The sequence below is a fragment of the Neobacillus sp. 19 genome, assembly GCF_049463095.1.
Lineage (GTDB): Bacteria > Bacillota > Bacilli > Bacillales > Cytobacillaceae > Neobacillus.
The window spans coordinates 1-43,307 of the sequence record NZ_JBMPZU010000036.1 but is presented as its reverse complement, the minus strand read 5'-3'; the positions used below and the strand labels follow the sequence as shown (position 1 = coordinate 43,307).

The following is a 43,307-nucleotide window of genomic DNA, read 5'->3' as shown; positions in this document are numbered from 1 at the left end:
TGTTGTGTAGCCTACTGGTTCAGTTGCCGAACCGGGTGTTTAACCCAGAACCCGACGACCTAGATGGCGTTTTCGCATTTATCGTGAAACGCTTTCGCGTTTTTCGTGCGCCGCTTCACGGCTGAAGTGATTACAGCCACTACAATCAATGCGGCCCATGCGATTAATCGCGGCCATGAAATTGGCAGTTTAGAAGTTGGAAAAAAAGGCGATGTGACGATTTTTAACATCGAGAATTATATGAAGCTTCAATACTCCTATGGGGTGAACCATACCGATACAGTGGTGAAAAATGGCCGGGTGGTTGTTAGAGGGGGTCAGTTAGTTAATGAAGAGCTTTCTCTATCCTAAATTGATTCCGCCAGGTTTTACATGGATAAGGCCTGAGGGCGGGGCGGTAATTTCCAAGGTCCACGAATGGATTCAGCCGCTCTCTGCCGAATCTGATGCAGAAAAAAGCAAGGATGCCGACTTTGTCATGGTCGGCGTCCCGCTTTCCCGTTCCTCTATTAGTGCATCTGGTGCTTCGGAATTTCCCGACGCCTTCCGCCGCGCTTGGAAGGGGTTTACTACCTACAATTTAGATGAGGATGTGGATTTATCGTCAAGGAAAGCGATTGATGCAGGCGATGTGCCGATGCACGTCACGGATATCCGCCGCTGCCATGACAATATCATTCAAGCTTCAGCGGCACTGCACGACCACTTCCCGGAGTCAAAGGTGTGTGCCATTGGCGGCGATCACTCGATTACGGCGATGATGATAAAAGGAATGCATCAGGCACGACCAGACGAGAAAATTGGGATTATCCGGTTTGATACCCATTTTGATTTACGGGATCTGACGGATAATGGACCATCTAACGGTACACCAATGCGGAACCTAATTGAAAGCAGAGTTGTCAAAGGATCCGATATGTACAACATTGGTTTACATGGGTTTTTCAATACGAAGGATTTAAAGCAGTATGCTGATGAAAAAGGCGTCAACTATATTACGCTTCGCAATGCAAGGCGGGCAGGCATAGAAGAAACAGTCCGCCGCAGTTTAGAAGAATTGTCGGCAAGGGTGGATACGATTTATTTAACCGTTGATATGGATGTACTCGATATTGCCTATGCACCGGGGGTACCGGCATCAACACCGGGAGGCATGACAACAGCAGAACTGCTGGAAGGAGTACTAACAGCTGCCAAACACCCCAAAGTGGGCGCAATGGACATCGTCTGCCTCGACCCGCAAAATGACACCGCCGTCCAGCCAACCGTAAAACTCGGCACCCACGTATTTTTAACCTTTCTCACAGGGGCAATGATGAGATAGTGTCAGGCACCAAAATTATATAATTATATTATGTTAACCCGTCTGAACCTCCGCTGATTTGCGGGGGTTTTTTTGGCTGTTTCTTTTGTCCATTTTTTGCTTTTTTAGACTTTTGCCTTAACGTTTTCCCTCCTATTTGAATTAACTATATTAGGCAACAAAGCTTTGACTTTTTATTATGCAGTTTTCCCAACCCATTTTGTTAGACAAGCTTCACAAAATCAAGCAGGCAGGAAATAAAAGATAAAAGGAGGTTCGCCACTGGCCAATCATCTGAGAGCGACTGCGTTAAAATTTTTAAACCATGCAAGGAGGAGAAATGTGGATAGTAAACAATTAAATAACTGGTTAAAAGATATTAAAGTTCAAAATGTAGTGAATGCGGATGTAGAAGTGGTAAACAATTCACCATTAGTCATGCTAGGGAAGGGACGGCAAGGGGCGGTCTTCCAGGTTTCTGAGGATGTTTGTGTGAAAGTATTCGGCAATGAAGAGGATTGCGAACGCGAACACTATGCCCTATCCCTTGGTCAGGAAACCAATTTATTTCCTAAAATACATGCAAAAGGTCCGCTTTATATCGCGATGGATATTATTAGAGGTGTGGATATTCGCGAATACTTACAATCGCAGCCACTTACGGAAGCACTCTCTGCCAAATTACTCGAGATGCTAATTACATTTAAAAAGATTGGTTATGAGCGGATTGACCATCACAAACGGCAAATTTACCTGCAGCCAGATGGCAGCCTGAAGGTAATTGATGTAGCGAGAACCGTTTGGCGTGACCGCGTTTATCCGTATCCGCGTAAATTATTAACTTCATTAGGAGAAGAAAATAAAGCAATCTTTTTATCATACGTTCAAGAAATGGCACCCGAAGTTTATGCGGAATGGCTTCACTATATCCGAATGGAAGAGATTTCACAGCAAATCACCCATCTATTACTAACAGAAAAAACTGACAAAAAAGCATTAAAGAATTTGAGTCAACAATTGTTAACAACAGAAGATGAAGAAAAATATGTGCTTCAGCTTCAGGGCTTAGTCCACAAGGTATTTAAAATGGGTAAAAACTATGCTCGCACGTGGCAAAGATCCGGATGCTGTCATGGAAAAAATTGATGAGTACTGGGATTCCCGCGAGCAAGCAATAAACCCTGAATGGAATCGGAAACGTGACAAGGATTGGGATAAATATCAAAAGAATGACAAGGATTGGGATAAATATCGTAAGGAAGGAAAGCGTTTCTCTGGAGAAAGCCGCCGCGAGCATGATAAACACCATGACAGAAAACGATTTGAAGGAGAAAAATACCGCGGCCATGCTGATAAAGGCGGTCATAAGAACAGGAAGCATCGTCATAGTTAATTGAAATAGCAGAACACTATGCATGGCTAATAAAAAAAGAGGAGGCCCCAAAAAAATTAAGGAGAAAGCTAAATGAAGGTATTAGTAATCTGGCGGCTCCTCACTGTTGGCGGGGTAAATGCCGGATGGAGAAACCGCTCGATTTATTTTAAACAGCACGGGATCGAAACTGAATTTTTATATACGACAGATCACGGCGGACTTCATATTATGCAGGATGTCGCACAAGTATATTTAACAAAGGATGAGCAAGAGATTATTACCATTATCAAAAAAAACGCCTATGACGCCATCATTGTGGTCGACACAGGTGCAGCCTATAAATGGATCCGAAAAGCTAAGTATCAGGGTCCGGTTATTGTCGAAGCAAGGACCCCAGAGCTGATTAAGCTCATGCCCCACCTTAAGTCATTTAAAGGAATACGGCCAGAATTAATCGTTGTTCCTTCACAGTATCAAAAACGATTGGTGTCTATTTTGACAAATGATATTCCCATCCATGTCATATACAATGGGGTGGATACCACTTTTTTCCGTGCGTTATCCACCGAGGAAATCGATTTCGACAGTGCTCCAACGCTGCCGAAAGGTAAAAAAATAATTGGCTGGATTGGTAGATTGGACAAACGTAAAAACTGGCCGATGCTGCTTGAAGTGGCAAAAGTGATGAAAAGTGAACGCAGCGATATTGAAATATGGATTATTGGGGGAGCCCAAAATGTGTCCAGCGTGAAGAATTTAAAGCCGCCTGGCAAGAGGAAGGACTCACTGACATCATCAAATGGTTTCCGGTTATCCCCTACCAGCAAATGCCGCATGTATATGCGAAAATCCGCCAATCCGGAGGCTGCACACTTGCGACAACCAAATCTGAATCATTTGGAAATACCTTTATTGAATCGATGATCTGCGGTGTGCCCGTTGTGGCTTCTAGAATGATGCCAGTAACTGAATTGGTTGAAGAGGGTGAGACGGGGCTGCTTTACCGGGGACAAAATGTGGAAGATGCGGTCAAGCAGTTATATGAAATCCTCGATGATTCCGTCAAACATCAACAAATGTCACAGGCAGCCATCGACCGTGTGCAGCAATATTTTTCCATTCAAACTGTGGCGGATGATTATATTGATTTGTTAAAAAATATCATCCACCTGTATAATGATGCGGCTGGCGAGGTGGATGCAACATGATGACACCCGTTGCCTATCAAAAAAAGCTGGAAGGCAAATCTAATGCTCATTTAATCACTTTTAATGATGGCAAGGACTATGTGGTTAAATTTTTTCAGCCTGGCTTTGAAAAAACATTGCCCAATGAATGGGTGGGCTATTGCTTGGCACGATACTTGGGACTGCCAGTACCATTTGCCAGGATAGTGGATATCTCCGAGGAATTTACTTCGCTAGTTCCTGAGCTTGCCAATGTACAATTAACCCGGTATCAATTCGCCTCATTGTACATTCCTGATTGCCTTAACGGTCATCAAGTTTCCGAAGTATCCAATATTGTTAACCATCAAACCCTAGCAGGAATCGTTATGTTGGATTATTGGTTGTGTAATCGGGACCGTACCCGCAAAAATATTCTGTTGCGAGAAGGAGAGAGCGGTGAGTATCAGTTATGGATGATTGATCAAGCCGAGATTTTCGGAACCTATAATTGGCTGCATGCTGATTTAGAAAATTTGCCGGTGGAAGTGTTGAAAAGCGCGACACACCAATTAATGGCGGGGTTTATTGATAATGAGCAAAGATTTACTGACCACCTTGAGTTGATTCAAACGATGCCGATTCTTTTAATGGAGGAAATTGTCTCGCTCATCCCTGATGACTGGATGGTTTCGCGTGAGGAGAAAAAGGCAATTGTTACTACGTTGGTAACGAGACGCAAAACGATTCTGCCGAAATTGATGGAGAGATTTTTAAAAAAGGTATACCAGCCATTCCATGCTAATGAAAATTAACTTGAAGGGAGGTATTTTATGAAAATCCGAAAGGCTATTATTCCAGCTGCAGGCCTCGGGACTCGTTTTTTACCTGCAACGAAAGCAGTGCCAAAGGAAATGATTCCAATTGTTGATAAACCAACCATTCAATATATTGTCGAAGAGGCTGTAGCGTCGGGGATTGAGGAAATCATTATCATAACCGGCAGGGGAAAGCGGTCAATCGAGGATCACTTTGATAAATCCTATGAGCTCGAGGATACTCTATATAGAAAAAATAAATTAGTAGATTTAGAGAAAATTCAACAGATATCCAGTTTAGCGAAAATATATTATGTCCGCCAAAAGGAGCCTAATGGACTTGGCGATGCCATTCTTTGTGCTAAAAATATTGTTGGCAATGAACCATTTGCGGTTATGCTTGGCGATGATATGGTGATATCGGACGTTCCATGCTTGAAGCAGCTGATGGATGTATTTGAGTATTATAATAATTCGATCGTCGCCATTCAGAACGTTCCGAAATTGGATGTGAATAAATATGGCATCATTAAGCCAAAGAGTGCGATGAGGGAGCCGAATATCTATTCAATTGAATCATTAATAGAAAAACCAAAGCCGGAAGAAGCCCCGTCAACATTAGCCGTCATGGGACGCTATATTTTAAAGCCGGAGATTTTTACAATTTTGGAGCAGCTTCCATTTGGACAAGGAAACGAATTACAACTAACTGACGCCATAAACGAGCTAAATAAAATACAGGCCGTCCTTGCCTGCACCTTCAACGGAACCCGCTACGACATCGGAGACAAAATCGGCTACATCAAAGCAACCCTCGACCTCGCCATCAGCCGCCCCGACACCCAAAAAGAAATCCTGACTTATATGGAAAAAATAGTAAAACGGTGTCAGGCACCATAACTAATCTATTGATGCACTTTAAGTTGATAAGCAAAAACTTTAAGCCGAGGCTGTTGGAAGCCTTGGCTTTTCTATAAAAGAGTCATGTATTTTAATTGGTTATTTTTTTCCTTAGGTTTATAACAAGAAATATATTATGCTAAAATAATGGACAAGCATAAACGAATATAACGATAATGGTAGAAATGGGCTGTCCATTTTATAATCGAGGTTTACCAATTAGTGAATTTGGTGTTTAATGTTAGGAAATATTCCTTGGGAAAGCGCATGAACAGACATTTCTCGAGGTTTTTTGACGGGAAATCAAGAATAAACGGAGTTTTTGTAAAAACAGAACAAAGGAGGAACTACATATGAAGAACGAGCAGATTATCGTCTATACCACGAATGATTGTATTGAATGTATGATGGTTAAACAGGTACTTACCAACGAAGGAATTGCTTTTGAAGTAAGGAATGTTGCTGCCAGCCCAGCTTATCAAAAGGAAGTAGAGAAATACGGCTTCCTCGGAGTTCCCGTAACGGTCCTTGGCGACCGGGCCGTAAAGGGTTTTACCAATGAGCTTAAAGAACTGATGGAATTGGCAAAAGGCGGTAAAGAGTAGAAAGTTAAATGAACTGGAACAATTTTCTTTACTTCGATGGTAATTAGAGTTACTATGAACATAATTTAATAACGATTTATCTACTAGGGGTGCCCTGTTAATCAGGCTGAGAGAAAACGATAACGTTTTTAACCCTTCGGACCTGATCTGGGTAATACCAGCGTAGGAAAGTAGTCGAGTGAAATCTATATTTTATCTCTTTCTAACTAACCAGGTCCTATTATGGATCTGGTTTTTTTATGTTTAAAAAGAATAGGGGCGATGGGATTTGGAGAACAACAGACTTGGTCAAATATTAGAAAAAGTTAGAGAAGTGAACCCGCTTGTCCATAATATCACGAATGTCGTGGTAACGAATTTCACAGCCAATGGATTGCTTGCCCTTGGCGCTTCACCGGTCATGGCGAATGCAATCGAAGAGGCAGCTGATATGGCGAAGATTGCGAGTTCACTAGTTCTGAATATTGGCACATTAAACGTGCAAACGGTCGAGGCGATGATCGCAGCCGGTAAAGCAGCCAATGAGCATGGGGTTCCAGTAATTTTTGACCCAGTTGGAGCTGGTGCAACTCCGTACCGAACGGAAACGGCGCACCGTGTGATGAAGGAAGTCAAGGTCGCCGTAATTAGAGGAAATGCAGCCGAAATCGCCAATGTCGTAGGTGAAAAGTGGGAGATAAAGGGCGTTGATGGAGGAATGGCTAAAGGGAATATTACAGAGCTTGCCATCCAAGCTGCTGAAATTTTACAGTGTGTGGTTGTCATAACTGGAAAGGAGGATGTCGTTACTGACGGAACAACAACGTATATCATCTCAAATGGACATCCGATTTTGACAAAAGTAACCGGTACAGGCTGCCTGTTAACTTCGGTGATTGGTGCATTTGCCGGAGTGGAAAAGGATCTCATCCAAGCTTCGGTCGCTGCATTAACCTGTTATGGTGTTGCAGCAGAAAAGGCTGCGAATCAAACAGCCGAGCTCGGGCCGGGCAGCTTTCAAATAGAATTTTTAAATCAATTATCGTTGGTTTCCCCTGAGGAATTGGATGTACATGCTTCTTTTAAAAAATGGAACGGAGGATTGTAGGATGAAAAGGGCATTAACCATTGCGGGTTCAGATAGTGGCGGCGGTGCAGGAATTCAGGCTGATTTGAAAACGTTTCAGGAATTAGAGGTTTTCGGTATGTCTGCATTAACGGCTGTTACGGCGCAAAATACATTAGGGGTTCACGCAGTCTATCCGATGACGGCAAAAGCAGTTGTCGAACAAATTCAAGCAATTGGAGACGATATCGGAACGGATGCAGTAAAAACGGGCATGCTTTTTAGTGCAGAAATCATTGAAGCCGTTTCGATGAAACTCAAAAACTATCATTGGAACAACGTGGTGGTCGACCCCGTGATGATTGCGAAAGGCGGGGCCTCTCTACTGCAGCAAGAGGCGGTTTCGGCTTTGAAAACCCATTTGTTGCCGCTTGCGACAGTCATTACCCCAAATATTCCGGAAGCAGAGGTCCTGACAGGAATGACCATTCGATCGGTGGAGGATAAACGGGAAGCTGCTGTAAAACTTTGCGCGTTAGGGGTTAAAAATGTCGTGATCAAAGGCGGTCATGATGAAAATCTGTCTGAATCTACTGATTTATTATTTGACGGGAAAGAATTCCACTTCTTTACCAGCCGGCGAATTCAGACAAAAAATACACATGGAACAGGATGTACCTTCTCGGCGGTTATAACGGCTGAATTAGCGAAGGGCTCTACCATCTATGATGCTGTTTCAACGGGGAAGGATTTCATTCAAGCGGCGATTGAAGACGGGTTTGCCATCGGCCGCGGTCATGGTCCGACGAACCACTGGGCCTTTCAAAAGAGGGGAAAGGAGATGGCTAGGCTATGATTCATTTAAAAGACGAATTAAGCGTTTATTTTATTATGGGCAGTCCGAATTGTTTGAAGGACCCAAAGGAGGTCTTAGAAGAAGCCATTGCAGGCGGGATCACCCTATTTCAATTCCGTGAAAAGGGAAAAGGAGCCTTAACAGATTCCGCAAAATATACCCTGGCAAAAGAACTTCAAGCGATTTGTCAGGAGAACCAGATTCCCTTCATTGTCAATGATGATATCGAGCTCGCACTCGAGATTGGGGCAGACGGTGTTCATATTGGGCAGGAGGATGAGCCGGTGAAAGCAGTGAGGGAAAAGATTGGCGGCAAAATCCTCGGGGTATCCGTCCATACGACAGAAGAAGCGATGACGGCACTTAGGGATGGGGCAGATTATTTTGGAATCGGACCAATTTATCCAACGAGAACTAAGGAAGATGCAAAGCCATCGAAAGGAACCAGCCTGATAGAAACTCTGAGAAAAAATGGAATCACCGTACCGATCGTTGGAATCGGCGGCATCATCGCTGAAAATGCCAGTCCTGTTATTGAGGCAGGGGCTAATGGGGTCTCGGTAATTACCGCCATCAGTCAGGCAGATTCACCTAGGACGGCAGCTAAGGCATTAAAAAAAGCAATCGAGGAGGCAAAAAGAAATGAACAAAACGTATAAATTGACACTGACAGCGATGATGATTGCGATCGGCACCCTATCTAGTAACCTAGTAGCGATTCCGATTGGATTTACCAAGGTTTTTCCGATGCAGCATTTTTTGAACGTTTTATCAGCGGTGCTTTTAGGCCCCTATTATGCCGTAGCGCAGGCCTTTTGTATCTCCTTGTTAAGAAATCTCATGGGAACGGGTTCCGTTTTTGCCTTTCCTGGGAGTATGGCAGGTGCTTTGCTCGCATCCCTGTTATTTTACAAAACTAGAAAAATCTATTTAGCCTTTATTGGGGAAGTAATTGGAACGGGGATTATTGGTGCGATTCTTTGTTATCCACTGGCAACCCTGTTGCTCGGTAAAGAAGCAACCTTATTTGGATTTATTCCATTATTTATTTTTAGCTCATTTGCCGGGGCACTGCTCGGATTTGTGATATTAACTGTTTTCTTAAGAAAGAAAGTCTTGACCTTAGCGGGACAGTCTTTTAAAAACTAAAGCATGAAATGGGGGATTAAAATGAAATTTTCACAGCAACTTTATGAAAGCGTAAAAGAAATATGGGAACAGACCCATCTCCATCCTTTTGTGGACGGAATCGGCACTGGCGACCTGCCTGTGGAATCATTCATCCGTTATATGAAACAGGATTATGTGTTTTTAATCGATTATTCCAAGCTTTTTGCTTTAGGGGCAGTCAAGGCGAGGGACCTCGACACGATGGCTATTTTCGCAAAACTGCTTCATGAAACACTGCATGGAGAAATGGAATTGCACCGTGGGTATGCGGCAAGATTCGGAATTACTCGTAATGGGCTGGAAGAAACAAAACCAACACCCACCAACTTAGCCTATACACGGTATATGCTAAATGTCGCGCAGAACGGATCGCTTGAGGAATTAATCTCAGCACTTCTGCCGTGTATGTGGAGCTATTGGGAGATTAGCAAAATGCTAGCAGATAAATACCCCCAAGCTAGCGCGCATCCTTTGTATGGTGATTGGATAAAAATGTATACGTCAGATGAATTTGGTTCGTTGGCCGTCTGGCTGATAGAGTTATTAGATCAGTTGACAGAAGGCAAGTCAGCCCGCGAATTAGTTCTCTTGGAAGAACATTTCCTTACGACCTCCCGCTTTGAATACATGTTCTGGAATATGGTTTACGAAGGAGAGGATTGGCCTGTCTGACGCAACTATGTTAGCCATCGACGAACTTACATATTCATTCGATACCGCGAGGCCGATTTTTCAAAAAATATCATTGGAAGTGAAAGCGGGCGAATTTGTTTCGGTTATAGGCGCAAGTGGATCAGGAAAAAGCACGTTGTTTAAATTAATTGCCGGATTGATAGAGCCTGGTGCGGGGGAAATCAGGATTCATGGTGAAAATCCCGGAAACAGATTAGGCAAGGTGGGATATATGCCGCAAAAGGATTTGCTTATACCGTGGAGATCGGTGTTAGACAATTGTTTCCTGCCGCTAGAAATAGCGAAGGAAAATAAGCAGCAAAGAATTCCTGAGATTCGCGAATGGCTGGAACGCTTTGGCTTGGCGGCGGTGGAGCAGGCCTATCCGGATGAGCTTTCCGGCGGGATGAGGCAGCGGGCTGCTTTTTGAGGACCCTCATGACAGGCAAAGATCTCTTATTGTTAGATGAACCGTTCGGGGCACTCGATTCGTTGACGAAACGAACGATGCACAGCTGGCTGCTAGGACTGTGGGGGGAATTACAAAAAACGGTACTGTTTATTACCCATGACCTAGAGGAGGCGATTCTGCTTAGTGACCGTATTTATTTGCTGGGGCAAGAAACGTTACATGAATTTAAAGTTAGCCTGCCGCGGCCAAGAAATGCGGAAATAATTTATCAATCTGAGTTGATCATATTGAGAAAAGAACTGGAGCGGCTAATTCAAAATGAAAAGTAATTGGAAAAAGTGGGTAGGGGATTATGGACTATTTCTGCTTGTATCCATCTTGATATTGAGCGCCTGGGAGTTAGCGGTAAGGAAAGGTATGGTTCCATCCTTTATCTTGCCTGCTCCCTGGCAATTGGGGCGGCTCTTGTAGAAAACCGTCAGCTCTTATTGGAGGAGCATTTACCGGCCACTCTTAAAGAGGTTGTCATTGGATTTGGAATTTCATTAACGGGTGGCCTCCTGCTTGGCGTCGGGATGCACTTTTCGCGGGCATTAGAAAAAGTGCTGTATCCGTTCCTCGTCATTTCCCAGACCATTCCGCTGATTGCGATTTCACCGATTTTCATCATGTGGTTCGGTTATTCGATTTGGAGTAAAATCGCCGTAACCATTTTAATCGCTATTTTTCCAATCGTCGTTAGTACATATGATGGGCTGAAGGCGGGGGGAAGGGAATACCGGGAATTACTGCTGACAATGGGGGCAAATCGCTGGGTTATTTTTAAAAAAATTCAGCTGCCAATGGCTTTGCCGTCGATTTTGTCCGGGTTAAAAATGTCAGTGGTGTATTGTGTTGTAGGGGCAACCATCGGAGAATGGCTGGGCGCGAGTGAGGGTTTAGGCTATTTCAGCAGGCGAATGTCAGGGAACTTGCAGGCAGACGCCGTTTTTGCCGCCATTTTCCTGCTTTCGTTACTGGGCATTGTCCTGTTTTTATTGATTCGTTTATTAGAAAAACAGCTATTGAAAAATAAAGTGCGCTACTAGAGAGGATATGAAAAATCAATGAGGAAACGTTTTTACATTGTCATCAGTCTTTTGTTACTTATTTTAAGCGCTTGTGGAAAAGGGGAGGCCGACCAAACGGCGGCCGGTGCGGACGCGGATGATTTGCAGAAGGTGAGTTTAATGCTCGATTGGTATCCAAATGCGGTACACTCCTTTTTATTTGCCGCGAAAGAAAAGGGCTTTTTCAAAGAACAAGGGCTGGATGTTGATATTCAAATGCCAGCGGATACAAATGATCCATTAAGACTGGTTGCGGCTGATAAGGTCGATATGGCCATCAGTTATCAGCCGGAAGTCCTTGTGGCACGAGGAGAAGATATTCCGGTTCAGTCGATTGCCGCGCTTGTACGCCATCCGCTGAATCAATTAATGATTGCCAAGGATAGTCCAATTCAATCTCCTAAGGACTTAGCCGGAAAGACGGTGGGGTACCCAACCATTCCACTAGATGAAGCGATTATTCACACGATGGTGAAAACTGACGGCGGGGATGCGGAGAAGGTAAAGATGGTTGATGTTGGCTGGGATTTAATACCCGCTATGGCAACCAAGAAAACCGATGCCATAATGGGCGGTTTTATCAATCATGAAAAATTATTGCTTGAAAAGGAGGGACATCCGATCCGCACCTTGAACCCCGCGGATTACGGCGTTCCCGATTATTATGAATTAGTGTTAGTAGCGAGCGAAAAGAGTTTAAAAGCAAACAAGGATGTGTATCAAAAGTTTCTCACTGCTGTGACAAAGGGACAACAATTTGTCTCCGAGCATCCTGAGGAAGGCTTGGCGATATTGATGGAGCATGAGGACCAGACATCACCGCTTGAAAAGGATACCGAAACAAAAAGCTTAGAGATTCTCCTTCCGTTGATGGATGCAAACGACAAACCCTTCGGCTATCAAGATCCAGGTACATGGGAAAAAGTCGCCCAATGGTTAAGAACCACCAAAATGATAAATGAAAAAGTAAAACCAGCCGACGCCTTTATCAATTTCTAAGCTGAAGCAGCTTAAATCGTTTTTGGTTTAAAGGTGTAGATGTTTTTTATTGTTTTTGTAGTTTAATATTAGTACGGTGAAAAGAAGAGAAATGGTGTCAGGCACCCTCTGTGGACACTGTCCACGGAGGGTGCCTGACACCAATTTTAATATTGACTATATTGTAATGATGGATAATATGGTCGGGTTATCATTTGCATGAGGTAGGCTGAGTTTTCGGGGTTTGGTTTTCTTTTCCCGTTTAAGAATCCGATAATGGCGCTGGCGTTTCTGATTCCAATTCCATGTCCATAGTATTTATCATTGCCGAAATAAATGACATTTTCAGCCCGCCACCACGGCTGTTTCGGGTCAAAATCCGGATTATTGAAGTGGAGGACATCACCAGGTAAGAAATCATCCCCATATATTTGGTGAATCGGCAGATCGTCATCAAATTGCCAATCCATCAGGTAAAGCCGTGCAAACAGAATATCAAACCTCTCGCTGCCAATTGAATAAAGTGCTGCAATATATAAAACAATGGCAATGGCGGTGGAGCATTCAAAGGCGTAAAGCTTGCCATTTTTAATAATGTCCAGTATGGCAATCGAAGGTTGAACACCTGGTTTAATGAGAAAGCCGCCATTCCCTAATCGATTCCAATATTTTTTATTGCAAAAGGCATAGCGAAATGTCGTGAACTTTACGCCGCTGCTATTCAGTTCTTGTGCCGCTTTCATTGTATTCGTGCGAAATAGAAGCTCAAATTTTAATTGACTTATCGCCTGATATTCATACGTTTTTTTATTTGCGGCCATTTGATTGATAATCGGATGAGCTTCTTTATTCGTTATCTCATGAAACAGTTCCTTTGGTTCTGCCACCTGATGATTTATTCTGATCATCTCTGCCTCCCAGTTTCGAAAAAATCAACTCCTTCTATAAAAATATGAAACTTTTTCCTTTATATTTATCATTTCTCAAAAGAATTTTCCCATATTCCTTGATTCTTCTTGTTGTTAAATTTGATGTACATGAGCAAGAATACGAGGGCGCTCATGAATCTCAGAATTGAGCTGATTCCCATAGATTTTTGAATACCGGTTACCTCTAGGAGCCAAATACCGATTTGCGGTGCGATAAAGGCCACAAAGGATAAAAGGACATTATACGTGGTAATGCAATAGGTCCTTTTTTCCTTTGGCGATTTCTCCAACAAAAGGTTGAACAATAGAAGCGTAGTGCCCGAAACAAAAAAGCCGGATGTCATCTGCACAAAAGTGAGATAAACGAGATTGGTAGACAAAACGGTTAGAAATGGAGCAGTAGCCATTCCAGTTGCTACCCATACGAGCATCAGGGTATTTGACTTGTCCTCCGCCCATTTTCTCCATAATGGAAACGAGAAAATTTGCACCAATTGACTACCAACGGAAAAAATACTTATCCACAAAATAGTCGCGTGGGCATATTTCACATTATAAATATTGAAAATTCCCCAAGCCATTTGCCAGGAGAAATTGAAGCAAAGGGCGGTAATAAGAAACCATTTGTATCCCTGATCCCGGAAAATAGACCAATCCATTGACGAGTTCTTTTCCGCCTTGCTCGACTTTGGTTTGGGTTCTTCTTTATGCTTCAGTAAAAAATAAACTTCTAATAAGCCAAAAAGAAAGGCAATTATAAATAATAATTGATAGGCAGCAGCATGTTCAGTCTGCTTTTTCATCAAAATCCCGATAATTAAGGTCGTGATCATACCGACGATAGTTAAAAGGCGATTTCGGTCACTGAAAAAAGCCCCTCTGCGTTCCTCATTGATCATCCCGCTAATGAACGTTTGCCAGCCAATCGTTGAAATGGTTCCCGGAATATTCATTAAGGCAACAATGATTAAAAAAGCCCATGCCTGGTAGGTAGTTTGGATAAAAACCACACCTGCTAACAGCAAGAACATGATTCTTGCCCAAAAAACCGACATTGCTACCGTTTTCCGCTGCTGTTCAAGCCGATTTAACAGAATGGCCGCCGGAATCGTCGTGACCAATGCAATCAGTGGCGGAAGTGAACTGATTAAGCCCACTTGATAATTGGTTGCTCCAAGTATTGATATTGCGAAAATTGGGAAGAAGTTACTGGCAAGATTCAAAGCGATGGTAGACACCATTCCATGATAGATACTTACTTTTTCATTATATGTACGCACTTGTTATCACCATTTCATTAATAAATTCCTTAGATATTATACAATCAAAAATCAGGAATCTACAGAATAATTTTTTCAATTATTTACTTTGGAATATTCAGAAAAGCTATAACGGTTACATTTGCGGTTTGTTCCAGCAGATGCTATATATTTCATCGCGAAATAATGGACAAAAGGTCAGCAAATAGCGAACTTTCTTCTTATGGGATTTGCCTTATGGACTGATTTCTGTTATAGTTAAAGAGAATTATTTTTGTGAGTCGGCAAGAACGTTAAAGTGTAATGCTTTCTGTCTTGAAGATCTGAGCAAGGATAGTAACACATTGTGTGCGGGTGCACACAGCAGGAGGAAACACACATGGAACAAGGTAAAGTAAAATGGTTTAACGCAGAAAAAGGATTTGGATTCATCGAGCGCGAAGCAGGAGACGATGTATTCGTACATTTCTCAGCAATCCAAGGCGAAGGCTTCAAAACTTTAGACGAAGGTCAAGCAGTTACATTTGACGTTGAACAAGGTCAACGCGGACCACAAGCTTCTAACGTTCGTAAAGCATAATTTAAACTTCGATTATTGAAAAAGACTCTCTTGCAGAGTCTTTTTTTTTTGCTTTTAAAAGTCGAAAAGGACGGCTTCTCTTCTATTATTAAAGGATTGATTTGATAAAATTATCAATTTAAGCTAGTAATGATATAATGAATTCATCATACATATTGGAAGGAAGTGTTGTATTAGTGGTTCTACGGCCTCAAATGGAACAAACTGAGTCGACTCAACTTATTGCGCCGAAAGGGAACTTTGAAGCCTTTCGGGATGACGACCATTACAAAGAGAAGCTCAAAGAATGGGGGCTATCATCTGCAAAGGAAGCAAAACGGGAATTTTGGTACAAGAATCGTAGCTTTCAGCGTTTAGTGTCCATTAAGGGATTTGAATCGTACGGAACAAGTGGAGAATTTAACACGCTTGTGATCGAATTCCATGATGGCAGCCTTAGCTGCATTCATCCCGCCTATTTAAAAGAAATGCAGTCGTCAAGCTTTGGAAAAGAAAGCCTGTTGACACTTAATGACAAAGAAAGTACAACTGAAACAAAGCCTGTAAATGAAAAGCAAGCTGCGGCAAAAGAATTGGAACCTGATATAACGGCAAAGCCTGCCAATAAAGCGGATAAGGCTGCCCCTGCTAAGGAGCCAAAGGCAAAGAAACAAAAGGCACCGAAACTCGAACTCCCGGCGGAGAAAGTACATTTTACAGCTAAGGTGAAGCAATTTGCCCTTGTCTACAATCCATTTAATGAAGAAAATGATGAAGTTGTCGTCTTAGAGAATGTCCAGATTGTCCAAGACAATCCACTTGACCTCGGGCTTGCCTGGTGCAGCCACAGTAAAACGCTAAAAAAATTCGAACTGGCCGAGGGAGACTTGCTGGAATTTGACGGAAAGGCAGCTGCCAAGAAAATGGCGAAGGGAAAAGACGTGCCTCCAGAATTCCTGATCGATACACCCGTACTATATAAGGTGAATAATCCATCTAAAATCGTAAAGAAATAGGACTTCCATCGGGAGGTCCTATTTCCTTTTAAGGGAAATAAATTTCTAAGCGAACATGGCCATTCCGACAAACATAATAATTTTGAAAATCACTGTTAATGACCGTTGTCTGAAATTCCTGTAAGGAAATCGCAGTAGAATTTCCATCCTTTTTAAAAATAAAAGCTGCCCATAAGCAAATTGGATTGAAACGAAATGAAATCCGTCCCGTTTCGATAAAAAATCATCTTCTTGATAGTAGTTTATGATCACTTGACGGTCACGATACTCTTCGAAAATAGATAAATCATCTAGTTGTTTTTCCATTTAATTAACCCCTTCCTCTATAAATTATTTTAAAAAAAGAGGCGGACGAAAGGGGTGATTGGAATCACGTTTTTAGGAATCTTTTTTGTGAATGGTATGAAATGTCGACCGAATGAATATCTGGTAGAATGTTCATTTTATTTAAGGAATATTATTTAAATATGAAGTATAATGAGGGTTCGGACTTTTATTTTTCAAGGAGTACACTTTTATGAATCAAACCTTTACTGTCAAGGAAAAGACGAAGCAAATTTTCGTCTTGTTAATCCCTATTTTAATCACACAGCTTGGCATGTTTTCGATGGTATTTTTCAATACGATTATGTCTGGAAAATATAATTCCTCCGATTTAGCTGGAGTGGCAATCGGTTCATCGATTTGGAGCCCCATTTTTACTGGAATTAGCGGTATTCTGCTTGCCATCTCACCGATTGCCGCACAACGATTTGGCGAAAAAAAGAGCGATGAAGTGTCATCGGTTGTCAAGCATGGAATGTATCTTTCTGTGATGATTGCGTTTGCTGTGATCATACTTGGATACTTTTTTCTCGACCCTGTATTAGATAAAATGAAACTGCCTCCAGATGTTCAGCGTACCGCCTTTAACTATTTGGCAGGTCTTAGTTATGGACTCTTACCATTATTTATTTTTAACGTGTTGAGATCTTTTATTTATGCATTAGGAAAAACACGCGTGATCATGATCATCATGCTAATGTCGTTACCAATCAATTTCTTCTTGAATTATGCCTTCATTTTTGGCCGTTTTGGCTTCCCGGAACTAGGCGGTGCGGGAGCCGGGTATGCAACGTCGATTACGTATTGGGTCATTTTGGCGATGACGGTGTTTATCGTAAAAACACAGGATCCATTTTCTTCGTTCCCGATTTTTTCAGATATAAAGGAATTTTCTTGGGATACGTGTAAGGAAATATTAAAGATCGGCGTTCCGATGGGCCTGTCAACGTTCTTCGAAACAAGCATGTTTGCAGTGGTGACGATTCTGTTGAGTAAGTTTAATGTCACTACGATTGCTGCCTATCAATCCGCGTTAAATATCGTTTCATTTTTATACATGATCCCAATTAGTATTTCTACAGCCTTGACCGTTCTTGTCGGTTTTGAAGTCGGGGCAAAGCGTTATATAGATGCGAAGCAATACAGCTGGCTGGGAGTCCTCCTTGCTATTTTGATTGCTGCGGGCACGGGAATGCTGGTCGTTGCCTTCAGGTATGAAGTGGCAGGTTTATACTCGAATGAAATAGCGGTGATCAACTTAACCGCAAACTTTTTAATATTCGCCTTGTTTTTTCAGATAGCGGATGCCATTCAGGCAACGGCGCAGGCGGCATTAAGAGGCTATAAAGACGTCAATCTTGCCTTTATCATGACACTCATCGCCTATTGGCTCATCTGCCTGCCTGCGGGTTACCTGCTCGCTCATTTTACCGGGCTGGGAGCAAGAGGCTATTGGATCGGACTAACAATCGGATTACTTGCCGCCGGAATCGCACTATCACTCAGACTCGTCTACATCCAAAAACGAAAATTCATCCAAATCCAAGTTAAAGAAGTTGTATAGGGTAGGAAGGGTGTCAGGCACCAAGATAAAAGTTGTTACAAAATTTTAACAATTGGTGGATGGCGGGTTTCTTTTTCGGTGTTAAAATATAGGATAATAGTAGGGTTGAAATCCGATTGAGGTGACCTTTATGGGAAGGAAAGTGCACTTTAACAAGGATGAGTTTGTCCTTAAATTAACGGGAGTACTGAGTGTGTTTGCCCTTAAGTGGCAATTGAAAATTCCATACAAGGCAATAAAAAGGGTGTATATTGATGAATTTGAACCGCCGATGTGGATGCTTCGCATGCCTGGCACTTCGATTGCCCCACTTAATATTTATGAAGGAAGCTTTAAATTTGGAAACGAATGGTATTTTCTATCAAGTGAACACCAGGTTCCCTTAATCCACTTGGAATTAGAGGGCTATGGTAAATACAAATATGTCATTTTTGAAATAGAAAACCCCAGAGCCGTGATGATCGAATTACGAAAGAAATTAAGAGAATTAGAAGAGTAAAATAAAAAAATGTAATGGCGCGGGACTGCCATTACATTTTTTTCTTTAAATCTAGTAAATGACCAAAATAATGACGCTATTCCTAAAGGAATAGCGTCTCATTGTTAAAATAATTTTTTTAGGCCAAATAATTTGGTAAATAAACTTTGATTTTTATCTGTGATCATTAATTCATCCATAATTAATTTTTCACGATTGGTTTGAATCCATTTTTGTAATTCATGTTTATCTTTACAATGCGTATAATATGTTTCTCCACCTTTTCCAAGTGCGTTGACAACATATCTGCAAGTGTTCCCCATAGTGCCCACCTTTTAAGTAATAATGTATTCTATATGAGATTATATCAGGCTTCTTGAAATAGTCCACCATTATTTTTCTACAAAATTCTCCATTTTTTCATGAAAACACTTCCAAACTTTTAAACACGTAAATGATCATAATAATATTATGTAAACATAAAATATTTTTAATTTCTTTCTATGTTTTAAAGGATTGAAATATGTTTTAATTTATTTGAGGCAATTTTATTCATGAACGGAGGTTAACTATGCCGCCAATCGTTTCAGATTCATATAAAGAAAAGAAAAAGAAGGAAATCTTGTCGAGTGCCCTGGCTTGTTTCGCTAAAAAAGGTTTTCAAGCGGCGACCATCGATGATATCGTTGAGCATTCTAGGATCAGTAAGGGAGCCATTTATAATTATTTTAAAAGTAAAGACGACATATATTTAGAATTAATGTCCTCTGATACACAGGAATCATTTGAACTACTAACGAAAGATCTGTCAACATACGAAAGTGCAAGTGATAAAATAAATTATTTATTTGAAGTTTACTTATCTCAAGATGTTTCCAATATTGAACACAGAAATAAAATCATTGTTCATAATGAATTTAAATTCTATGCAGCGCGAGATACGGAGCTAATGGAAAAATTAACGGCCAGGAGACATCAATATTTTGTCCAGCTCTTTGCCGAAATTATAAAAGAAGGCCAGAAAACAGGGGAATTCAATCCCCAAGAAAACCCTGACCTGACAGCCAATCTATTCTGGTCGATGATTGATGGCGTGACAATCCAAACGATCTATTACGATTACCCATACCGTGAAGTTTTAACGGAGATGAAGGAATTATTTTTGGAAAAAGTAAAAGCATAGCAGGCACATTGGCGGGCAAACAGCTTGCCTTTTTTTTATTTTTTTTGCCAATATAGGCAAAAGTAATTGACAATTTTTACATAGAAAAAATATAATAATATAAACCGACTAGTCGTTTTATATTTTGAAATTAAATAAAGACAAGATAGGAATCAAATAAAATTTAGTTCGAGTAAAAAGGAGGGGAGAAAATGACCATTAATATTTTATTCTTTACCATCACAATCAAAAAAAGGAAAATTAGCCTTGAGGAGGCTGTACAGGGAAGAAATGGTTGAAAAGCTTTATGATAATAATAAAGATAAGCAAATTTCTATCCGTCGTTTTATGTGAATAAACATATACTATTTAAAAAATTTTGTACCCCGTATCTTTTTATCCCTCATGAACCGTTTAAAGGCTAGAGAGTGCAAAAGGAGTGAAAACATGTGTCACATAAGCTAAGCACAGATAGCGCTAAAAGTTTACAACAAGATGATCAGCTCTGGCTCGAATTTTATCCAAAACTTCAACGATATTGCCGTTTTCTCACGCAAAACACTTGGGATGGAGACGATATCGCCCAGGATACCTTTTTAAAAGCCTTAAAATATCATCAGCAGCAGATGAGTATGGCGTTGTTAAATAAAATTGCGTATCATCAATGGATTGATCTTTTGCGAAAAAGAAAAAAGGAGACCATTGCATCGGATGTTGTGCACCCCATTCATGAGGTAACCAATCAACTTGATGATATGACCCATGCCGTTGACCAGCTGCTGAAAGAATGTACCCCAAAACAAGCCGTGATTTTCATGTTAAAAGAAGCCTTTCAGTATCAAGTAAAGGAAATAGCAGATTTGTTACACACGACAGAAACGGCGATAAAAGCCAGTCTGCACCGGGTAAAAAAGCGCATGGATAAAGAGGATCAAACCTATTCAGTCGAATCATTTTGGGATGAGGAAAGAAAAAGAACGGCTAGCGGATATTTTTTATGAATCGTTGAAAAATCAAGACCCAGCCGTTCTGATTGAATCCATACCAACAATATCAAATATGGTTGGCGTTCCAAAGTCGCTTTCAAGGAAATTACAGCGAATTCAATCAACTTCTCCTTCAAGCACTCTCTGTATGGCAGCATAGCCAATTAATGGCTTTAAGGAGGATATGAAATGAGTACCATTCCATATGTGATTGAACAATCTAACCGCGGGGAACGTTCCTATGATATTTACTCTCGGCTCCTAAAGGACCGAATTATAATCATTGGTGATGAAATAAATGACCATACGGCGAATAGTGTGGTCGCTCAATTATTATTTTTAGCAGCAGATGCACCGGATAAAGAAATCTCACTCTATATAAATAGCCCCGGCGGCTCCACTTCAGCGGGCTTCGCCATTTACGATACGATGCAATACATTAAGCCCGATATCCGGACGATCTGCACTGGCATGGCGGCATCTTTCGGAGCGATGTTACTGCTTGCGGGGACAAAGGGAAAACGGTATGCCCTGCCAAATAGCGAAATTATGATTCATCAGCCATTGGGCGGTGCAAGAGGGCAGGCAACGGAGATTGAAATTTCCGCACGGCGGATTTTAAAGTTAAAAGAACACATTAATCAAATCATTTCCGAACGGACCGGACAGCCGGTGGAAAAGGTAGCAAATGATACCGAGCGGGACTTCTTTATGAGTGCGGAGGAAGCAAAATCATACGGAATCATCGATGAAATACTTCATCCCAAAATCTAAATCACAAAACGAGGAAGGCAGTCTCAAGCTGCCTTCCTCGTTTTGTTTTTGCCAATCTTAAAAAACAACCGCAGCAATGGAGGGACGGCAAAATAGATAAAGAAGAGCCGGAATATTTGGAACCCAGTCACCATCGATAAATCGGCGTGGACTTCGTGGGCAAGGATCGCCATCTGATCCATTCCGCCAGGCGCCAGGCTTAATAAACTAGTGGAGGGTGTCATGGGATAAAAACGAACAAGCATCAATCCTAAACCGACAGAACCTGCGATCATGAACAAACCGCTCAGTAGCGCAAGGGAAATGATTTTGGCCTTGTTTTCCAGTTTTTCCGGCTTCAATAATAACCCGATGTAACCGCCAATCATGAATTGAGAAACGTCTAAGATAGGCTGTGATAGGGCCGGACCATAAAGCCCGAAAATAACAGCGATCGCCGTTCCAGCGATTGGACCTAACATAAACGGAGTTGGTAATCTTAATTTTTTGGCAAGAAATGCGCAAAATACACAAATGAATGCAAACAATAGGATATTTGGAAAAAGTGGAGCATAGTATTGCGCCGCCTTGTCAGCCAGATTTGAAGCATTTTGAATAGGTGAATGGTTAAACAACGGTCCGAAAACGAGAAACGGAACGAAGAAAATAATCATCATCAATCGGGCCACTTGCAAAAAGGTCACTGTGGTAATGTCGATTCCTTTCATTTCTTCTGCAAATATAATCATTTGCGAAAGCCCGCCGGGGATACTGCCGGTAAGCACTGTTGGATAATCCACTCCAGTAAGTTTCGAAACCACAAAGGCAATGCCGGCACAAAAACAAACGAGTAACACTGTCATGATTAGCATAGATGGCAGCTTCTCAATAATTTGCTGCAGCGCCTCTTTCGTAAAGGACAAACCAATTGAATAGCCAACAATGATTAATCCAGTATCGCGGATGGAAACTGGCCAATAATATTGAATTTTGCTAAATCTGGCTCCAATTAACACGGCTGTCATCGGCCCGAGCAGCCATGGTATCGGTGTATGAAGTACTGAGAATATAAGCCCGCCAATAAGGGCGGTCAATGCCGTTATGGTAAAGCGAAGCCCTTTACTGTCACGTTTCATCGATAAATTTATCAAGTAAAACCCTTCTGTCTATAAAAGTTTTTAAACGCGTGACGCGATTTCATTCCATTATTTTACCATGTGGACAGGCATAAATAGAAGGATTTAAACACAAAAAGAGCAGCCAAGAAAATGACTGCTCTTTATTGAAAGATCAAATTCATAGGATATTCATTGCATTTTCTGCTTAATGATCGCTGCTTTCATGCTGATCATGTTCCTGGTCAAATTCCTCAGGAGTAAATCCAAATGGACCCCTTGGCATCTGTTCTACGCGGAAAATCGCCACAATCACATCAATTCTTACAGCCAAAAGCCTTTGGCGCATTCTGCCTCTGCTTTCCAAAACCAGAACATCTCTGCCAACTTCAAGCAGCCTGCCGGTAAATGTACCTTGGAGCGTAACAATTTCTACCTCTTTCTTTAACAACTCATGGGCAATTTGATGAAAATTTAATTCTGTCATCGTCATCATCTCCTTCACATTACAGTAAATGCAACTAAGGAAAATTGGCTTCATGTTTTTATAAATTTTTTCAGGAAAAAAGGTATGTCTGTTTAACGTTCATTAAAAAATGATAACAATTCCATTAAATAAATGTAATTAAATGATATTTCGACAAATAATAGGGTATACCCTGTTTTATAATGCCTTTAAGTCTAAAGAGTGGAGGGGTTATCATGATGAATCAATCACCGCAGAATGAAGTTCAGCTAAAAAGACATCTTCTAATTGATGAACTCATTAAATTAGGCATTTATAAAATCAATAACAAGCACCTTTATGAATGGACTTTAAGCGATTTAGAAGAAGAGTATAAGGACCTTGACAAACAATTGGTCACTGCCGATCCCAATTAAGATTCCTTTCTAAATAAATTGAGTCAAAAAAATAAACATACTTAAATAAACATACTTAAAGGAACCATCATTACTTAAAATTGAAGATGTTAGGAGAAGAGCAGTCACTAGGCTGCTTTTTTTCTGTGCTATTTTTCCTAGAAATATATGCGGAGGGAGGTAATTTTGACATACAAAGTCCCGCTTTTAATGGGTGCAAATATTAATTTTTTAAATTTTGCATTTTATTATTTACACAAAACCTATTGGTATGGTAGGATTAATTCCATCAAATACTAAATTCTTATCAAGAGTGGCTAAGGGACTGGTCCGATGAAGCCCGGCAACCTGCAATGCAAGGTGCTAACTCCAGCAAAATGACGTTCATTTTGAGAGATAAGGTGTTTTAGGATATGACGCCTTTCTCGATAGGAGAGAAATTTCTAAAAGGAGGCGAATCTAACTGAACACTGAAGAAAAGGCAGAACTCATTGCACATCTAGAAAAAATGCTGGAGACATTAAAATTTGGATCCATCACGCTTGTGGTCCAGGATGGCAAGATAGTGCAACTGGAGAAAAATGAAAAGGTTCGTCTTCAACCAAATAAAAAACGCTGACTAGACAAACTAGAGGCGGTCTTCACTTTTTTACGAAGTGGAAGACTGCCTTTTTTTGTTGAAAGAAAAGTGGAAGGACACTAGCCGCTAGGGCGCTGGAGCTGGCCAATTCTCAAAGTTGAAGATTCATACTTTCATATTTATTAAAAGAGGAGGCCATTAGGGATGACAACTGCAATAACGTACCAAAATTGGAAACAGATATCAGAAGAATTCCTGGTAGAGGACGAAACAAAAGGTGCGAGGTCCGTTTTGGAATGGGCTTATGGTTCATATACCGACGAAGAGATTGTTTACGCATCAAGTTTCGGGGCTGAAGCGATTGTATTAATTGATCTAATCCAGCAGATCAAGCCAGATGCCCATATCGTATTTCTAGATACAGGGTTACATTTTCCCGAGACGTATGAGGTCATCGACAAAATTGAAGCTCGTTTTTCCAATCTGCGGATTGAACGCAAACAGCCAAAACTTAGTCTGGATGAACAAGCGGCACAACACGGATCGGCATTATGGAAACGGGATCCGAACCAATGCTGCCAAATCCGCAAGGTCATTCCTCTTAGGGAGACCCTGACCGCTAAACAAGCATGGATTTCTGGATTGCGCAGGGAACAATCACCGACAAGGGCGAATACCCAATTCCTTAATAAGGATGAAAAATTCGAGAATATCAAAATCTGTCCATTGATTCATTGGACTTGGGATGATGTTTGGGGCTACATCAAGGATAAAGATCTCCCATACAACACACTGCACGACCATCAATACCCGAGCATCGGCTGTTTTCCATGTACCCAGCCGGCAGCGGCGGATGGCGACTCGCGTGCGGGCCGCTGGGCGGGAAGCGGCAAGACGGAGTGTGGGCTGCACACTCGCTAAGGCGGCCCCGCAATAGTAATCAAACGGTCACATGTCCCCACTAGTGGGATAAAGGAGGCATTTCTTTTGCTCACAATCATTGCGATAACAATTGGATTCTTTTTTGCGATAAATATTGGTGCAAGTGGTGCGGCGGCCTCGATGGGAATCGCCTACGGATCAGGTGTTGTGAAAAAACGTCTGGCCTTGCTATTATGCAGCATCGCCGTATTTCTTGGCGCCTGGCTTGGCGGCGGTGAAGTGGTGAAAACCATCGGCAGCGGGATTGTCCCGAGTCACACCTTTACCGTCCCGGTTGCACTCATTGTCTTAGCATCGGCTGCGCTATCCTTGTTTTTGGCTAACATCTTTGGGATTCCGCTTTCAACGAGTGAGGTGGCAGTGGGTTCCGTTGTCGGTGCCGGGATAGTATACCAGTCGGTATTTGTCGGTAAGCTGGTCTGGATCATGCTATTTTGGCTATTAACACCGTTTGTTGCATTTGTCATCGCTGTTGCTGCCTCCTATTTTTTGAAAAATAAAAAATGGATGGCGACCCCGAAAGCTGTTCCGTTTCTGTCTTTGTTAGTGGTCTTTATGGGGCTGTTTGAGGCATTTTCAGCCGGTATGAACAATGTAGCCAATGCGGTAGGCCCGCTTGTCGGCGCGAACATTCTCTCTACCGGGGATGGCATATTTTGGGGCGGTTTATTCGTGGCAGGCGGGGCCTTACTGCTAGGGCAGCGCGTCCTTGAAACAAATGGGAAAAAAATAACGACCTTGAGGCTGGAAGAGGGATGCGTCATCTCTGGAACAGGAGCAACGATTGTCACCGTGGCATCGGTATTCGGAATCCCAGTTCCACTGACACAAATCACCACCTCATCGATTATTGGAATGGGCTTTGCGAAGCAGGGCAAGTCGGTTTTGAAAAAAGACATTGTCGTCCAGCTGCTCACTGTCTGGATTGTATCACCTGTGTTGTCGATGGTGCTGTCATACACCCTCATTCAATTGATCATTGAACATAATTTTTACCCAATCATCGCCATGGCAGGGGTGCTGATTTCCGTAGTAGGGGTGTTGTCGTTGATGAAGCGGCAAAAACCTGCGATAACAGTGCACCAGGAGGTAGTGAAGGATTAAGGGCGTGTAAGGCGCGGATTTCAGCCAGAAAAACAGCTAAATGACAGTAAACATGGGTTATGCGACAGTAAATAGGGCTTATACGATAGTTAACAAAGCTTATGCGACAGTAAATATTGCTCATCCGACAGTATCCACAACTCATCCGACAGTAAAATCAAATTTAAATACACCTACTATTGAAAGGATTTGAAAAAATGTCATTTTTACCAAAACCTCATGGAGGAAAATTAATTCAAGCCTACAATCCAAATTATGAGGTAGCCCATATTGAAAAAGAGCTCGAAATTGATGCTATCGCTTTAAGTGATCTTGAACTAATTGGGGTTGGCTTGTTCAGCCCGCTAACGGGATTTCTAGGAAAAGCCGATTACGAATCTGTGGTCGCCAATATGCGTTTAGCGGACAACACGATTTGGTCCATTCCGGTGACACTTCCGGTATCTTATCAAACAGCGGCGACCCTTACCGTGGGCGAAGAAGTCAAGTTAGTTTTTGAAAAAGAGGTTTATGGAGTCATTAAGGTTTCTGAATGGTTCGAACCAGACTTAGATAAAGAAGCCATTGAAGTATACAAAACGCCGGAGCTTGCTCATCCAGGAGTTAAACGCCTTTATGAAAGAGGTCCTGTCTATGTTGCCGGTGAAGTAACACTTGTTAAAAAACCGGAAAAAGGTGTATTCAGCGATGTATGGCTTGAGCCGAAAGAAACGCGGGCCTTGTTTGAAGAAAAAGGATGGAAAACCATTGTAGGCTTCCAGACGAGAAACCCGATCCATCGCGCCCATGAGTACATCCAAAAGGCTGCCTTAGAAACGGTGGATGGACTTTTCGTTAACCCGCTTATCGGTGAAACAAAATCCGATGATATCCCAGCCGATGTCCGTTTGAAGAGTTACCGAGTCCTTCTTGAAAACTACTATCCTAGCAATCGGGTCCAGCTCGGTGTCTATCCTGCGGCGATGCGCTACGCTGGTCCAAGAGAAGCAATTTTCCATGCGATTGCCCGAAAGAACTTTGGCTGCACTCATTTCATCGTCGGCCGTGACCATGCCGGTGTCGGTAATTACTACGGTACCTATGATGCACAGCTGATCTTCAGCGAATTTCCTGAAGGGGAACTTGGCATCAAGCCACTATTCTTTGAACATAGCTTTTATTGCACGAAATGTGAGGGAATGGCTTCGGATAAAACTTGCCCGCACAGCAACGAGGACAGAGTGATCCTTTCGGGAACAAAGGTTAGGGAATTACTGCGTTCCGGCACACTTCCTCCATCAACATTCAGCCGAAAAGAGGTTGTAGAGGTGTTGATTGAAGGTTTAAAAGAAAGCGCAACGGTTTAAGGGGGAATCGAACATGACAAAAGCAACAAATATTACATGGCACGCAGCAACCGTAACAAAGCCAGAGCGGCGTGTGCAAAATGGTCATGGCAGCTGTGTCCTCTGGTTTACCGGCCTGTCAGGCTCAGGTAAATCGACAATCGCCAATGCCGTTTCCAGTGAATTATACCGCCAGGGCATCAATGAATATGTCCTCGATGGTGATAACATCCGCCACGGTCTTAATAAGGATCTTGGCTTTTCCGATCATGACCGGACTGAAAATATTCGCCGGATCGGCGAAGTGGCGAAACTGTTTGTCGACAGCGGTGCCGTTGTGACGACTGCATTTATTTCACCCTTCCGCTCAGACCGGGATCAAGTACGTGACCTTTTTGAAAAAGAAGAATTTATCGAAGTGTTTGTTGAATGCCCGCTAGAAGAATGTGAACGGCGCGATCCAAAGCAGCTGTATGTAAAAGCTCGCCGCGGTGAAATAAAGGATTTTACCGGGATTGATTCTCCGTACGAGGCACCAGAACGTCCGGAAATCACCATCCGTTCCGACTTATTGACTGTGGAACAAGCGGTAGGAGAAATTTTTCAATACTTGCAGACAAAAAACATTATTTAGCTTTGAAAGGATGATGAGCCCATGGGTGGCAAGGTTTACTTAGTTGGTGCGGGTCCCGGCGATCCAGATTTAATTACGGTAAAAGGAATGCGCTGCCTGCAGCAAGCCGATGTCATCCTTTATGATCGGCTGGTCAATCCTGAACTGCTGCACTATGCAAAAGAAGGGGCACAGCTCGTGTACTGCGGCAAACTCCCGCATTACCATACGATGAAGCAGGAGACCATCAACCACTTTTTAGTGAAATATGCCAAAAAGGGCTATCAGGTTGTCCGCTTAAAGGGGGGAGATCCGTTTGTGTTCGGACGCGGCGGTGAGGAAGCAGAGGAATGTGCGCGCCATGATGTCGCGTTTGAAATTGTTCCTGGTATCACGGCCGGGATTGCTGCTGCCGCATATGCCGGAATTCCTGTAACCCATCGCAGTCTGAGCAGAAGCTTTGCTTTCATTACGGGGCATCAAGCGGGAGATGTTGCAGCAGAGCATCAGTGGTTCCATTTGGCAAATGCAGTGGATACGATCTGTATTTATATGGGAGTTTCTAATTTATCTACTATAACAAAACAATTGATTCAACATGGCAAATCACCACAAACTCCAATTGCCCTTGTTCAATGGGGGACATTAAGTGATCAGCGAACGGTGGTCGGGACGCTGGAGACGATCGAAGAACGGGTGAAAGAGGCAGCTCTTTCTAACCCAAGCATGATCGTCATTGGCGAAGTCGTCCACCTTCATAAAAAATTGAACTGGTTTCAAGATGAAATTGTTCCCAATTTGCCAGTGGTCCACGGATAAGGCAGGGGGCTTCTAGGATATGAAAGCAATTTTATATATTGGTCATGGTACCCGCTCTAAAAAAGGGGCTGAGGAAGCAAAGGCCTTTATTAAAAGAGTAATAGAACGAATCGATATACCCATCCAAGAAATCAGTTTCCTAGAGTTGACGGAGCCGTTAATGGAAGAAGGATTCCGCCGATGTGTGGAGAGAGGTGCCACGGAGATTACCGTTGTTCCTCTGTTCCTTTTGGCAGCAGGTCACATTAAACAAGATATTCCTTTGATATTGTCCGGATTACAGGAGCGTTATCCTGAAATACAGGTAACTGTGAAGGAGTCTTTTGGTGTACAGGGTATGATTTTAGACGCGGTTGCAGATTTGGTTAGGGAAACTGCAGGGTATCTAGTGCCAGAGGATCGACTTTTGATTGTTGGCAGAGGAAGCAGTGACCCGGAAATCCTTGGTGATTTTTCAAAAATTGCCGGTGGCATTCGGAATCGTCTTGGCATTGAAAGGGTATCTGTATGCTACTTGGCTGCAGCTGAACCAAGGCTTTTGGATGGCTTTGAGACGATTACTATAGGTGCCGTGGGCAGGGTCATCGTTGTGCCATATTTGTTATTTACCGGTTTGCTTCTTGCGGAAGTAAGCCAAGAGGTGCGTAAGCGGCAAAGGCTAGGCTGTGAGATTCTCCATACAGGCACGCTCAGCAGCCACCGGGTAATTGAAGAAATCATTATTGAAAAAGTAAAAAATTTAAACACATATTGAGGTGGTATTGTTGCAACTTCAAGTATTGAACAGTCCGTTTAATCAGGAGCAGGCAGAGCTCCTTAATCGTATTCTGCCAACACTTACCGAACCGCAGAAATTTTGGCTGAGTGGCTTTCTCGCTGCATCACAAGGCACCGCTGCACTTGGGACGCCGGCTGCACATGTCCAGCAGCACGCTGAACCTTCAAAAACAAAAGAAGTGACCATCTTATATGGATCACAAACTGGCAATGCCCGCGGATTAGCAAAAAAGGCAGCCCAATCACTAGAAGGGAATGACTTTCAAGTTACCGTTTCATCCATGAGTGATTTCAAACCAAATAACCTGAAAAAGGTTCAAAACCTGCTCATCATTGTAAGCACACATGGTGAAGGAGATCCTCCGGACAACGCGCTGACATTCTATGAATTTCTTCATAGCAAACGTGCACCAAAGCTTGAAAATTTCCATTTTTCCGTTTTAGCTCTTGGTGACAGCTCGTATGAGTTCTTCTGTCATACAGGTAAAGAATTCGATAAGCGGCTGGAAGAACTTGGCGGCACAAGGCTTTATCCGCGTTTCGACTGCGATGTAGACTTTGACGAGCCGGCAGCAGAATGGCTTCAAGGAGTTCTTGGCAGCCTGGGCGAAGCACAATCTGAGGCAGCCGCCAACGGACAAAATCTCGAATCAGCAACACAATCAATAGAATCACAGTATTCGAGAACCAATCCATTCCAAGCCGAGATTCTTGAAAATATCAATTTGAACGGTCGAGGCTCAAATAAAGAAACACGTCACTTAGAAATTTCACTTGAAGGGTCCGGACTCACATTCGAGCCTGGTGACAGCCTTGGCATATATCCGGAAAACGATCCGGCTCTTGTCGACCTTCTTCTTGAAGAAACAAAATGGAATCCAGAGGAACTGGTGACTGTGAAGCCGGGAGACCAGAGACAATTAAGAGAGGCGCTTCTCTCTTATTATGAAATTACGGTTCTAACAAAACCGCTTCTCCAAAAAGCAGCGTCATTGTCAGCAAGCAAGGAATTACAAGAACTGACAGCATCAGACAACGATGAAAAGTTAAAAGCCTACTTAAAAGGTCGCGATTTGCTAGATTTAGTTCGCGATTTTACTCCTTGGATTGGTTCAGCTCAGGAGTTTGTGAGTATTTTGCGAAAAATACCTGCCCGTCTTTATTCTATTGCGAGCAGTTTATCCGCGAATCCGGACGAAGTGCATTTGACGATCGGCGCTGTCCGCTATGATGCCAATGGCCGCAGCCGTAATGGCGTCTGCTCGATTCAAACAGCGGAGCGGCTAAACCCAGGGGACCGCATCAACGTATTTGTGCAGCAAAACGAAAACTTTAAACTTCCGGAAAAACCGGAGACACCAATTATTATGATTGGGCCAGGTACAGGTGTAGCGCCATTCCGTTCTTTTATGCAGGAGCGTGAAGAAACGAACGCAACTGGGAAGTCATGGCTGTTCTTCGGTGATCAGCATTTTGTCACTGATTTCCTTTATCAAATCGAGTGGCAAAAGTGGCTGCAAAACGGTACTCTAACGAAATTGGATGTAGCCTTTTCGCGTGACACCGCCGAAAAGGTGTATGTTCAGCTCCGTATGCAGGACAATAGCAAAGAATTGTTCGAGTGGCTGCAAGAAGGAGCGGCCGTCTATATTTGCGGTGATGAAAAACATATGGCACATGATGTCCACAACACATTGCTCGAGATTATCGAAAAAGAAGGCGCCATGAGCCGTGAGCAGGCAGCAGCCTATCTTGCCGACATGCAGCAGCAAAAACGGTATCAGCGAGATGTATATTAATTTTTGAAAGAAGGGGGATTAACCAACATGGTGAAAAAAACTTTAACAGCACCAGGGGGAGCGCCGAGTGATGTCGAACGCATCAAAGATGAAAGCAACTATTTGCGCGGCACGTTGAAGGAAGTCATGCAGGACCGTATCAGCGCCGGCATTCCTGATGATGACAACCGATTAATGAAGCATCATGGCAGCTATTTGCAGGATGACCGCGACCTCCGTAATGAACGGCAAAAGCAAAAGCTAGAACCTGCCTATCAATTCATGCTGCGTGTTCGCTTGCCTGGAGGTGTTGCAGCTCCAAACCAGTGGCTTGTCATGGATGAACTCGCTGAAAAATATGGGAATGGCACTTTGAAACTGACCACACGTGAGACCTTTCAAATGCATGGGATTTTAAAATGGAATATGAAAAACACCATCCAGGAAATTCATGCTTCTCTATTGGATACAATCGCAGCTTGCGGCGATGTCAATCGTAACGTGATGTGCGCCTCAAATCCATATCAGTCTGAAATCCATGCCGAAGTATATGAATGGTCAAAGAAATTGAGTGATGATTTATTACCACGCACAAGAGCGTATCATGAAGTATGGCTGGATGAAGAAAAAGTGGCCGGCACTCCAGAAGTCGAAGAAATAGAACCAATGTATGGCCGGACTTACTTGCCACGAAAGTTTAAAATTGGCATTGCCGTGCCGCCATCCAATGATATTGATGTCTTTTCACAAGACCTTGGATTCATTGCAATAGTGGAAGACAGCAAACTGATTGGATTTAACATCGCCATTGGCGGAGGAATGGGCATGACCCATGGGGATACGGCAACATATCCACAGGTGGCCAAGGTTATTGGCTTCTGTAAAACAGAGCAGCTTTATGAAGTGGCGGAAAAAACGATTACCATTCAACGCGATTATGGAAATCGTTCCGAGCGGAAAAATGCCCGGTTTAAATACACTGTGGATCGACTTGGGTTAGAGACAGTCAAGGAAGAGCTGGAAAATCGCCTTGGGTGGAAGCTAAGTGAAGCGAAACCTTATCATTTCGACCATAATGGTGACCGTTACGGCTGGGTAAAAGGCATTCAAGGAAGATGGCATTTTACATTATTTGTTGAAGGCGGCCGTGTAACTGATTATGATCATGTTCAGTTAAAGACGGGCTTACGCGAAATCGCAAAGATTCATACGGGTGATTTCCATTTGACAGCCAATCAAAACGTCATTATCGCCAATGTATCAAGCCAAAAAAAGAAAAAGATCAATGAGTTGATTGAAAAATACGGATTAACGGACGGCATGCATGTTACTGCCCTCCGCCGCAATTCGATGGCATGTGTGGCGCTGCCGACATGTGGATTGGCGATGGCCGAAGCAGAACGCTATTTACCGGTTCTGATTAACAAAATCGAGGAAATTGTGGATGAAAGCGGCCTCCGTGAAGAGGACATTACAATCCGAATGACTGGCTGTCCAAACGGATGTGCAAGGCACGCACTCGGGGAAATTGGCTTTATTGGCAAGGCACCAGGAAAATACAACATGTATCTAGGGGCAGCCCATGATGGCAGCCGCTTAAGTAAAATGTACCGTGAAAATATCGGTGAAGCAGAAATACTCAAAGAATTAAGCGTCATACTTCCGCGCTATGCAAAAGAGCGGCAGGAGGGGGAACATTTCGGTGACTTTGTCATCCGTGCCGAAATTGTTAAAGCAACGACAGACGGCACAAATTTCCACGATTAATTCAACAGGCAAAAGAGACAGTCATCTGTCTCTTTTCTACTTTGCTTTCGAATAATGTTCATAAAACACGCGAAATAATCGTTCATCACCGCCGCGATCCGGATGAAGTCCTTTGAGTAATTTTTTAAACTCCCTTTTGATTAATTCCTTGTCAGCATCCATGTCTAAACCTAATAATGCCGCATATGTAAGGGGCGGGGAATCAGCAAGGGCATATTCTGCCTGTAACATTCTTTTCAAGCCGCGAACTTTCGTTTGTTCAAGGCGGACCATCGTTTTTAATTCCTCATTTTCCTGTTTTAATTTCTTGTTTTCATAGAATGTCTTTTCCCAATGATGGTAATCCACTCCAAACTGGCTGCATCTTTCCTCGATTTGTTTTTCCAAAATGAAGGCAGCTAAATCTCTTGGTTTAATGAAGTAGTCAATATTTAAATTCTTCGTTCGTTTTGCTTTCAGTTTACCGTCTAAAATCCAGCGGATGACAACTTGTTCATTATCAGTAATGCCTTGGTCCATTAATAATTCGGTAGCTTCCTTTAGATTCAACATGTTAATCAACTCATTCTTAATCCGTTTTAAAAGGCTAAAATCAATGTACCATATAAAAAAACTCGATTGTTTTACCGGAGTATGTAATTTTTATTAAAAATTCATTTCATAATGGATGGAGTGAATCAAAGGTCCTTTAATTATTTTGCCTGCTAATTAAAATTCTCTTCATCAACGGTCATGAATCGTTTATGATTAATAAATAATAAGATTACGATCGAAGAGTTTACACAGGGGGAATGGACGTTTGGGACGGAATAAGGTTTTCATGTTTGGGATATCTGTAATAACTGCAAGTTTGATTTTATATACCGGCATCCATGTATCTAAAGCCTCATCCAAGGCGGAGCAAGAAATAACCATTTATCTTGCGGGAGATTCAACGGTTTCGAATTATCCGGCATCTTTATCGCCGCGCTCAGGCTGGGGTCAAGAGCTATCCAATCGATTTGACAGTCATGTCACTGTGATCAATCAAGCAAAGCCGGGGAGAAGTTCGAAAAGCTTCATTGATGAAGGAAGACTGCAGTGGATTTTGCATCATATTAATAAGGGGGATTATCTGTTCATCCAATTCGGTCACAATGATGAAAAAAGAGAGGACCCATCGAGGTACACGAATCCGTCCACTACCTATAAAAGTTATTTAAAACAATATATCCAAGGTGCCCGGGAAAAAGGAGCGATACCCATTCTTGTTACACCGGTGGAAAGAATGAGTTTTTCAGTCGGTGGTATGGCACAAGCATCACACGGCGAATATCCTAAAGCCATGAAGGAACTAGCGAGCGAAGAAAACGTTCCAGTTATTGATTTAACAGAAAAAAGTAGAGAATTGTTTCAGCAGCTAGGGCCGGAACAAACGAAGAAACTGTTCATGTGGCTAATAGCAGGAGAATATCCTCATTATCCCAATGGGGCAATGGACAGCACCCATTTTCGGAAAAATGGGGCCATAGAGATTGCCAGCCTAGTGATAGAAGGAATCGATGAACTTGATTTACCGCTTCAGGAATATGTTCGAAAAGTAGATCATTGATTATTGATAGTGTAAAGGTTGATTTCCATGGAAGACTTTCAATATATAGTCTGAACCCGGAACATTCAGCTTGCTGTATCCTAATAAAAATTCCTTATTATCATAGGGTACTTCTTTAAAAGTGACATTTATTTCACCATGATCTCCAATGATCAAAATAGCGTACGAAGCAAGCGGCTTATGAAAACAACCAAGTGAACCGGGATTCAAGTAGAGCCGTTTCTTCGTTTTAAAATGATGGATGACATGATGATGACCAAAACAGATGATATCAGCGGCTGAATCACGATAGAGAAAATCCAATTTCTCAACGGTCGGGTCATAATCAACTGGTAAAAAATTACCTTCTTCATCTAAATGGTAGTGGACAAAATCTAAACGTTTTCCATTACATTCAGCCGATAGTGTGACGGGCAGCTCGGATAAAAATGAGAGAAATGAATGATCGATATGAGCGGCAATCCACACATGATGGTCTCTTTCTCGCTTTCTGCTATAGGGCTCTCTCCCTGAAAGAATATCTACAATCGCTTCATCATGATTTCCCATTAAAAAAGAAATATCGCTGCGAGAGAGCAGTAAATCCAGCACTTTATTTGTTTCATAGCCGATGCCAATTAAATCTCCAAGGCAATAAATCTGTTCAATGGTAGTGTCTTGATCGATTTCCTTGCATACAGCTTGAAGAGCGGAATAATTCCCATGAATATCGGAAATAATCGCGATTTTCTTCTCCATATCATCATCACCGTTTTTGATTAGCTTTCCAGTAATCGAAAAATAAATTCACACACCATTACCAATAACATCCTTTTATTTCTGAATAATTTTCTATTTATTCTATTTGATAAAGGTGTAAAATAGAAGATAAGGTAGGTTTTCTATAAAATGAGTTTTTAGAAAGTTCCAAATAATATCATATACCGATTTCACCAAGGGGTGGCACCTATTGAGGATAAAATATAAAAAGTATCATCTTTATCAACGGATTGGACGAGCCTTTAAATTAAATTTCACAAAACTGCTGCGTTCTCCTGGGGGAGCTAAAAAGGTAGCCCTCGGTTTTGCCCTTGGCTTTGGACTGGAAATGTTAGTGATTTCGACAGCTTCGCTTATTTATATCTTATTTGTCCCGATTGTCAAACTGGCAAAAGGTTCCTTACCGGCGTCTATTATTGGAAATATTATAGGGAAACTCACACTTCTGCCAGTGATTCTTTTACCATTTGCAAGACAACTGGGAAAATTGTTCTTTCCAATTAAAGTACGAATTGGCCATCATGGATCTTTTTCTTTTCAAAACTTATTACACGGTGATTTCCATAGTTTAGTCAACTTGCTCCATGGCGGTGTCCATGCCTTAATCGGTATGACGATTTTCGGGACCGCCCTTGGTATTGTTTCTTATTTCCTTGTTTATTATCTCTATGAGAAAGAAAAATCGAATCGACTCAAAAGGAGACGTCTTAAACAAGAAATTCGTTTACCTAGGATCGATAAGAATTTAATTTAATATTTACCAATTAAGAAAGCAAAACAAGCGGAACCATGTCCCGCTTGTTTTGCTTTCTTAAGGAATTTCTATTTAATCTGAATAAAAACGAATAACATGGCGTTATTATATTGTGCATCTTGTTTTTCAATCCCTAGATTTTGCACGACAATGGTTAGTTTGGCTCGATCATTTTCATTTGTAAATGTTGCTTCTTCTGCTGATATTTGTCCCTTAGAAGGGTTGTAATGAGAAAATTTATCAAAGATTTCTTGTGTGTTATAGCTAATAAGAGTCAGGTCATTCGAATCCTTCAATTGAAGGTCATAGTGATCTTGCTGAAAGTTTTTAAACAAGGTATACTCTTTACCTTCCTTTACCATATCAAAAACCTTATCATCACTATGTTGATCTGACATCAATATCTCGATTTTTGCAAAGGTATCAAAGCCTGTGATGGTAATGGGCGTTGACTGTTGCAGATCAAGGTAAATCGATTGAGTGAAATGATCCTGCTTTTGATACTCATCAAAACCAAAAGTATCATGAAAATCTTCATATGCATTGAAATCATCTGGCAGCCATTTCATGTTCTTTGTATATCCCATCATGTATAAGTATTGAACAGAATTGGTAATTATTTGCTTATCCTTGTCAGAAATAGATGCATTTGGCCTGATCTTATTATGTTCGAGCATATTATTTTTCACAAGTACGTTTTTCAGTATTTTACTTTGGCTCGTTCGACTGATGGTGAACGCATCCACTGGAGGCACGATAGAAACAGCTGAAAAAATAATTAACATAGCCGCAATCACGCCATTTTTTCGTACAGGAAAAACGCTCATTAAAATACCTGCAACGGCTGCAAAAATTCCAAACAATATGACATAATAGCGGGTATGTGTTACACCACTATCAGCCAAACTGAAAATCGAGGACATAATCTGGAAGAGGACGATTGGCACCAGGACTTTTGGAAAAATCATTCTGAAAGTGGCCGTAAACTTGTTTTCAATCTCACTAACCAAGATATACACCAAAATAACGGTAATCGCATAGGATACGAGCATTGGTTCTAGTAAGTTATCCGTCCAAAATTCCCCGCCGATATTTTTGATAATGTAAGTCACTAGTATTAACGTAAACACGGCTAATAGCGGTATGAGTATATAGGAAAGCAAGATTTCTAAAAACTTCGGACAAGAGGCTGCCTTATCAATGGTTTCTTTTCGCGGCTTATTTTTTTCATTTGCTCCTGGATATTTTGGAATGAGTGAAAGAAAATACATCGGTGCAAAAAGAATAAAAATAAAATTGGCCGTATGTGCATAAGCAGAAGAATCGATGGAAAAAATCAACTGGTCAATTGCCGTAAGAATAATGCTAATACCGCCGAAAATAACACCAGAAAAGAACAGGGAATTGAAGAAAGATTTAAAGGTAACCATAAAGCTTTTGTTAAAACTTGTGCTGCTTCTTATGACGGGTACCCAAATGAAGGCTATTAGCAGGGCAAACAAGGCAACGACCGTTCTCATTTCGATTTCCATGCCTGGGTCAGGCGCTTGCCTAATAATGAGGTAATAACCTGCAGTTAGCAAGACAACCATGCCCATTAAAATCACTTGGATGGAAAGCTTTGAAAAAAAACGGTCATAGACAACCTGGAATACGGCACTAAGAAATGCCCCAACAACAAATGTTAAAAGAATTTTCGAACCGTCCTTTTCATTGCTGATCATATAAGAATTAATAAAAACAGTGCCTAATAGAAATAGGGTTGTTAAGGGAAAACGGGCAATGGCATCCGTCAAGCCTGTGAGTGTATGAGTAAGTTTTTTCAACCATTTCAACTTTTTCAACTCCCTTTTCCAGTTCCTTCTATATATTTAGTATAGCACCAAAGGAACCTAGATATAGCTATTATATGCGCTAAAGGAGGCGGTAACGCACTAAAAAAGAGCCCGAAGGCCCCAATTTTCTTACTAATTTTATATGCTTAAAAGAATCTGCGTCTCCGTTCAAATTCAAATCGTCTTCTTCTTTCAAACTCAAATCTTCTTCTTCGCTCAATCTCGATTTCAATTTCAATTCGTCTTCTTCTCTCTATTTCGATTTCAATTTCAATCGGGACAAACGGTCTTCTGCCAAATCCAAAAAATCCAAATGTCATTAAATCCCCCTCCTTTCATTAGGGATTTACTTGGAATATTAACCTAAAGTATTACGGGTTACTACCAATTAGTAGCCCATGAAAGAAGTACCTACAATGATCAACAGAATGAACAAGACAACAATCAATACAAAGCTGCTGCCGCCGCCATATCCGCCCCCGTCATAACCATACATATCTCTTTCACCACCTTTTAGATGATTGGAAGGAAAAAAACACTTCACTATGTATATATATTTTTTGTATTAATAGTTGATTGGACAAGCGTCATGTTGGTAGAAAAAAACAACGCTTCATATAAACAATGAAGTAAAAATGGGTGATACCTCCATATGTTAGAGAATTTGTATAATAATAAAGTCGTATTTTTAAAATAGTGATTGGATTATTAGGGAACAAGAAAAAGAACTTGGAAGCATCCAAGTTCTTTTAATAACGAATTAACTGATCCACCATAGTTTCGGCTTTACACTGATAATGTTTTCCCTTCACTTCCAGCTGCGTTTTTATCATTTTTCATCCGGCTGAAGATGGTTGCAAGGATTGGGCCAGAAATGTTGTGCCAAACACTAAAAATGGCACTTGGTACGGCAGCTAGTGGTGAAAAATGTGCAGCTGCAATGGCAGCGCCTAAACCAGAGTTTTGCATTCCTACCTCAATGGCGACAGCCTTTTTCTTTGATAAGTCCATTTTAAAGAGTTTCCCAAATAAATAACCAATTAAGTAGCCAAGACAGTTATGAAGAACAACGACCGCAAAAATAAGGATTCCCGTTTTTGCAATCGCTGCTTGGTTAGCAGATACAACTGCTGCAACGATGGCAACAATCGCAATAATGGAAATAAGCGGTAGAACTTTCACGCTTGCTTGTGCTTGTCTATTAAATAACTTTTTCACTATAACTCCAAGAATAATCGGGATGAGAACGATTTTAACGATTGAGAGGAATAGTCCTGCAGGATCAACAGGGATCCACTCGCTGGCAAGTAACAAAATAAGAGCTGGTGTGACAAGTGGTGCAAGGATCGTTGTAACCGATGTGATTGTGACACTTAAGGCAACATCCCCTTTGGAAAGGAACGTCATAACATTTGATGCCGTTCCGCCAGGGCAGCAGCCTACTAAAATAACGCCAACTGCAATTTCTGGAGCTAGGTTCAGACCTTTCGAAAGTAAAAAGGCGAGCCCGGGCATGATTAAAAATTGGCCTACAACTCCAATCGCGACGTCCTTTGGCCGTTTAAAAACTTCTTTGAAATCATTTCCAGATAAAGTTAGCCCCATCCCAAACATTATAATTCCAAGTAATAGAGAAATGTGTGGAGCAATCCAAGTAAATGCTGGAGGCGATACAAATGCAAGGACGGCAAATATCAGTACCCAAATGGCAAAAGTATTGCCGACAAATTGACTAAGACGTTCTAAAGCTTTCAATGTTTCCACCCCTGTAAGATAATTTCGTAATGCTAAATATTATAGAATATTATTTCAATAACCACAATAGTTTGAAAATTATTTTTTTAAAATAGTAAAGCGTCTAATAATGAAAGCGTTAACGCATTACTAAATTAAAGAACTATTGAAATAAATTTCGGGTATAAACAGGAATCGCCTGTCATAAAGAAAAATAAAAAATGCGCCAAAAGAATCTTTTTTAATAGATTCAGAATTGTTAAACTATTACCAACATCATGGGTTGGCTTCAAATAAATCTGTTAGGAGGGAATGCGTTGGAACGAAAAGTACGCTTAATTCCGTACCAAGTGATTGCAGAGTTTGAAGAAGTAACCGAGGTGCCAAAAGGGGTGGAAATGATTCAGGCCCCTGAAGTGTGGAGGGCGTCCAGAGGGAAGGGAATGACAATCGCTATTTTAGATACCGGTTGTGAAACAGACCATATCGACTTAAAAGATCGAATCATTGGCGGGCGAAATTTTACAAAAGATGATCGCGGCGACCAAAATAACTATCGTGATTACAATGGACACGGCACACATGTTGCCGGGACAATGGCCGCAATTTTAAATGAGACGGGAGTCGTAGGCGTTGCACCGGAAGCTAATCTATTAATTGTCAAGGTTCTTGATAAAAATGGCTCAGGACAATATCAGTGGATTATCAATGGAATTTATTACGCGATTGAACAAAAGGTAGATATTATCTCTATGAGCCTGGGCGGTTCAGCGGATGTTCCCGAATTACATGATGCCATTAAAAAGGCTGTTGCCAATGGGATTCTCGTTGTTTGTGCGGCTGGAAATGAAGGGGACGGAAGAGACTCAACAGACGAGCTGGCCTATCCAGGTGCATACAATGAAGTGATCTGCGTGGGGGCAATTGGATTAAATCGTAATATATCTGAATTTAGTAATTCAAATAAAGAGGTTGATGTAGTTGCTCCAGGAGAAAGTATATTATCAACCTATTTAAATGGTAAATATGCGAGGCTTAGCGGCACGTCTATGGCAACACCGCATGTAGCCGGTGCACTTGCATTAATTAAAGCAATCTCCAACCAAGCATTTGATAGAAATCTAACAGAGCCGGAACTATATGCCCAGCTCATAAGGAGAACAATCCCACTAGGAAATTCTCCGAAGCTAGAAGGGAATGGGATGGTGTATTTGACCACCGTGGAATATTTAGCAACGCTTGGCAGTGAAAAGGATGAGCAAGAAGTTTTGAGTGTTTAAGTTTTTCATTGAAACAAAAAACCAGCAGTTCTCTTTGGAGGCTGCTGGTTTTTACTCCTAATTACACAAGATCGTCAGTGGCTGGGTGGACGAAACCAAATTTTTGAAGGATTGGTCCTCCGGTTTTCTACTTTCCAGTCTCTATCACGGTTTCACCAAGTAAGAGCACCTTTAATTGTTCCCCGGGAAGCTGCTGCTTTTCCCATTCACGGTACAAGCGGTCTAATGCCTCCGGGCCAGTATCGTCGGCTAATCGGTAAGCACCATAATGCATCGGCACGAAAAGTTTTGCCTTTAAATCAAGGAAGGCTTTCACACTGTCTTCCGGAGAAATATGGGCATCCGCCATAAACCACTCAGGCTCATAGGCTCCAATCGGCATAAACACCGTACCAACTTTAAATCTCTCCGCAATCTGTTTAAAGCCGTTAAAATATCCCGTATCACCGACAAAATAAAAGGTTTCCAGCGGTGTTTGAAAAATCCAGCCGCCCCAATGGGAAGTATTCATATCTGTAAGCGACCGTCTCGTCCAGTGCTGTGCAGGGACGAAATGAAGGGTAATTTCTTTAACTTCTGCGTTTTCCCACCAGGACATTTCCGTCACCTTCTGATAGCCTTTTCTGGTAAAAAGTGATTTCAATCCAACAGGAACAAAGTAATGGGGATTTCCTTTTAATTTTTTTAAAGTAGGGAAGTCCAAATGATCGTAGTGACCATGAGAAATGACAACAAGGTCAATCTCAGGCAAATCTGCTAAAGAAATTCCCGGCTCAGTAAGTCGCTTTTGAAATCCCATCCTCTTCGCCCATACAGGATCCGTCAAAATATTCATGCCATTCAACTGTATCAAAAAGGTAGAATGCCCAATCCATGTAAAGGAAGTGCAATTTCTATTTTCATTTATTTCGGTCACTTTTTTTGTGGGACACTGTTCAATGTTTACCGATAAATCCTTTACTTTCGTTCGTCGTTCCTTCTGCCACTTTCTCATATCACTAAATGATTTATTGCTTGTAACATTATCCAAGTTTACATATTTTTTCATTGTTCACTCACCTTATTAGTCTCCATTTTCATAGCAATAATCCTCCCAGTGCACCTAGAAGTACGATGATCCACGGTGGAAGCTTCCAATAAACAAGTAAGCAAAACAGAATAGAGCCAAAAGCAAAATCAATTGGTGATATGATTGAGCTAGTCCAGATCGGTGTATAGAAAGCAGAGATTAAGATTCCGACCACTGCAGCGTTTACACCTAGAAGTGCCCCTTTGATTTTTGGGTTTTTTCGAAGGTGATCCCAAAAGGGCAGGGTACCCATGATCAATAGGAAAGCTGGCAGGAAAATAGCTATTGTCGCCAAAAGGCCGCCCTTCCATCCGTTGATTACCGCCCCGATATATGCTGCAAAAGTAAAAAGCGGTCCAGGAACGGCCTGCGCTGATCCATAACCTGCGAGAAAATTCTCTTTACTGATCCAGCCTGATGGAACAAATTCACGCTCAAGTAAGGGCAATACAACATGCCCACCGCCAAAAACAAGCGAACCTGACCGATAGAAACTATCAAAAAGCGCAATCCATTCATAAGATGTTATTTCTCTAAGAATGGGAAGTATGATAAGTAAGCCAAAGAAAAGGGTTAAACAAATATAGGCAAATCCACGTGATAATGGAACCGTTATGATCGTGTCCTCTTCTGATGCCGTTTGTTTAAAAAATAGATAACCAAAAATAGCAGAAACAAGGATTATACCTACCTGCGTATACGTGGTTTGCCAGATCAAAGTTCCTACAAGGGCGAACAGGGCAATGGATTTTCTTTTTAAATCGGGAGTCAATTTCTGTGCCATCCCTAAAATGGCATGTGCTACGACAACAACAGCGACAATTTTCAATCCATGAATCCAGCCCGCATTTTCCACGTTCATCCCATTTAGAAGGAGCGCAAATAAAATGAGAGCAATTACTGAGGGAAAGGTAAAGCCAATGAATGCCATTACTTCCGCCTAATACACCGGCACGCATGACTCCAATTCCAATACCAACCTGACTGCTAGCCGGTCCAGGAAGGAATTGACATAGTGCCACGAGGTCCGCATAGCTGCGTTCATCCAGCCATTTTCTTTTGCGTGAAGCGGCGCACGAAAATGCGAAAGCGTTTCACGATAAATGCGAAAACGCCTATCTAGGTTGTTGGGTTGGCCGTTGAAGCTGCACAACCAACGAAGCAA

The 43,307-nt window shown here is 41.8% G+C and carries 49 protein-coding genes, 3 pseudogenes and 2 riboswitches; of the genes and pseudogenes, 38 read left to right on the top strand and 14 right to left on the bottom strand.

Features of this window, described 5'->3' with window-relative positions; all coding sequences use genetic code 11:
• Nucleotides 1-120 precede the first annotated feature (120 nt).
• The 17 genes and pseudogenes from ACO1D1_RS12830 to ACO1D1_RS12750 form a co-directional block, all read left to right on the top strand.
• Nucleotides 121-351: pseudogene (locus ACO1D1_RS12830) on the top strand (amidohydrolase family protein); the annotation flags it as partial.
• Nucleotides 329-1,324, top strand: a complete 996-nt coding sequence (locus ACO1D1_RS12825; RefSeq protein ID WP_423336140.1) for an agmatinase family protein — start codon at nt 329-331, stop codon at nt 1,322-1,324. The pseudogene ACO1D1_RS12830 and the gene ACO1D1_RS12825, both read left to right, overlap by 23 nt.
• 321 nt (nt 1,325-1,645) lie before the next feature.
• Entirely contained in the window at nt 1,646-2,449 is an 804-nt protein-coding gene (locus ACO1D1_RS12820; protein ID WP_423336139.1) for a hypothetical protein, read from the top strand.
• Nucleotides 2,436-2,696, top strand: coding sequence for a hypothetical protein (locus ACO1D1_RS12815; protein ID WP_423336138.1), 261 nt, complete (start codon nt 2,436-2,438; stop codon nt 2,694-2,696). Before ACO1D1_RS12820 ends, ACO1D1_RS12815 begins: the two co-directional genes overlap by 14 nt.
• A 695-nt stretch (nt 2,697-3,391) precedes the next feature.
• Nucleotides 3,392-3,886, top strand: a complete 495-nt coding sequence (locus ACO1D1_RS12810) for a glycosyltransferase (protein ID WP_423336137.1) — start codon at nt 3,392-3,394, stop codon at nt 3,884-3,886.
• Nucleotides 3,883-4,659, top strand: a complete 777-nt coding sequence (locus ACO1D1_RS12805; RefSeq protein WP_423336136.1) for a HipA family kinase — start codon at nt 3,883-3,885, stop codon at nt 4,657-4,659. The genes ACO1D1_RS12810 and ACO1D1_RS12805 overlap by 4 nt, the downstream gene beginning before the upstream one ends.
• 18 nt (nt 4,660-4,677) lie before the next feature.
• Nucleotides 4,678-5,562 (top strand): UTP--glucose-1-phosphate uridylyltransferase GalU, encoded by an 885-nt coding sequence (galU, locus tag ACO1D1_RS12800; RefSeq protein ID WP_423336135.1) that lies wholly within the window; start codon nt 4,678-4,680, stop codon nt 5,560-5,562.
• A gap of 353 nt (nt 5,563-5,915) precedes the next feature.
• On the top strand, nt 5,916-6,167 hold the full coding sequence (locus ACO1D1_RS12795; RefSeq protein ID WP_423336134.1) for a glutaredoxin family protein: 252 nt from the start codon (nt 5,916-5,918) through the stop codon (nt 6,165-6,167).
• A 75-nt stretch (nt 6,168-6,242) separates the two neighbouring features.
• A riboswitch (TPP riboswitch) is annotated at nt 6,243-6,353 on the top strand.
• A gap of 82 nt (nt 6,354-6,435) precedes the next feature.
• The gene (gene thiM / locus ACO1D1_RS12790; protein WP_423336133.1) at nt 6,436-7,254 is read left to right on the top strand and encodes a hydroxyethylthiazole kinase; all 819 of its coding nucleotides are present in this window, start codon (nt 6,436-6,438) and stop codon (nt 7,252-7,254) included.
• 1 nt (nt 7,255) lies between these two features.
• Nucleotides 7,256-8,068: a bifunctional hydroxymethylpyrimidine kinase/phosphomethylpyrimidine kinase gene (gene thiD, locus ACO1D1_RS12785; protein ID WP_423336132.1), complete on the top strand. Its 813-nt coding sequence runs from the start codon at nt 7,256-7,258 to the stop codon at nt 8,066-8,068.
• Nucleotides 8,065-8,727: a thiamine phosphate synthase gene (gene thiE / locus ACO1D1_RS12780; RefSeq protein WP_423336131.1), complete on the top strand. Its 663-nt coding sequence runs from the start codon at nt 8,065-8,067 to the stop codon at nt 8,725-8,727. The genes thiD and thiE overlap by 4 nt, the downstream gene beginning before the upstream one ends.
• Nucleotides 8,711-9,217, top strand: a complete 507-nt coding sequence (gene thiW / locus ACO1D1_RS12775) for an energy coupling factor transporter S component ThiW (RefSeq protein ID WP_423336130.1) — start codon at nt 8,711-8,713, stop codon at nt 9,215-9,217. The genes thiE and thiW overlap by 17 nt, the downstream gene beginning before the upstream one ends.
• A 21-nt stretch (nt 9,218-9,238) precedes the next feature.
• Entirely contained in the window at nt 9,239-9,910 is a 672-nt protein-coding gene (gene tenA, locus ACO1D1_RS12770; RefSeq protein WP_423336129.1) for a thiaminase II, read from the top strand.
• A gap of 7 nt (nt 9,911-9,917) precedes the next feature.
• The gene (locus ACO1D1_RS12765) at nt 9,918-10,340 is read left to right on the top strand and encodes an ATP-binding cassette domain-containing protein (RefSeq protein ID WP_423336128.1); all 423 of its coding nucleotides are present in this window, start codon (nt 9,918-9,920) and stop codon (nt 10,338-10,340) included.
• 8 nt (nt 10,341-10,348) lie between these two features.
• Nucleotides 10,349-10,651 (top strand): hypothetical protein, encoded by a 303-nt coding sequence (locus ACO1D1_RS12760; protein ID WP_423336127.1) that lies wholly within the window; start codon nt 10,349-10,351, stop codon nt 10,649-10,651.
• Nucleotides 10,641-11,410: pseudogene (locus ACO1D1_RS12755) on the top strand (ABC transporter permease). The gene ACO1D1_RS12760 and the pseudogene ACO1D1_RS12755 overlap by 11 nt, the downstream one beginning before the upstream one ends.
• A gap of 18 nt (nt 11,411-11,428) precedes the next feature.
• Nucleotides 11,429-12,430: an ABC transporter substrate-binding protein gene (locus tag ACO1D1_RS12750; RefSeq protein ID WP_423336126.1), complete on the top strand. Its 1,002-nt coding sequence runs from the start codon at nt 11,429-11,431 to the stop codon at nt 12,428-12,430.
• A 146-nt stretch (nt 12,431-12,576) separates the two neighbouring features.
• On the opposite strand, the gene ACO1D1_RS12745 is transcribed toward ACO1D1_RS12750, so the two are convergent.
• Both ACO1D1_RS12745 and ACO1D1_RS12740 read right to left on the bottom strand, forming a co-directional pair.
• Nucleotides 12,577-13,317 carry a protein-glutamine gamma-glutamyltransferase gene (locus ACO1D1_RS12745; protein WP_149869981.1) on the bottom strand — a complete coding sequence of 247 codons (741 nt, stop codon included), beginning with the start codon at nt 13,315-13,317 and terminating at the stop codon, nt 12,577-12,579.
• A gap of 68 nt (nt 13,318-13,385) precedes the next feature.
• On the bottom strand, nt 13,386-14,618 hold the full coding sequence (locus tag ACO1D1_RS12740; RefSeq protein ID WP_423336125.1) for an MFS transporter: 1,233 nt from the start codon (nt 14,616-14,618) through the stop codon (nt 13,386-13,388).
• Between the two features lie 358 nt (nt 14,619-14,976).
• On the opposite strand from ACO1D1_RS12740, the gene ACO1D1_RS12735 reads away from it, so the two are divergent.
• Together ACO1D1_RS12735 and ACO1D1_RS12730 are read left to right on the top strand one after the other, a co-directional pair.
• Nucleotides 14,977-15,177 (top strand): cold-shock protein, encoded by a 201-nt coding sequence (locus ACO1D1_RS12735; protein WP_007083657.1) that lies wholly within the window; start codon nt 14,977-14,979, stop codon nt 15,175-15,177.
• 194 nt (nt 15,178-15,371) lie between these two features.
• Complete coding sequence (locus ACO1D1_RS12730) at nt 15,372-16,172, top strand: hypothetical protein (RefSeq protein WP_423336124.1); 801 nt, start codon at nt 15,372-15,374, stop codon at nt 16,170-16,172.
• A gap of 45 nt (nt 16,173-16,217) precedes the next feature.
• Here ACO1D1_RS12730 and ACO1D1_RS12725 read toward each other — a convergent pair whose 3' ends face one another.
• A complete protein-coding gene (locus ACO1D1_RS12725; protein WP_423336123.1) occupies nt 16,218-16,478 on the bottom strand; it encodes a hypothetical protein in 261 nt (86 codons plus the stop codon).
• Nucleotides 16,479-16,689: 211 nt separating this feature from the next.
• Here ACO1D1_RS12725 and ACO1D1_RS12720 point away from each other — a divergent pair, with 211 nt between their 5' ends.
• Both ACO1D1_RS12720 and ACO1D1_RS12715 read left to right on the top strand, forming a co-directional pair.
• On the top strand, nt 16,690-18,060 hold the full coding sequence (locus ACO1D1_RS12720; RefSeq protein WP_423336122.1) for an MATE family efflux transporter: 1,371 nt from the start codon (nt 16,690-16,692) through the stop codon (nt 18,058-18,060).
• Nucleotides 18,061-18,190: 130 nt separating this feature from the next.
• On the top strand, nt 18,191-18,559 hold the full coding sequence (locus tag ACO1D1_RS12715; RefSeq protein WP_149869986.1) for a hypothetical protein: 369 nt from the start codon (nt 18,191-18,193) through the stop codon (nt 18,557-18,559).
• Nucleotides 18,560-18,663: 104 nt separating this feature from the next.
• Here ACO1D1_RS12715 and ACO1D1_RS12710 read toward each other — a convergent pair whose 3' ends face one another.
• Nucleotides 18,664-18,861, bottom strand: a complete 198-nt coding sequence (locus ACO1D1_RS12710) for a hypothetical protein (RefSeq protein WP_149869987.1) — start codon at nt 18,859-18,861, stop codon at nt 18,664-18,666.
• A 248-nt stretch (nt 18,862-19,109) separates the two neighbouring features.
• Here ACO1D1_RS12710 and ACO1D1_RS12705 point away from each other — a divergent pair, with 248 nt between their 5' ends.
• The 4 genes from ACO1D1_RS12705 (at nt 19,110) to clpP (ending at nt 21,460) form a co-directional block, all read left to right on the top strand.
• Complete coding sequence (locus ACO1D1_RS12705; protein WP_423336121.1) at nt 19,110-19,721, top strand: TetR/AcrR family transcriptional regulator; 612 nt, start codon at nt 19,110-19,112, stop codon at nt 19,719-19,721.
• A 191-nt stretch (nt 19,722-19,912) separates the two neighbouring features.
• A complete protein-coding gene (locus tag ACO1D1_RS12700) occupies nt 19,913-19,999 on the top strand; it encodes a YrzI family small protein (protein ID WP_423336141.1) in 87 nt (28 codons plus the stop codon).
• A 150-nt stretch (nt 20,000-20,149) separates the two neighbouring features.
• A complete protein-coding gene (locus ACO1D1_RS12695) occupies nt 20,150-20,701 on the top strand; it encodes a sigma factor-like helix-turn-helix DNA-binding protein (protein WP_423336120.1) in 552 nt (183 codons plus the stop codon).
• A gap of 174 nt (nt 20,702-20,875) precedes the next feature.
• On the top strand, nt 20,876-21,460 hold the full coding sequence (gene clpP / locus ACO1D1_RS12690) for an ATP-dependent Clp endopeptidase proteolytic subunit ClpP (protein WP_149869991.1): 585 nt from the start codon (nt 20,876-20,878) through the stop codon (nt 21,458-21,460).
• 23 nt (nt 21,461-21,483) lie between these two features.
• Here the strand turns inward: clpP and ACO1D1_RS12685 are convergent, their stop codons facing one another.
• Complete coding sequence (locus ACO1D1_RS12685; protein ID WP_423336119.1) at nt 21,484-22,590, bottom strand: AbrB family transcriptional regulator; 1,107 nt, start codon at nt 22,588-22,590, stop codon at nt 21,484-21,486.
• Between the two features lie 172 nt (nt 22,591-22,762).
• Complete coding sequence (locus ACO1D1_RS12680) at nt 22,763-23,041, bottom strand: hypothetical protein (RefSeq protein WP_149869992.1); 279 nt, start codon at nt 23,039-23,041, stop codon at nt 22,763-22,765.
• Between the two features lie 215 nt (nt 23,042-23,256).
• Between ACO1D1_RS12680 and ACO1D1_RS12675 the strand changes: the two genes are divergently transcribed.
• From ACO1D1_RS12675 to cysI, 10 genes are all read left to right on the top strand, one after another.
• Complete coding sequence (locus ACO1D1_RS12675; protein WP_223820946.1) at nt 23,257-23,436, top strand: Fur-regulated basic protein FbpA; 180 nt, start codon at nt 23,257-23,259, stop codon at nt 23,434-23,436.
• Between the two features lie 280 nt (nt 23,437-23,716).
• Nucleotides 23,717-23,818, top strand: a riboswitch (SAM riboswitch).
• Between the two features lie 87 nt (nt 23,819-23,905).
• Complete coding sequence (locus tag ACO1D1_RS12670; RefSeq protein WP_411675493.1) at nt 23,906-24,034, top strand: YezD family protein; 129 nt, start codon at nt 23,906-23,908, stop codon at nt 24,032-24,034.
• A 165-nt stretch (nt 24,035-24,199) separates the two neighbouring features.
• Entirely contained in the window at nt 24,200-24,916 is a 717-nt protein-coding gene (locus ACO1D1_RS12665) for a phosphoadenylyl-sulfate reductase (RefSeq protein ID WP_149869993.1), read from the top strand.
• 66 nt (nt 24,917-24,982) lie between these two features.
• Complete coding sequence (locus ACO1D1_RS12660; RefSeq protein ID WP_423336118.1) at nt 24,983-26,041, top strand: inorganic phosphate transporter; 1,059 nt, start codon at nt 24,983-24,985, stop codon at nt 26,039-26,041.
• Between the two features lie 197 nt (nt 26,042-26,238).
• Nucleotides 26,239-27,387 carry a sulfate adenylyltransferase gene (gene sat, locus ACO1D1_RS12655; protein WP_423336117.1) on the top strand — a complete coding sequence of 383 codons (1,149 nt, stop codon included), beginning with the start codon at nt 26,239-26,241 and terminating at the stop codon, nt 27,385-27,387.
• 13 nt (nt 27,388-27,400) lie between these two features.
• The gene (cysC, locus tag ACO1D1_RS12650; protein ID WP_423336116.1) at nt 27,401-28,000 is read left to right on the top strand and encodes an adenylyl-sulfate kinase; all 600 of its coding nucleotides are present in this window, start codon (nt 27,401-27,403) and stop codon (nt 27,998-28,000) included.
• Between the two features lie 21 nt (nt 28,001-28,021).
• Nucleotides 28,022-28,798, top strand: coding sequence for a uroporphyrinogen-III C-methyltransferase (cobA, locus tag ACO1D1_RS12645; RefSeq protein ID WP_423336115.1), 777 nt, complete (start codon nt 28,022-28,024; stop codon nt 28,796-28,798).
• Between the two features lie 19 nt (nt 28,799-28,817).
• On the top strand, nt 28,818-29,552 hold the full coding sequence (locus ACO1D1_RS12640; RefSeq protein ID WP_423336114.1) for a sirohydrochlorin chelatase: 735 nt from the start codon (nt 28,818-28,820) through the stop codon (nt 29,550-29,552).
• A gap of 10 nt (nt 29,553-29,562) precedes the next feature.
• Nucleotides 29,563-31,374 carry an assimilatory sulfite reductase (NADPH) flavoprotein subunit gene (locus tag ACO1D1_RS12635; protein ID WP_423336113.1) on the top strand — a complete coding sequence of 604 codons (1,812 nt, stop codon included), beginning with the start codon at nt 29,563-29,565 and terminating at the stop codon, nt 31,372-31,374.
• 27 nt (nt 31,375-31,401) lie between these two features.
• A complete protein-coding gene (cysI, locus tag ACO1D1_RS12630; protein ID WP_423336112.1) occupies nt 31,402-33,120 on the top strand; it encodes an assimilatory sulfite reductase (NADPH) hemoprotein subunit in 1,719 nt (572 codons plus the stop codon).
• A 36-nt stretch (nt 33,121-33,156) separates the two neighbouring features.
• Here cysI and ACO1D1_RS12625 read toward each other — a convergent pair whose 3' ends face one another.
• Nucleotides 33,157-33,672 carry a J domain-containing protein gene (locus ACO1D1_RS12625; protein WP_423336111.1) on the bottom strand — a complete coding sequence of 172 codons (516 nt, stop codon included), beginning with the start codon at nt 33,670-33,672 and terminating at the stop codon, nt 33,157-33,159.
• Nucleotides 33,673-33,919: 247 nt separating this feature from the next.
• On the opposite strand from ACO1D1_RS12625, the gene ACO1D1_RS12620 reads away from it, so the two are divergent.
• Entirely contained in the window at nt 33,920-34,711 is a 792-nt protein-coding gene (locus tag ACO1D1_RS12620; protein WP_423336110.1) for a rhamnogalacturonan acetylesterase, read from the top strand.
• On the opposite strand, the gene ACO1D1_RS12615 is transcribed toward ACO1D1_RS12620, so the two are convergent.
• Nucleotides 34,712-35,449, bottom strand: coding sequence for a metallophosphoesterase family protein (locus ACO1D1_RS12615; RefSeq protein ID WP_423336109.1), 738 nt, complete (start codon nt 35,447-35,449; stop codon nt 34,712-34,714).
• A gap of 211 nt (nt 35,450-35,660) precedes the next feature.
• On the opposite strand from ACO1D1_RS12615, the gene ACO1D1_RS12610 reads away from it, so the two are divergent.
• Nucleotides 35,661-36,224 carry a DUF2062 domain-containing protein gene (locus tag ACO1D1_RS12610; protein WP_423336108.1) on the top strand — a complete coding sequence of 188 codons (564 nt, stop codon included), beginning with the start codon at nt 35,661-35,663 and terminating at the stop codon, nt 36,222-36,224.
• 68 nt (nt 36,225-36,292) lie between these two features.
• On the opposite strand, the gene ACO1D1_RS12605 is transcribed toward ACO1D1_RS12610, so the two are convergent.
• The 4 genes from ACO1D1_RS12605 to ACO1D1_RS12590 form a co-directional block, all read right to left on the bottom strand.
• Nucleotides 36,293-38,059: a DUF4153 domain-containing protein gene (locus tag ACO1D1_RS12605; protein ID WP_423336107.1), complete on the bottom strand. Its 1,767-nt coding sequence runs from the start codon at nt 38,057-38,059 to the stop codon at nt 36,293-36,295.
• A 146-nt stretch (nt 38,060-38,205) separates the two neighbouring features.
• Complete coding sequence (locus ACO1D1_RS12600) at nt 38,206-38,379, bottom strand: hypothetical protein (RefSeq protein ID WP_190284881.1); 174 nt, start codon at nt 38,377-38,379, stop codon at nt 38,206-38,208.
• Between the two features lie 68 nt (nt 38,380-38,447).
• Complete coding sequence (locus ACO1D1_RS12595) at nt 38,448-38,555, bottom strand: YjcZ family sporulation protein (RefSeq protein WP_149870005.1); 108 nt, start codon at nt 38,553-38,555, stop codon at nt 38,448-38,450.
• A 290-nt stretch (nt 38,556-38,845) separates the two neighbouring features.
• Nucleotides 38,846-39,814 (bottom strand): bile acid:sodium symporter family protein, encoded by a 969-nt coding sequence (locus ACO1D1_RS12590; protein WP_423336106.1) that lies wholly within the window; start codon nt 39,812-39,814, stop codon nt 38,846-38,848.
• 296 nt (nt 39,815-40,110) lie between these two features.
• Here ACO1D1_RS12590 and ACO1D1_RS12585 point away from each other — a divergent pair, with 296 nt between their 5' ends.
• Entirely contained in the window at nt 40,111-41,073 is a 963-nt protein-coding gene (locus ACO1D1_RS12585; RefSeq protein WP_423336105.1) for a S8 family peptidase, read from the top strand.
• Between the two features lie 127 nt (nt 41,074-41,200).
• Here ACO1D1_RS12585 and ACO1D1_RS12580 read toward each other — a convergent pair whose 3' ends face one another.
• A complete protein-coding gene (locus ACO1D1_RS12580; RefSeq protein ID WP_423336104.1) occupies nt 41,201-42,121 on the bottom strand; it encodes an MBL fold metallo-hydrolase in 921 nt (306 codons plus the stop codon).
• A 28-nt stretch (nt 42,122-42,149) separates the two neighbouring features.
• A pseudogene (chrA, locus tag ACO1D1_RS12575) lies at nt 42,150-43,206 on the bottom strand (chromate efflux transporter); the annotation flags it as partial.
• Between the last annotated feature and the right edge of the window lie 101 nt (nt 43,207-43,307).

Bases quoted from the DNA above. Each gene is read 5' to 3' on its own strand.
- ACO1D1_RS12805 (WP_423336136.1), top strand. From the start codon at position 3,883: ATGATGACACCCGTTGCCTATCAAAAAAAGCTGGAAGGCAAATCTAAT.
- ACO1D1_RS12750 (WP_423336126.1), top strand. From the start codon at position 11,429: ATGAGGAAACGTTTTTACATTGTCATCAGTCTTTTGTTACTTATTTTA.
- clpP (WP_149869991.1), top strand. From the start codon at position 20,876: ATGAGTACCATTCCATATGTGATTGAACAATCTAACCGCGGGGAACGT.
- ACO1D1_RS12810 (WP_423336137.1), top strand. From the start codon at position 3,392: ATGGATTATTGGGGGAGCCCAAAATGTGTCCAGCGTGAAGAATTTAAA.
- ACO1D1_RS12625 (WP_423336111.1), bottom strand. From the start codon at position 33,672: ATGTTGAATCTAAAGGAAGCTACCGAATTATTAATGGACCAAGGCATT.
- ACO1D1_RS12765 (WP_423336128.1), top strand. From the start codon at position 9,918: ATGTTAGCCATCGACGAACTTACATATTCATTCGATACCGCGAGGCCG.
- cobA (WP_423336115.1), top strand. From the start codon at position 28,022: ATGGGTGGCAAGGTTTACTTAGTTGGTGCGGGTCCCGGCGATCCAGAT.
- ACO1D1_RS12675 (WP_223820946.1), top strand. From the start codon at position 23,257: ATGATGAATCAATCACCGCAGAATGAAGTTCAGCTAAAAAGACATCTT.
- ACO1D1_RS12595 (WP_149870005.1), bottom strand. From the start codon at position 38,555: ATGTATGGTTATGACGGGGGCGGATATGGCGGCGGCAGCAGCTTTGTA.
- thiE (WP_423336131.1), top strand. From the start codon at position 8,065: ATGATTCATTTAAAAGACGAATTAAGCGTTTATTTTATTATGGGCAGT.
- ACO1D1_RS12715 (WP_149869986.1), top strand. From the start codon at position 18,191: ATGGGAAGGAAAGTGCACTTTAACAAGGATGAGTTTGTCCTTAAATTA.
- ACO1D1_RS12710 (WP_149869987.1), bottom strand. From the start codon at position 18,861: ATGGGGAACACTTGCAGATATGTTGTCAACGCACTTGGAAAAGGTGGA.
- ACO1D1_RS12600 (WP_190284881.1), bottom strand. From the start codon at position 38,379: ATGACATTTGGATTTTTTGGATTTGGCAGAAGACCGTTTGTCCCGATT.
- ACO1D1_RS12700 (WP_423336141.1), top strand. From the start codon at position 19,913: ATGACCATTAATATTTTATTCTTTACCATCACAATCAAAAAAAGGAAA.
- ACO1D1_RS12705 (WP_423336121.1), top strand. From the start codon at position 19,110: ATGCCGCCAATCGTTTCAGATTCATATAAAGAAAAGAAAAAGAAGGAA.
- ACO1D1_RS12580 (WP_423336104.1), bottom strand. From the start codon at position 42,121: ATGAAAAAATATGTAAACTTGGATAATGTTACAAGCAATAAATCATTT.
- ACO1D1_RS12735 (WP_007083657.1), top strand. From the start codon at position 14,977: ATGGAACAAGGTAAAGTAAAATGGTTTAACGCAGAAAAAGGATTTGGA.
- cysI (WP_423336112.1), top strand. From the start codon at position 31,402: ATGGTGAAAAAAACTTTAACAGCACCAGGGGGAGCGCCGAGTGATGTC.
- galU (WP_423336135.1), top strand. From the start codon at position 4,678: ATGAAAATCCGAAAGGCTATTATTCCAGCTGCAGGCCTCGGGACTCGT.
- tenA (WP_423336129.1), top strand. From the start codon at position 9,239: ATGAAATTTTCACAGCAACTTTATGAAAGCGTAAAAGAAATATGGGAA.
- sat (WP_423336117.1), top strand. From the start codon at position 26,239: ATGTCATTTTTACCAAAACCTCATGGAGGAAAATTAATTCAAGCCTAC.
- ACO1D1_RS12760 (WP_423336127.1), top strand. From the start codon at position 10,349: ATGACAGGCAAAGATCTCTTATTGTTAGATGAACCGTTCGGGGCACTC.
- ACO1D1_RS12615 (WP_423336109.1), bottom strand. From the start codon at position 35,449: ATGGAGAAGAAAATCGCGATTATTTCCGATATTCATGGGAATTATTCC.
- ACO1D1_RS12745 (WP_149869981.1), bottom strand. From the start codon at position 13,317: ATGATCAGAATAAATCATCAGGTGGCAGAACCAAAGGAACTGTTTCAT.
- ACO1D1_RS12720 (WP_423336122.1), top strand. From the start codon at position 16,690: ATGAATCAAACCTTTACTGTCAAGGAAAAGACGAAGCAAATTTTCGTC.
- cysC (WP_423336116.1), top strand. From the start codon at position 27,401: ATGACAAAAGCAACAAATATTACATGGCACGCAGCAACCGTAACAAAG.
- ACO1D1_RS12825 (WP_423336140.1), top strand. From the start codon at position 329: ATGAAGAGCTTTCTCTATCCTAAATTGATTCCGCCAGGTTTTACATGG.
- ACO1D1_RS12815 (WP_423336138.1), top strand. From the start codon at position 2,436: ATGGAAAAAATTGATGAGTACTGGGATTCCCGCGAGCAAGCAATAAAC.
- ACO1D1_RS12665 (WP_149869993.1), top strand. From the start codon at position 24,200: ATGACAACTGCAATAACGTACCAAAATTGGAAACAGATATCAGAAGAA.
- ACO1D1_RS12680 (WP_149869992.1), bottom strand. From the start codon at position 23,041: ATGACAGAATTAAATTTTCATCAAATTGCCCATGAGTTGTTAAAGAAA.
- thiD (WP_423336132.1), top strand. From the start codon at position 7,256: ATGAAAAGGGCATTAACCATTGCGGGTTCAGATAGTGGCGGCGGTGCA.
- ACO1D1_RS12725 (WP_423336123.1), bottom strand. From the start codon at position 16,478: ATGGAAAAACAACTAGATGATTTATCTATTTTCGAAGAGTATCGTGAC.
- ACO1D1_RS12730 (WP_423336124.1), top strand. From the start codon at position 15,372: ATGGAACAAACTGAGTCGACTCAACTTATTGCGCCGAAAGGGAACTTT.
- ACO1D1_RS12795 (WP_423336134.1), top strand. From the start codon at position 5,916: ATGAAGAACGAGCAGATTATCGTCTATACCACGAATGATTGTATTGAA.
- ACO1D1_RS12640 (WP_423336114.1), top strand. From the start codon at position 28,818: ATGAAAGCAATTTTATATATTGGTCATGGTACCCGCTCTAAAAAAGGG.
- thiW (WP_423336130.1), top strand. From the start codon at position 8,711: ATGAACAAAACGTATAAATTGACACTGACAGCGATGATGATTGCGATC.